Annotated in this window: 50 protein-coding genes and 4 pseudogenes (2 of these 54 running past the window's edge); 22 read left to right on the forward strand and 32 right to left on the reverse strand. The window is 70.0% G+C overall.

Annotated features, from left to right (window positions below; translation table 11 throughout):
• From ACFC09_RS17210 to ACFC09_RS17235, 6 genes are all read left to right on the forward strand, one after another.
• Positions 1-942, forward strand: the 3' portion of a protein-coding gene (locus ACFC09_RS17210) for a cytochrome P450 (RefSeq protein WP_376528638.1). Its footprint begins 318 nt before the window's first position; the window shows 942 of its 1,260 coding nt (coding positions 319-1,260); the start codon falls outside the window, past its left edge; the stop codon is at positions 940-942.
• On the forward strand, positions 939-1,772 hold the full coding sequence (locus ACFC09_RS17215) for a thioesterase II family protein (RefSeq protein ID WP_376528640.1): 834 nt from the start codon (positions 939-941) through the stop codon (positions 1,770-1,772). The genes ACFC09_RS17210 and ACFC09_RS17215 overlap by 4 nt, the downstream gene beginning before the upstream one ends.
• A gap of 73 nt (positions 1,773-1,845) precedes the next feature.
• On the forward strand, positions 1,846-2,574 hold the full coding sequence (locus ACFC09_RS17220) for a class I SAM-dependent methyltransferase (protein WP_376528642.1): 729 nt from the start codon (positions 1,846-1,848) through the stop codon (positions 2,572-2,574).
• Positions 2,571-4,457 (forward strand): ABC transporter ATP-binding protein, encoded by a 1,887-nt coding sequence (locus ACFC09_RS17225; protein ID WP_376528644.1) that lies wholly within the window; start codon positions 2,571-2,573, stop codon positions 4,455-4,457. Before ACFC09_RS17220 ends, ACFC09_RS17225 begins: the two co-directional genes overlap by 4 nt.
• A complete protein-coding gene (locus ACFC09_RS17230; RefSeq protein WP_376528646.1) occupies positions 4,454-6,211 on the forward strand; it encodes an ABC transporter ATP-binding protein in 1,758 nt (585 codons plus the stop codon). Before ACFC09_RS17225 ends, ACFC09_RS17230 begins: the two co-directional genes overlap by 4 nt.
• Before the next feature lie 58 nt (positions 6,212-6,269).
• Entirely contained in the window at positions 6,270-7,667 is a 1,398-nt protein-coding gene (locus tag ACFC09_RS17235; protein WP_376528648.1) for a salicylate synthase, read from the forward strand.
• A gap of 265 nt (positions 7,668-7,932) precedes the next feature.
• Here ACFC09_RS17235 and ACFC09_RS17240 read toward each other — a convergent pair whose 3' ends face one another.
• The 7 genes and pseudogenes from ACFC09_RS17240 to ACFC09_RS17270 all read right to left on the reverse strand — a co-directional run bounded on the left by ACFC09_RS17240 (position 7,933) and on the right by ACFC09_RS17270 (position 14,841).
• Entirely contained in the window at positions 7,933-8,814 is an 882-nt protein-coding gene (locus ACFC09_RS17240; protein WP_376528650.1) for a metal ABC transporter permease, read from the reverse strand.
• Positions 8,811-9,680: a metal ABC transporter ATP-binding protein gene (locus tag ACFC09_RS17245; protein ID WP_376528652.1), complete on the reverse strand. Its 870-nt coding sequence runs from the start codon at positions 9,678-9,680 to the stop codon at positions 8,811-8,813. Before ACFC09_RS17245 ends, ACFC09_RS17240 begins: the two co-directional genes overlap by 4 nt.
• Positions 9,681-9,691: 11 nt before the next feature.
• Positions 9,692-10,630: a metal ABC transporter solute-binding protein, Zn/Mn family gene (locus ACFC09_RS17250; protein ID WP_376528654.1), complete on the reverse strand. Its 939-nt coding sequence runs from the start codon at positions 10,628-10,630 to the stop codon at positions 9,692-9,694.
• Between the two features lie 123 nt (positions 10,631-10,753).
• Positions 10,754-11,200 carry a Fur family transcriptional regulator gene (locus tag ACFC09_RS17255; RefSeq protein WP_376528656.1) on the reverse strand — a complete coding sequence of 149 codons (447 nt, stop codon included), beginning with the start codon at positions 11,198-11,200 and terminating at the stop codon, positions 10,754-10,756.
• Between the two features lie 397 nt (positions 11,201-11,597).
• Positions 11,598-12,767: pseudogene (locus tag ACFC09_RS17260) on the reverse strand (MFS transporter); the annotation flags it as partial.
• 218 nt (positions 12,768-12,985) lie between these two features.
• Positions 12,986-14,167 (reverse strand): cysteine desulfurase family protein, encoded by a 1,182-nt coding sequence (locus ACFC09_RS17265; protein ID WP_376528658.1) that lies wholly within the window; start codon positions 14,165-14,167, stop codon positions 12,986-12,988.
• Complete coding sequence (locus ACFC09_RS17270) at positions 14,164-14,841, reverse strand: ArsR/SmtB family transcription factor (protein WP_376528659.1); 678 nt, start codon at positions 14,839-14,841, stop codon at positions 14,164-14,166. The genes ACFC09_RS17265 and ACFC09_RS17270 overlap by 4 nt, the downstream gene beginning before the upstream one ends.
• A gap of 449 nt (positions 14,842-15,290) precedes the next feature.
• On the opposite strand from ACFC09_RS17270, the pseudogene ACFC09_RS17275 reads away from it, so the two are divergent.
• Positions 15,291-16,189 (forward strand): annotated as a pseudogene (locus ACFC09_RS17275) (phosphotransferase).
• A gap of 344 nt (positions 16,190-16,533) precedes the next feature.
• Positions 16,534-17,730 (forward strand): hypothetical protein, encoded by a 1,197-nt coding sequence (locus tag ACFC09_RS17280; RefSeq protein ID WP_376528660.1) that lies wholly within the window; start codon positions 16,534-16,536, stop codon positions 17,728-17,730.
• Between the two features lie 138 nt (positions 17,731-17,868).
• Here the strand turns inward: ACFC09_RS17280 and ACFC09_RS17285 are convergent.
• A pseudogene (locus ACFC09_RS17285) lies at positions 17,869-18,182 on the reverse strand (ISL3 family transposase); the annotation flags it as partial.
• A gap of 228 nt (positions 18,183-18,410) precedes the next feature.
• Positions 18,411-19,172, reverse strand: a complete 762-nt coding sequence (locus ACFC09_RS17290; protein ID WP_376528661.1) for an SDR family oxidoreductase — start codon at positions 19,170-19,172, stop codon at positions 18,411-18,413.
• Positions 19,173-19,273: 101 nt separating this feature from the next.
• On the opposite strand from ACFC09_RS17290, the gene ACFC09_RS17295 reads away from it, so the two are divergent.
• Positions 19,274-20,137 (forward strand): helix-turn-helix domain-containing protein, encoded by an 864-nt coding sequence (locus ACFC09_RS17295; protein ID WP_376528662.1) that lies wholly within the window; start codon positions 19,274-19,276, stop codon positions 20,135-20,137.
• Between the two features lie 380 nt (positions 20,138-20,517).
• Here the strand turns inward: ACFC09_RS17295 and ACFC09_RS17300 are convergent, their stop codons facing one another.
• Positions 20,518-20,940, reverse strand: coding sequence for a hypothetical protein (locus tag ACFC09_RS17300; protein WP_376528664.1), 423 nt, complete (start codon positions 20,938-20,940; stop codon positions 20,518-20,520).
• Here ACFC09_RS17300 and ACFC09_RS17305 point away from each other — a divergent pair.
• Complete coding sequence (locus ACFC09_RS17305) at positions 20,939-21,172, forward strand: hypothetical protein (protein ID WP_376528666.1); 234 nt, start codon at positions 20,939-20,941, stop codon at positions 21,170-21,172. The two genes, ACFC09_RS17300 and ACFC09_RS17305, sit on opposite strands and share 2 nt — an antisense overlap.
• A gap of 326 nt (positions 21,173-21,498) precedes the next feature.
• On the opposite strand, the gene add is transcribed toward ACFC09_RS17305, so the two are convergent.
• The 3 genes from add to ACFC09_RS17320 all read right to left on the reverse strand — a co-directional run bounded on the left by add (position 21,499) and on the right by ACFC09_RS17320 (position 23,763).
• Positions 21,499-22,521, reverse strand: coding sequence for an adenosine deaminase (add, locus tag ACFC09_RS17310; RefSeq protein WP_376528668.1), 1,023 nt, complete (start codon positions 22,519-22,521; stop codon positions 21,499-21,501).
• A 36-nt stretch (positions 22,522-22,557) separates the two neighbouring features.
• On the reverse strand, positions 22,558-23,127 hold the full coding sequence (locus tag ACFC09_RS17315) for a TetR/AcrR family transcriptional regulator (RefSeq protein ID WP_376528670.1): 570 nt from the start codon (positions 23,125-23,127) through the stop codon (positions 22,558-22,560).
• Between the two features lie 225 nt (positions 23,128-23,352).
• Positions 23,353-23,763: a MarR family winged helix-turn-helix transcriptional regulator gene (locus ACFC09_RS17320; protein ID WP_376528672.1), complete on the reverse strand. Its 411-nt coding sequence runs from the start codon at positions 23,761-23,763 to the stop codon at positions 23,353-23,355.
• A gap of 85 nt (positions 23,764-23,848) precedes the next feature.
• Between ACFC09_RS17320 and ACFC09_RS17325 the strand changes: the two genes are divergently transcribed.
• The 4 genes and pseudogenes from ACFC09_RS17325 to ACFC09_RS17340 all read left to right on the forward strand — a co-directional run bounded on the left by ACFC09_RS17325 (position 23,849) and on the right by ACFC09_RS17340 (position 27,061).
• Positions 23,849-24,661 carry an SDR family NAD(P)-dependent oxidoreductase gene (locus tag ACFC09_RS17325; protein ID WP_376528674.1) on the forward strand — a complete coding sequence of 271 codons (813 nt, stop codon included), beginning with the start codon at positions 23,849-23,851 and terminating at the stop codon, positions 24,659-24,661.
• 16 nt (positions 24,662-24,677) lie between these two features.
• Complete coding sequence (locus tag ACFC09_RS17330) at positions 24,678-25,703, forward strand: zinc-dependent alcohol dehydrogenase family protein (protein WP_376528676.1); 1,026 nt, start codon at positions 24,678-24,680, stop codon at positions 25,701-25,703.
• A gap of 327 nt (positions 25,704-26,030) precedes the next feature.
• A pseudogene (locus ACFC09_RS17335) lies at positions 26,031-26,432 on the forward strand (ISL3 family transposase); the annotation flags it as partial.
• Between the two features lie 251 nt (positions 26,433-26,683).
• The gene (locus tag ACFC09_RS17340; RefSeq protein ID WP_376528678.1) at positions 26,684-27,061 is read left to right on the forward strand and encodes a nuclear transport factor 2 family protein; all 378 of its coding nucleotides are present in this window, start codon (positions 26,684-26,686) and stop codon (positions 27,059-27,061) included.
• A 410-nt stretch (positions 27,062-27,471) separates the two neighbouring features.
• On the opposite strand, the gene ACFC09_RS17345 is transcribed toward ACFC09_RS17340, so the two are convergent.
• Positions 27,472-28,032 (reverse strand): GNAT family N-acetyltransferase, encoded by a 561-nt coding sequence (locus ACFC09_RS17345; protein ID WP_376528681.1) that lies wholly within the window; start codon positions 28,030-28,032, stop codon positions 27,472-27,474.
• 260 nt (positions 28,033-28,292) lie between these two features.
• Between ACFC09_RS17345 and ACFC09_RS17350 the strand changes: the two genes are divergently transcribed.
• Complete coding sequence (locus ACFC09_RS17350) at positions 28,293-29,144, forward strand: ISL3 family transposase (RefSeq protein ID WP_376528683.1); 852 nt, start codon at positions 28,293-28,295, stop codon at positions 29,142-29,144.
• 75 nt (positions 29,145-29,219) lie between these two features.
• Here ACFC09_RS17350 and ACFC09_RS17355 read toward each other — a convergent pair whose 3' ends face one another.
• Together ACFC09_RS17355 and ACFC09_RS17360 are read right to left on the reverse strand one after the other, a co-directional pair.
• Positions 29,220-29,960, reverse strand: coding sequence for a GntR family transcriptional regulator (locus ACFC09_RS17355; protein ID WP_376528780.1), 741 nt, complete (start codon positions 29,958-29,960; stop codon positions 29,220-29,222).
• Between the two features lie 685 nt (positions 29,961-30,645).
• Entirely contained in the window at positions 30,646-33,552 is a 2,907-nt protein-coding gene (locus ACFC09_RS17360; protein WP_376528686.1) for a PQQ-binding-like beta-propeller repeat protein, read from the reverse strand.
• A 442-nt stretch (positions 33,553-33,994) separates the two neighbouring features.
• Here ACFC09_RS17360 and ACFC09_RS17365 point away from each other — a divergent pair, with 442 nt between their 5' ends.
• Positions 33,995-34,387, forward strand: a complete 393-nt coding sequence (locus ACFC09_RS17365; RefSeq protein ID WP_376528688.1) for a hypothetical protein — start codon at positions 33,995-33,997, stop codon at positions 34,385-34,387.
• A gap of 120 nt (positions 34,388-34,507) precedes the next feature.
• Here ACFC09_RS17365 and ACFC09_RS17370 read toward each other — a convergent pair whose 3' ends face one another.
• The 11 genes from ACFC09_RS17370 to ACFC09_RS17420 all read right to left on the reverse strand — a co-directional run bounded on the left by ACFC09_RS17370 (position 34,508) and on the right by ACFC09_RS17420 (position 45,832).
• Positions 34,508-35,203 (reverse strand): NAD(P)H-dependent oxidoreductase, encoded by a 696-nt coding sequence (locus ACFC09_RS17370; RefSeq protein WP_376528691.1) that lies wholly within the window; start codon positions 35,201-35,203, stop codon positions 34,508-34,510.
• 42 nt (positions 35,204-35,245) lie between these two features.
• Entirely contained in the window at positions 35,246-35,770 is a 525-nt protein-coding gene (locus ACFC09_RS17375; protein ID WP_376528693.1) for a TetR/AcrR family transcriptional regulator, read from the reverse strand.
• Between the two features lie 347 nt (positions 35,771-36,117).
• On the reverse strand, positions 36,118-37,257 hold the full coding sequence (locus tag ACFC09_RS17380; protein WP_376528695.1) for a zinc-binding dehydrogenase: 1,140 nt from the start codon (positions 37,255-37,257) through the stop codon (positions 36,118-36,120).
• Positions 37,254-37,556 (reverse strand): putative quinol monooxygenase, encoded by a 303-nt coding sequence (locus ACFC09_RS17385; protein ID WP_376528697.1) that lies wholly within the window; start codon positions 37,554-37,556, stop codon positions 37,254-37,256. Before ACFC09_RS17385 ends, ACFC09_RS17380 begins: the two co-directional genes overlap by 4 nt.
• A gap of 7 nt (positions 37,557-37,563) precedes the next feature.
• On the reverse strand, positions 37,564-38,226 hold the full coding sequence (locus ACFC09_RS17390) for a glycerol-3-phosphate responsive antiterminator (RefSeq protein WP_376528700.1): 663 nt from the start codon (positions 38,224-38,226) through the stop codon (positions 37,564-37,566).
• A gap of 43 nt (positions 38,227-38,269) precedes the next feature.
• Positions 38,270-39,823, reverse strand: a complete 1,554-nt coding sequence (locus ACFC09_RS17395) for an FAD-binding oxidoreductase (protein ID WP_376528702.1) — start codon at positions 39,821-39,823, stop codon at positions 38,270-38,272.
• Positions 39,820-41,493, reverse strand: a complete 1,674-nt coding sequence (locus ACFC09_RS17400) for an FAD-dependent oxidoreductase (RefSeq protein WP_376528704.1) — start codon at positions 41,491-41,493, stop codon at positions 39,820-39,822. Before ACFC09_RS17400 ends, ACFC09_RS17395 begins: the two co-directional genes overlap by 4 nt.
• Positions 41,494-41,568: 75 nt before the next feature.
• Positions 41,569-43,146 (reverse strand): FGGY family carbohydrate kinase, encoded by a 1,578-nt coding sequence (locus ACFC09_RS17405; protein ID WP_376528706.1) that lies wholly within the window; start codon positions 43,144-43,146, stop codon positions 41,569-41,571.
• Between the two features lie 104 nt (positions 43,147-43,250).
• On the reverse strand, positions 43,251-44,681 hold the full coding sequence (locus ACFC09_RS17410; RefSeq protein ID WP_376528709.1) for an MFS transporter: 1,431 nt from the start codon (positions 44,679-44,681) through the stop codon (positions 43,251-43,253).
• A 307-nt stretch (positions 44,682-44,988) separates the two neighbouring features.
• Positions 44,989-45,672 (reverse strand): thiamine pyrophosphate-dependent enzyme, encoded by a 684-nt coding sequence (locus ACFC09_RS17415; RefSeq protein ID WP_376528711.1) that lies wholly within the window; start codon positions 45,670-45,672, stop codon positions 44,989-44,991.
• A 37-nt stretch (positions 45,673-45,709) separates the two neighbouring features.
• Complete coding sequence (locus tag ACFC09_RS17420; RefSeq protein WP_376528714.1) at positions 45,710-45,832, reverse strand: hypothetical protein; 123 nt, start codon at positions 45,830-45,832, stop codon at positions 45,710-45,712.
• A gap of 323 nt (positions 45,833-46,155) precedes the next feature.
• Between ACFC09_RS17420 and ACFC09_RS17425 the strand changes: the two genes are divergently transcribed.
• The 5 genes from ACFC09_RS17425 to ACFC09_RS17445 all read left to right on the forward strand — a co-directional run bounded on the left by ACFC09_RS17425 (position 46,156) and on the right by ACFC09_RS17445 (position 50,973).
• Positions 46,156-46,887: a FadR/GntR family transcriptional regulator gene (locus ACFC09_RS17425; RefSeq protein ID WP_376528717.1), complete on the forward strand. Its 732-nt coding sequence runs from the start codon at positions 46,156-46,158 to the stop codon at positions 46,885-46,887.
• An 85-nt stretch (positions 46,888-46,972) separates the two neighbouring features.
• On the forward strand, positions 46,973-47,716 hold the full coding sequence (locus ACFC09_RS17430) for an IclR family transcriptional regulator (protein WP_376528720.1): 744 nt from the start codon (positions 46,973-46,975) through the stop codon (positions 47,714-47,716).
• Between the two features lie 166 nt (positions 47,717-47,882).
• Complete coding sequence (locus tag ACFC09_RS17435) at positions 47,883-48,368, forward strand: hypothetical protein (RefSeq protein ID WP_376528722.1); 486 nt, start codon at positions 47,883-47,885, stop codon at positions 48,366-48,368.
• Positions 48,369-48,531: 163 nt separating this feature from the next.
• Positions 48,532-50,034 (forward strand): carboxylesterase/lipase family protein, encoded by a 1,503-nt coding sequence (locus ACFC09_RS17440; protein ID WP_376528725.1) that lies wholly within the window; start codon positions 48,532-48,534, stop codon positions 50,032-50,034.
• Between the two features lie 111 nt (positions 50,035-50,145).
• Positions 50,146-50,973, forward strand: coding sequence for a hypothetical protein (locus tag ACFC09_RS17445; RefSeq protein ID WP_376528728.1), 828 nt, complete (start codon positions 50,146-50,148; stop codon positions 50,971-50,973).
• 301 nt (positions 50,974-51,274) lie between these two features.
• On the opposite strand, the gene ACFC09_RS17450 is transcribed toward ACFC09_RS17445, so the two are convergent.
• The 4 genes from ACFC09_RS17450 to ACFC09_RS17465 form a co-directional block, all read right to left on the reverse strand.
• Positions 51,275-51,703 (reverse strand): heme-binding protein, encoded by a 429-nt coding sequence (locus ACFC09_RS17450; protein WP_376528730.1) that lies wholly within the window; start codon positions 51,701-51,703, stop codon positions 51,275-51,277.
• A 12-nt stretch (positions 51,704-51,715) separates the two neighbouring features.
• Positions 51,716-52,648: a hypothetical protein gene (locus tag ACFC09_RS17455; RefSeq protein ID WP_376528733.1), complete on the reverse strand. Its 933-nt coding sequence runs from the start codon at positions 52,646-52,648 to the stop codon at positions 51,716-51,718.
• 498 nt (positions 52,649-53,146) lie between these two features.
• Positions 53,147-54,001, reverse strand: a complete 855-nt coding sequence (locus ACFC09_RS17460; protein WP_376528735.1) for an alpha/beta fold hydrolase — start codon at positions 53,999-54,001, stop codon at positions 53,147-53,149.
• A 388-nt stretch (positions 54,002-54,389) separates the two neighbouring features.
• Positions 54,390-55,139 carry an IclR family transcriptional regulator gene (locus ACFC09_RS17465; protein WP_376528737.1) on the reverse strand — a complete coding sequence of 250 codons (750 nt, stop codon included), beginning with the start codon at positions 55,137-55,139 and terminating at the stop codon, positions 54,390-54,392.
• Positions 55,140-55,361: 222 nt separating this feature from the next.
• Between ACFC09_RS17465 and ACFC09_RS17470 the strand changes: the two genes are divergently transcribed.
• Entirely contained in the window at positions 55,362-56,381 is a 1,020-nt protein-coding gene (locus ACFC09_RS17470; protein ID WP_376528740.1) for an aldo/keto reductase, read from the forward strand.
• A gap of 231 nt (positions 56,382-56,612) precedes the next feature.
• Here ACFC09_RS17470 and ACFC09_RS17475 read toward each other — a convergent pair whose 3' ends face one another.
• Positions 56,613-57,192: the end of an MFS transporter gene (locus ACFC09_RS17475; RefSeq protein ID WP_376528742.1), read on the reverse strand. It continues 920 nt past the right edge of the window; only the last 580 of its 1,500 coding nucleotides appear in the window; its start codon lies beyond the right edge, outside the window; its stop codon occupies positions 56,613-56,615.

Below are 57,192 nucleotides of genomic sequence, written 5' to 3' on the forward strand. Positions count from 1 at the left end.
TTCATCCGCACCGACGCGCCCGAACACACCAAGTACCGGCGGATGCTCCTGCCGGTGTTCACCGTGCGCCGGGTCCGGGCGATGCGCCCCGCCGTGCAGGCACGCGTCGACGAGATCCTGGACGGCATGCTGGCCGTCGGCGGCCCGGTGGACTTCGTCTCCGCGTACGCCAATGCCGTCTCCACCTCGGTGATCTGCGAACTGCTCGGCATTCCGGGGAAGAACCTGGAGTTCTTCCGGGACGTCACCCGGGTCTCCGGTTCGCGCCACAGCACCGCCGAACAGGTCTCCGAAGCCCTCGGCGGCCTGTTCACCCTGCTCGCCGAACTGGTCGCCGAGCGACGGGCCGAGCCCCGCGACGACCTGATCTCCCAGCTCGTCACCGACCACCTGACCACCGGCAACGTGACGATGGACCAACTGCTGTCCACCCTGGGCATCACGATCAACGCCGGCCGTGAGACCACCACCAGCATGATCGCCCTGAGCACGCTCCTCCTCCTTGACCGCCCGGAGCTGATGGCGGAACTGCGCCGCGACACCGCCCTGATGCCCGCCGCCGTCGACGAACTCCTGCGCGTCCTGTCCGTCGCCGACTCCATACCGCCGCGCGTCGCCGCCGAGGACATCGAGCTGTCCGGCCGTACCGTGCCGGCCGACGACGGCGTCATCGCCCTCCTCGCCGGGGCCAACCACGACCCCGAGCAGTTCGACGACCCGGAACGGGTCGACTTCCACCGCACGGACAACCACCACGTCGCGTTCGGCCACGGAGTGCACCAGTGCATCGGGCAGCACCTGGCGCGCCTGGAACTGGAGGTCGCCCTGGAGACACTCGTCCGCCGCGTCCCCACGCTCCGCCTCGCGGGGGACCGCGACCAGGTCGCGTTCAAGCACGACTCGGCCACCTTCGGCCTCGAAGAGCTGATGGTGACCTGGTGACCGCCCCTTTCCCGCCGAACGTCCCGGCTCGCTCGGCGCGCGCGGACAGCCCCTGGACCAGGAGGTGGAACGAGGGGCCCGCGTCCCGGCTCACACTGGTCTGCCTGCCTCACGCGGGCGGCAGCGCGGGCTTCTACCGGCCGTGGGCGGCCCTGCTGCCCCCCGAGGTCGAACTCGTCGCCATCCAGTACCCGGGCCGCGAGGACCGCCTCGGCGACCCGGGATGCGCCGACATGGGCGAGCTGGTGACCGCGGTGGCCGACGCCGTCCAGCCGCTGCTCGACCGGCCGTACGCCCTCTTCGGGCACAGCATGGGCTCCGCCGTGGCCTGGGAACTGGCCCACGAGCTGGGACGCCGTGGCGGCCCGGGCCCGCGCCGACTCTTCGCGTCGGGCCGGGCCTCGCCCGCAACCGCGGTGACCGGGCAACTGCACCGCCAGGACGACGACGTCCTGTGCGCGGAACTGGGCCGGCTCGGCGGCACCAGCCGGGAGATCCTCGACGACCCCGGGCTGCGCTCCCTGATCCTCACGGCCGTGCGCCACGACTACCGGATCATCGAGACCTACCTACCTACCTACCGGCCGCCGCTGACCTGCCCGATCCATGTGCTGACGGGCAGCGCCGACCCGGAACTCGGTTCGGAACGCTGCCGGGTCCGGGCCGGCGGCTGGGCGGACCTCACCACCGCCCGTACCGAGGTACGCGCGTTCCCCGGTGACCACTTCTACCTCTCCCCGCGCCGGCGTGAGGTCGTCGCCGCCGTCCTGCGCAGGCTGGACCCCTCCCTGGCCACGGGCGGCGCACGCACCTGGCCGAGCACCCCATGAGCCCCCACCGACCGGCCGACCGCACCCGGCACGCCCAGTGCGCCCCCTCGGCCGCCCCCGCCTGGAGACTGTCGTGATCGACTACTACTCGACCTCAGCCGAGTTCTACGAGCTGGTCGCCACCCGGCACACCGCCAGCAGCGGTCCGCCGCTGACCGGCGTCCTCACGGGCCTGGACACGTCGCACGGACCCGTCCTGGAGATCGGCGCGGGCACCGGACGCGTGACCGAGGTCATCGCCTCCGCGCTGCCCGGGGCGGAGATCCTCGCGGCCGAGCCGTCGGCCACCATGCGAGCCATGCTCACCTCCCGGGTCGCCCGCGACCCGGACCTGCGGCGCCGGGTGACGGTGGTCGACGGCGCCGCCCAGGACCTCGTCCTTCCCGAGCGGCTCTCCGCCGTCGTCATCTTCGGCGTGGCCGGTCATCTCACCGCCCCCGAACGCGTTGCGCTGTGGAAGCGACTCGCGGCCCGCCTGCCGGACGGGGCGCCCATCGTCGTGGAACTGATGGGGGTCGCCTCACCCCGCCACATCCCACCGGTGATGTCGCTGCGGGAGGCCATCGGGCGCCAGACGTACGAGTGGTGGATCGGCGGCGAACCCACCGAGGGCGACGCCATGCGGTTCACCACCACCTGGAAGGTCCTGCGCGAGGGACGCGTCGTGCGCGAGGTCGCCGACAGCTACGACTGGCACACCTTCGACGTCGCCCGGCTGGCCCGCGAGGCCGGCCTGACCAGCCGCCGCATCACCGAGGCGGGCGGCAGGCCCATCCCCGAAATCGGAGTACTCCTCAAGTGAAGTCACAACCATCCGTGCGCGGCCAGGACTCGGTGTCCCGAGACCCGGCAGCCCCCGGCGCGGGCACCGAGTCGCCCCCGCGCCCGCTCCGCGCGATGGCCGAGGCCGTCCGGGGCCGACTGGTCGTCGCCGTCGCCCTCCAGGCCGTAGCGGCACTCGCCGCGGTGGTGCCGTTCATCGCCGTATCCCGGATCGCCGCCCGTCTCACCGACGGATCACCCGCCGACGGTGACGCCCTGTGGCCGCTGGTCACCCTGGCCTGTGCGGCCGGCCTGCTCGCCCTGGCGTGCGGCACCGCGGCCGGCGCTCTCGCCCACCTCGCCGACAACGACCTCCAGCTCTCCCTCCGCCGTCGCCTCACCCGGCACGTCGGGCGGCTGCCGCTCGGTCGGCTCACCGACCGGGGCACCGACGAAGTCAAGCAGGCCGTGCACGACGACGTGAGCGCGCTGCACACGCTGTTCGCCCACACCCTGCTCGATGTCGTCGCCGTCCTCACCGCCCCGGTGCCGGCGCTGGCCTACCTGTTCACGGTCGACTGGCGCCTCGCCCTGGTCGCCGTCGTGCCCCTGCTGCTGGGCGTGTTCCTGTTCAGCCGCGCCATGGCCGGTGCGGCGGCACAGATGGCGGAGTTCGGCGCCGCGCTCGGACGGATCTCCGCCGCTGCCGTGGAGTTCGCGACCGGCATCGCCGTGTTCAAGAGTTTCGGACGGGGACGCAAGGCCCACGAGCGTTTCGTCGGCGCGACCGAGGGCTTCGCCGACTTCTTCTCCCGCTGGGTCCGCTCCACCCTGGTCAGTTCCACCGCCGCCGTGCTGGTGGTCGCCCCGGCCGTCGTCCTGCTGCTGCTGTCCGTGGTGGGTGCGGTGTTCGTCACCCAGGGCTGGATGACCGGCGCGGAACTCGTCCCGTTCCTCCTGCTGGGCCCCGCCGTCGCCGCCCCGATGGGTGTCGTCGGCCCCCGTATCCAGCAGATCCGGGCCGGCCAGGCCGCCGCCGTACGCGTCACGGGGCTGCTGCACACCCCCACGCTCCCCGAGCCCTCGACCCCCGCCCTGCCCGACGGCCACCACGTGTCGATGCGCGGGGTGTCCTTCTCCTACGACGGCCGCACCGACGTGCTCCGCGACGTCGACCTCGACCTCGTGCCCGGCACGGTCACCGCGCTGGTCGGCCCCTCCGGTTCGGGCAAGTCCACCCTGGCGTCACTGTTGCCCCGCTTCCACGACGTCACGGCCGGCACGGTGACCCTCGGCGGCGCCGACGTGCGAGACATCCCCGCCACCGAGCTGTACCGCCGGGTCGGCTTCGTCCTCCAGGACGTACGGCTGCTGCGCGCGAGCGTCGCCGACAACATCCGCCTGGGCCGCCCCGACGCCACCGACGAGGAGGTCGAGCGGTGCGCCCGCGCCGCCCGCATCCACGACCGCGTCATGGCGCTGCCCGACGGCTACTCGACCGGACTCGGCACGGCCGTCGCCTTGTCCGGCGGTGAGGCGCAGCGCCTCTCCATCGCACGGGCGTTGCTCGCCGACGCCCCTGTTCTCGTCCTCGACGAGGCGACCGCCTACGCCGACCCGCACTCCGAGGCACTGATCCAGGACGCCCTGTCCGCCCTCGCGGCCGGCCGCACCCTGCTCGTCATCGCCCACCGGCTGTCGACCGTCCGCTCCGCCGACCGGATCGTGGTGCTGGAGGACGGGCACGTCACCGAACAGGGCCGCCACGACGACCTGCTGGCCGCCGGCGGCCGCTACGCCGCGCTGTGGGAGGCCCAGCGGGCCGCGGGGCCGGCTGAGGCCGGCAACGGGCTCGGCCTCCTGCCCGCCCCTGTGGGCGAGGACCGTGCGGCGGACGACATCCGAGAGGGAAGCGCACGATGATCCGTCAGCTCTACCGCGTTCTGGGGCCCGAGGGCTCCCGTCCGCTGAACCGGCTCCTGGTTCTCCAGTTCGGCGCGGCCGTCCTCCAGGGCGTCGCCTTCGCCCTCCTCGTGCCTGTCCTCAGGGCCCTGCTCGGCAGGGAGCCCGACGACGTCTGGCCCTGGCTGACGGCGTTCGTCGGCTGCGTGCTTGCCCACGCGGCACTCCAGGGCGCGGCCGTCAGCGGCGGATTCACGGTCGGTTCCCAGCTCTCCCGGGTGCTCCACCGCCGCATGGCCGACCAGGCCCTCCGCCTGCCCCTCGGCTGGTTCACGGCGGGCCGCACGGCCGAGTTCAGCCGGCTGGCCGGACAGAACGTCATCCAGGTGATGAGCACACCGGCCCACCTGCTGCGCCCTTTCATCAGCTCACTTCTCACCCCGGCGACGCTGGTGGCCGCCACCTTCTTCTTCGACGTCCGCACCGCCCTGGTCCTGCTGGTCTGCGCGCCCGTGCTCTTCGCCGTCCAGCGGGTGAGCACGTCGCTGATGCGCCGGCTCGACCTCGGCCGCGACGCCGCGATCGGCGAGTCCGCGGACCGGGTCCTGGAGTACGCGCGGAACCAGCCGGTGCTGCGCGCGTTCGGCCGGACCGCGGAGGGCCACAGGGCACTGGACGACGCCTTGGTCGCCGAGGCCCGCGCCGACCGGCGGCTCATCGCGCGGGGTCTGCCCGGACTGGTCTCCTTCAGCTTCGCCACCCGGCTGGTCTTCGCACTGCTGCTCGCGCTGGGCGTCTCCTGGCAACTCGACGGATCGCTCGGCGTGCCCACTCTGCTGGCCCTCCTGGTGCTGTTGGTCCGCCTGATCGACAGCGTGTCGTCCGCCGCCGAGGCCGGCGCGGGGATGCGCATCGCCCGCAACACCCTGGAACGCCTCGGTGCCGTCCTCGACGAACCGCCGTTCCCCCAGCCCGCCGAGCCGAAGAGACCCCGCGACACGAGCGTGGAGTTCACCGGGGTCGGCTTCCGCTACGACAGCGGGTCGGCGGAGGGCGCGGCGGCACGGCCGGTCCTCAACGACGTGACCTTTCGCCTGCCCGAGCGCAGCATGACGGCCCTGGTCGGGCCCTCCGGCGCGGGCAAGACCACGATCGCCGGCCTGCTGGCCCGTTTCCGGGACACCACCGAGGGCACCGTCCGCGTCGGCGGCGTCGACGTCCGCGAGATCGCCCCCGACGACCTGGCAGCCCACGTCGCCCTCGTGTTCCAGGACGTCTACCTCTTCGACGGCACCATCGAGGAGAACGTCCGGATCGCCGCCCCCGACGCGAGCCCCGGCGAACTGGACACGGCGGCGGCCCTGTCCGGGCTCGACCGCGTGATCGAGGAGATGCCCGACGGATGGGCCACGAAGGTGGGGGAGGGCGGCGCGCGACTGTCCGGCGGACAGCGCCAGCGCGTGTCCATCGCCCGCGCTCTGCTCAAGGACGCCCCGATCCTCGTCCTCGACGAGGCCACCGCCGCCCTCGACCAGGAGAACGAGGCACTGTTCGCCGAAGCCGTGCGCACGCTGGCGGAGCGAAAGACCCTCCTGGTCATCGCGCACCGGCTGAGCACCGTCGTGAGAGCCGACCAGATCCTCGTTCTGGAGGACGGCGAGATCGGCGAACGCGGCACCCACGAGGAACTGGTCGCGGCAGGCGGCACGTACGCGGCCTTCTGGGAGCGGCGGGCCCAGGCGCACGGCTGGCGACTGGAGGCGACGCCGTCGTGACCCCACACCCGGCACCAGCGATCGACCGGACACAGCGGCAAAGGAAAGGCAGCGCACGATGACCACCGGAGTCCGGAGCACCTGGGAGACGTGGGCGAGTTCCATACCCCCGCTCACCCGCACGAACACCCGGGAGCCCTGCCCCGACCCGGCGGCGACCGCCACCCGCCTCGCACGGGTGGGACTCGCCGACCAATACATGGTGTACGAGGGGGAGGGCGGCGTCTGGCACTTCGCGGCGGGGTCGGCCGTGAGCATCACCGCCGACGCCGGCGCCCTCACCGCGCAGTCCGCCGGACGGACCTGGACTTCGCGCACCGACCGGAAACCACTGACGACGTTCGCCACCGCCCTGTCCGCCCTGCACGACGCCGGCGGCGAGGCACGCCACTTCTACGGCTGGGCGGCCTTCGAACTCGCCCACCTCCTCCACGCGGACCCGGCAACCGCCGGGGACCAGCCCCTGCTGCACGCGATGATCCCGTCCGTCGAAGTGACCCTCACCGGCGACCGGACGGTGGTCCGCGCGGTGGACGAGGCATGGGCACGCAAGGTCGCCGACCTCCTCGCCGAGCCCCCACGAGGCCGGACCGCTCACGGAGGACCGACGCCGCAGAGCACCGAGGGCGTCATCGCCGTCGGCACCGCCGCCTACGGCCGGGCCGTGTCCCGGACGGTCGCGGACATTCACGCGGGGCTCCTGGAGAAGGCAGTGGTCTCCAGGAAGGTCCCGCTGCCCGCCGAGCCCCGCCCGGACTTCCCATCCACCTACCTCGCGGGCCGCCGGGCCAACACACCGGCACGCTCCTACCTCATGGATCTCGGCGGTTACCGGGCGGCTGGGTTCAGCCCCGAGACCGTGCTGGAGGTCGGGGAGGACGGAGGCGTCAGCACCCAGCCGCTCGCGGGCACCCGCGCGCTCGGCGCCGACCCGGCGGAGAACGAGCGCCTGCGCGCGGAACTGCTCAGTGACCCCAAGGAGATACACGAACACGCCGTGTCCGTCCGTCTCGCCTGGGAGGAGATGGCAGCGGTGTGCCGCCCCGGCTCCGTCGCGGTCGAGGAGTTCATGGCCGTCAGGACCCGCGGATCGGTGCAGCACCTCGCCTCGCGGGTGCGGGGCCGCCTGCGGCCGGACGCCGGACCGTGGGACGCCTTCGCCTCCCTCTTCCCCGCGATCACCGCCACCGGCGTCTCCAAACGCGCCGCGCTCCAGGCCCTGGCCCGCTATGAGCAGGGACCACGGGGGCTGTACGGCGGCGCCGTGTTCCGGGGGAGCACCGAGGGTGCCCTGGACGCCGCCCTCGTGCTGCGTACCCTCATCGGTGCGGGGAATGCGGCGTGGCTGCGGGCCGGCGCCGGGGTCACCGGTCAGTCCAGCCCCGAGCGGGAGATCGAGGAGACCTGCGAAAAACTGCGCAGCGTGGCCCCGTTTCTCAGATTCGCCGGGAACTGAGTCGGCGTCTTCCGAAGACCTGCCGACGCCCTGATCGGCTTGGACCGCGGTGCGGTCCGGGCCGAACAGGACGTCGGGCGGGCCAGGCTCCCGGCGGCCGTACGGTTGCGGAGTGTGCCGTGGGCACGCCGCGGCCACTCCTGACGGCCGCGGCGTGCCCACGGCCGGCCCATCACGACGGCGGTGGAGAGAGATGCCGTGAGCCGGGCCACCGCCATCATCGGCTGCCGCGGTAACGCGATCGAAGGCGTACCGAGACCGGGTCTCAGGCGGGCTGTGGAGCCGTCGTGCGGCTGCCCCACCGTCGGGCACGGTAGGCGCCGGCGACACGGCAGACCACATAGATGCCGAACGAGATGGTGGTGACGTAGGGGCTGATGGGGATGGAACTGCCCAACGCCAGCAGGATGCCACCCTCGATCGAGGCCACGGCGAAGACCACGCTGAGCAGGGGGAGCAGCACCGGCGAGGCAGTGACCCGGGACGCGGCGGCGGCCGGGGTGACGACCAGCGCCAGGACCAGCAGTGCGCCCACGACCTGTACGGAGAGGGCGACCGCGAGCCCGAGTACGATCATGAAGGCGAACGAGAGGCCGCGTACCGGGACTCCTCGCGCCGCGGCCACGTCGGGGTCGGCGCCGGCGAACGTCAGCGGACGCCACATCACCACCAGCGCGGCCAGAACCACCGCGGAGGTTCCGAGCAGCCAGGCCGTCTGCGGGTCGTCCACGGCGACGATCTGGCCGGTGAGCAGGCCGAACTTGTTCGCGGCCCGGCCCTTGTAGAGGGCGAGGAACAGCACGCCGAGGCCCAGGCCGAACGGCATGAGGATGCCGATGGCCGAGTTGCGGTCGCGTGCCCGTGTCCCGAGGAGGGCGATCACGGCGGCCGCGAGCAGGGAGCCCACGATGGAGCCGACGACGATGTTCGTCCCGAGCAGCAGCGCCGCTGAGGCACCGGCGAAGGAGAGTTCGCTGATGCCGTGCACCGCGAAGGGCAGGTCGCGCATGATGACGAACACCCCGGCCAGGCCGCCGATGAGGCCGAGCGCGGCACCGGCGACGAGGGAGTTGCGCACCAGGACGAGGAGTTCGCCGTAGTTCTCGAAGCTGAAGATCTGGTGCCAGCTCCCGTCGGCGAACGTCATGGACGTACTCCTTGCCCCGCGTCGGTGTGGTGGGGCGGGGCGGCCAGGCCGTCGGGTGCGCCGACGACCACGACGCGGCCGCGCACCCGCACGACGTCGACCTGGGTGCGGTAGAGGAGGGACAGTGACTCCGACGTGAGCACCTCGTCCGGTGTTCCGACGCGGTGGCCGCCCGGTGCCAGGTAGAGCACGCGGTCGACGAGGTCGAGCACGGGGTTGATCTCGTGGGTGACGAAGACGACCGCCGTGTCGTGGGAGCGGCGGCGGGCGTCGACCAGTTCGGTGATCGCCCGCTGGTGGTGCAGGTCGAGCGAGGTCAGCGGTTCGTCACAGAGCAGGATGCGGGGGTCGGTGGCCAACGCCTGGCCTATGCGCACGCGTTGGCGTTCGCCGCCGGAGAGCATGCCGAGGGGGACGTCGGCGTAGGCGGCGGCGCCCACCGCCTCCAGCATCTGGTTCACCTGGCGGCGGACGGCGGCCCGGCGCCGCCCCGGTCCGAACCGGTGCCCGTCGACGCCGAAGCGGACCAGGTCGCGGGCGCGCAGGAGCGCCTGGGCGGACAGCTCCGCCTGCTGGGGAACGTAGCCGATGTGCCGGGCGGCCTCGCGAGCGGAGCGGCCGAGGACGTCCAGCGTTCCGGCGGACAGGGGCTGCCGGCCCAGCAGGGCCCGCACGAGGCTGCTCTTGCCCGAGCCGTTCGGCCCGAGCACGGCCAGGAATTCACCCGGCCGTACGTCGAGATCGAGGTCCTGCCACACCGTGCGCTCGCCGTAGGAGAGGGCGGCGCCGCGCAGAGCGATCACCGGGGCGGAGCCGGCGCCCCGGTGATCGGTGTCGCCCCGGCGGGCCTGGGGTACGGGGGCCATGTCGTGCTGCCTCACTTGCCCAGCGCGGTCGCGACCGCGTCGATGTTGGCGGTCATCCAGCCGAGGTAGTCCTTGCCGTCGGGCAGGGTCTCGGTGACGGGGACGACGGGGATGCCCGCTGCCTCGGCCGCGTCCTTGACCTTCTCGGTCTGCGCCCCCGAGGTCTGCGCATTGTAGACGAGCGCCTTGACCTGCTTGCCGCTGTACAGCTTCAGGGTCTCCTGGAGGATCTTCGGGGAGACGTCGTTGCCTTCCTCGATGGCCTCGCTGAACTCGGCGGGCGTCTTGTTCACCAGCCCACTCGCCTCCGTCAGGTACAGCGGGACGGGTTCGGTGATGCCGATGCCTTGGCCGCGGTGTGCCTTCTTGATGTCCGCTTCCTTCGCTTCCAGACCGGCGAGCTTGTCCTTGAAGGTCTCGGCGTTCTTGGTGAAGGCGGCGGCCTCTGCGGGGTCCGCCTTGCCGAGGGCGGCGGCGATCCGGTCGGCGACCTTGGAAACGGTGGGGAAGTCGTACCAGACGTGCTCGTTGAACTCCCCACCGTTGGGGGCGGCCTTGCCGGAGACCTCGACCGCGTTGATCAGCTCGGCGGACGAGTTGTCGCCGCTCTTGAGCATGCGGTCGATGAAGTCGTCATAGCCACCGCCGTTCTCGATGACGACCTTCGCCTTGGAAAGGGCCAGCTGGTTCTGGGTGTTGGCCTCGAAGGAGTGCGGGTCCTGGTCGGGGTCGCTGATGATCGAGGTGACGTCGACCTTGTCGCCGCCTATCTGCTCGGTGATGTCGCCGTAGACGTTGGTGGAGGCGACCACCTTGACCTTCGACGCGGACGTGGCAGCCCGCGCTGTGCTGCCGTCGTGGCCGGAGTCGGACGAGTTGTCGCAGCCCGCCAGCAAAGCCAGGGAAGCGCCGGTGATCAGCGCCAGGCGCCGGGACGGGAACGTGGACATGGGGATCCTCCAGGACTCACGGAAACGAGGTAGGCGCCCCACGCTAGATGAAAATGAATGTCACTACGATCCTCCGGCTTGGGTGATATGAAAATCGTTGCCAAGTCTTGACGTCCGGTGTGGCTAGGGACGCGGGTCCGGCCCGTCGGGCTCTTCCGTGCAGCGGTCGCAGATTCCGGTGAGTTCGACGATGTGCTCGACCTCGGCGAAGCCGGTGGCCGCGGCGACGCCGCCGGCCCAGCGTTCGACGGCCTCCGCCTCCACGGCCAGGCTGAGGCCGCACGTCCGGCAGACGAGGTAGTGGCGGTGGTGTCCGTCCGTGGGGCGGGTTCGGTACAGGCGCTCTCCGGTCTGTTCCCGTACGACGTCCACGTGCCCGTCCCGCTCCAGCATCCGCAGGGTGCGGTACACCGTGGTCAGCCCCACCAGGGCCCCGTCGGCGGCCAGTAGCGCGTGCAGTTCGCGTGCGGACACGAAGTCGCAGCGGTCCAGCAGCGCTTGCAGGACGGCGGCCCGCTGGCGGGTCGACCGCCAGGTCGATGGAAGTGCGCCGGTCGGCACACCGTGCATGACGCCTGCCTTCCGCGGGGCTGGGCAACGATCCACTGTGCAAGGCTAGTTGAAAATGAATTCCATGACTACTTCTCTCCGGGGCCTGAGAGCGCCCTGCTGTGGCGGCGCGGGCCGACAAGGGAACGTACGAGGTGCCCGGCTTCGGCAGCGCTGACGCCCGGCGTCGGCCGCGGCCGACTCAGCCCTGCGGGCCGCACACGCCCAGCACACCGTCCTGCCCCGCCTGGACACGGGTGCCGCCACCACCGCAGACACGCCACCCAGGTGCTGGGCCTCACCGAACGGCTCAAACGGAAAGCCGGGCGGCTCGGCCGGACAGTGCCCTGCGGCGTTTACGACATCGCCGTGAACACCTGCGTGAGGTCCGGTGCCGGGGTCTCGGGGTTCATGGTGCTCATGAGCGGTAGGCGGTGACGGCGACAGCGGGCAGCAGGGCGAGGGAGAGGACGCCGCCGGTGAGGGCGAGGGCCGGATAGCTCGTGGCGGCGACCATGATGCCGGAGGTGATGCCACCGGTGGCGCCGGCGACTGCGATGGAGACGTCGACCAGGCCCTGGGTCTTGGCGCGAGTGGCCAGCGGCACGGTGTCGGTGATGATCGCGGTGCCGGCCACGAGGCCGAGGTTCCAGCCCAGTCCCAGTAGGGCCAGGGCCAGTGCGAGGAACGCGACGGAGTCGCCGGGCGCAACAGCCGCGAGGATGCCGGCGGCCAGCAGGGTGACGGCCGAAGTGGCAGCGACCTTCATCCGGCCGTAGCGGTCGACGAGCCAGCCCGTCAGGGGTGAGGGCAGGTACATGGCGCCGATGTGGATGGCGATGACGAGGCCGGAGGCGGCGGTGCCGTGGCCGTGGTCGTGCATGTGGACCGGCGTCATCGTCATGATCGCGACCATGACGAGCTGGGTGAGGACCATGACAAGCGCGCCGAGAACGACACCTCCGCGGCCGTCCCGCGTGTCCGCGATGCCGGCGGCGGGGGTGCTCGCGGCGTCGGCTTCCTTGGCCTCGGCAACGGCGCGGGCCAGGAGGAGCGGGTCGGGCCGCAGCCAGAGGGCGAGGACGAGTGCGGCCAGCACATAGGCGGCGCCGGAGAGGAAGAAAGGCCCGGCGAGGTTCGGGATGCCGAGGGTTTCGGCGAAGGAGCCGGTCGGGGCGGCGAGGTTGGGGCCGGCCACGCCGCCGAGGGTCGTGGCGACCAGGACGGTGGAGACCGCGCGGGCCCGGTGGCCGGGGGCGGCGAGGTCGGCCCCGGCGTAGCGGGCCTGGAGGTTGGTGGCGGTGCCGGCGCCGTAGACGAACAAGGCGATGAACAGCAGGACCGGATTGTCCAGTACGGCGGCGATGATGACGCCGGCCGAGCCGATGGCTCCGGTGAGGTACCCGGCGGCGAGTCCGGGGCGGCGGCCGCGGGCCTGGGAGACGCGGCCGACCGCGATCGCGGCGAGTGCGGATCCGGCGGTGAACAGGGCGCTGGGCAGTCCGGCGAGGCTGGTGGAGCCGAGCATGTCCTGGGCGAGCAGGGCGCCGACGGTGACGCCGGCGGCGAGACCGGCACCGCTGAGGATCGGTCATGTCTCTCTCCCGGAGCGGCGGTGAGGGGGTGCGGGACCGGTGGGAAGCACGTCGACGGACGCGGTGGTCTCGTCCAGGGGTGCCGGTCTCAGCAGAGGGTCGGTCGTCGTGCACCAGCACCGGCGCCGGGTGAGCAGCACGGCGGGCCGGTGCACGCGAGGTGGGTTCAGAGGGTGTCGAGGGCCTGGGCGAGGTCGGCGGTAAGGCCCGGTCACCGCGTGGCAGCCGCCCTGGTGAGGGCCGCCGTCGCCGTCGCGATGTCCTCGGCCGTCGTCCATCGCCCGAGGGACAGCCGCAGCGCCCCGAGCGCCCGTGCCGGAGTGAAGCCCATGGCGGTCAGTACGGGGGAGGCGGTGTGGGTGCCGCTGTGGCAGGCCGAGCCGGTCGAGGCCGCGATCTGGCCTACGGCGGCGAGGAGTTCGTGTCCGAGGACACCGTCGACGCTGACGTTCAGGGTGTTCGGCAGGCGCTGCTCGTCGGGGCCGTTGAGGTGCACGCGGCCCGGCAGGGCGGCCGCCAGTCGTCGGTGGAGGTCGTCGCGCAGGACCTTGACGCGGGCCGGGACGCCGTCGGCGAGCTCGGCGGCCGAGATCCGGGCGGCCGTGCCGAGAGCGACGGCCAAGGCGACGTTCTCCGTGCCCGCGCGCAGGCCGCGCTCCTGCCCGCCGCCGTAGACGACCGGCTCAAGCTGGACACCGTCGCGCACGTACAGGGCGGCGGCGCCCTTGGGCGCGTACATCTTGTGCCCCACGACCGTCAGCAGGTCGACGCCGAGGGCCCTCACGTCAAGGGGGATCTTCCCCACCGCCTGGGCGGCGTCGCAGTGGAACAGCGCCCCGTGCTCGTGAGCGAGCGCGGCCAGTTCCGCGATCGGCTGGAGGGCGCCGGTCTCGTTGTTCGCCGCCATCACCGACACCAGCACCGTGTCCTCGGTGACGGCTGCGGCCAGGTCGGCAGGCTCGACGAGCCCGCGGCCGTCGACCGGCAGCACGGTCACTCGAACTCCGTGCAGCCGCTCAAGGGCCCGGCACGTCTCCAGGACGGCCGGATGCTCGGTGGCCTGGGTGATCACATGCGCGTGCGGGCGGCCGGAGGCAAGGACGGCCCCTCGCAGGGCGAGCAGGTCGGCTTCGGATCCGGAGCCGGTGAACACGATCTCGCCGGGCCCGGTGCCGATCAGGTCCGCGACCTGGGCGCGGGCCGCGGCGAGCGCCCGCCGCGGCTCCTGGGAGAAGGGGTGGCTGCTGGAGGGGTTGCCGAAGAAGTCGGTCAGGTACGGCAGCATCGCCGCGGCGACTCGCGGGTCGACCGGTGTGGTGGCGTTGTAGTCCAGGTAGACCGGCCCGCCGGTCAGTCCCGGATGGGGCGGGAGACCGCCGCTCGGGCGCGTCACGTCAGGTCCGAGGCGTCGACGGGCAGCTCGGACAGGCGCCACTCCAGCATGCCGTCGTTGAGGCGGATCGCGCGGCGGCCGCGGTCGGCCAGCAGCCGTACGGCGTCGTAGGCCAGGACGCAGTACTCGCCGCGGCAGTAGACGACGATCTCCAGGTCCTCGGGCAGCTCGTTGATCCGGTCGGCGAGCTCGTCGACCGGGATGGAGATGGCGCCGGGGATGTGCCCGGCCCGGTACTCCTCGACCGGTCGTACGTCGAGCACGACGACGTCCCCGGCGGCGATGCGGACCCGCAGCTTCGCACGGCTGACCTCGGCGGCGGTGTCCTCGCCGAGATAGGCGTCCCGCGCGGCGGGCACGGCGGCCTGGCGGGCTGCGGCGACCTTGCGCAGCAGCGCGAACAGCTGGGCGACGTCGTCCCCGGCGAGCCGGTAGTGGATGCGCACGCCCTCGCGGCGGGTGGCGACGAAACCGGCCTGCTTGAGCGTCTGCAGATGCGCGGATGCGGTGGTCAGGGTCAGTCCTGCCGCCTTCGCCAGCGCGTCGACAGTGCGCTCGCCCTGCGCCAGCAGATCCAGCAGTTCCAGGCGCTTTCCGCTGGCCAGCGCCTTGCCGCTGGCCGCGAACGCGTCGTACAGCCGGGCCTTCGTCCCGCTCTTCGTACTCTCCGGCATGGCATCCTCCATAAATCCATGGATCACTGTAGTGAGTCTGGTGGGTGTGGCCACACGCCTCCGTTCCCGAGATCGCGGAGGACGCCGTGGGCTTCGCGGAGCGGACGATCACCTCATACCGTTGGTCGACGAAGGGCTGGGCGACAGCGCCTACCTGGGGTCCGGCCAAGGCGAACCCAAAAGCCGCCATGGGATGATCTTGGTAGGCCGGTAGCGCAGTTCGGGGGGAACGTTCTCGGCCGCGTCGCGCTCGTCGTCCTGGTCGGTTTGATCGGTCAAGGTGCCGAAGGGCCGGCAGGTCGGCCCCTTCGGCGCCGAGCTGGAGGGCGCCGCCCGTGAGGCGGTGCGCGCCCGGGGACGATCGGGTGGCGCGAGAACCTGGGAGATCGAACCCTGGATCTTCCCAAGGGCAAGGTCGGCTTTGCCTACCTCAGGTACTGTGACCTCGCATGATCGAATCCGAGATGGAGATCAGCGAGGATCTGGTCCGCGACCTGCTGCGGGAACAGCATCCGGACCTGGCCGAGCTGCCCATCCGCGAGGTGGACGGCGGCTGGGGCAACCAGATGTGGAGCCTCGGGGACAAGCTGGCCGTCCGGATGCAGCGGATGGACAAACTCCCCGATCTACAGCTCAAGGAGCGCCGCTGGCTGCCGGTGCTGGCCCCGCGCCTGCCGCTTCCGATCCCGACCCCGGTGCGGAGCGGTGCGCCGTCCGAGCGCTTCCCCAAGGTCTGGACCGTCATGACTGGGTTGAAGGCACGCCACTGGACCACGGCTCGATCACCCGCGGCGACCACGCGGCCGACACGCTGGCGGCCTTCCTCAAAGCGCTGCACGCGGAGGCGCCGGCCGACGCGCCGGACGCCTCGGACTTCGGCGCTCACCCCAGGGAGTGCACGGACGGCTTCGAGAATTTCCTGCTGGCCGTGGACCTCGGCGGCTTCGCCGAGGTCGACATCCGGGCCGTGTGGGACGACGCGGTGGTGGCTCCCGAGTGGGAGGGCCCGCGGGTGTGGGTGCACGGCGACCTGCATCCCGCGAACGTCGTCGTCGAGAACGGGACACTGGTGGGCGTCGTCGACTTCGGCGCAGTCTGCGCCGGCGACCCGGCATGGGACCTTGCGGCCGCCTGGTTGCTGCTCCCCGCGGGCGGCGCCGCACGGTTCTTCGACAGCTACGTACAGGCGGACGCCGCGGCGGTACGACGGGCGCGCGGGCTGGCCGCGATGAGGAGCCTGTTCCTGATGCTGATGGGCCAGAACGGGGACCGCGGCCTGCCCGGCGGCAAGCCGCACTGGGGGCCCGCAGGCCGGTCGGCACTTGATCGTGTCTTGAAGGGCCTGTGACGTCGGCACGGAGCGACCGACTCCAGCCCGGTCCGGCAGTTGGAATTGGGCCGGGCAGCGGGATGATCTCGGCGAGTCGGCAGTGCAGGTCGGGGGGAACGTTCTCGGCCGCGTCGCGCTCGTCGTCCTGGTCGGTTTGATCGGTCCAGGTGCCGAAGTGGCCGGGCAGGTCGGCATCGTCGGCACCGGACTGAGCCGCAGTTGACCGTGTTCGTGTTCGCGAGGGCGTAACTTGTCACGATATTTGCTTCTGGCTGAAAAGCAACTGTGAGGATTCGGCCGTCCTTGGCATGTTCGCAGAGGCTTGAACCGTTCGAGCTTCGGATCCGTCGTACCTCCTCAAAGTGAAGGACGATTTTCACGAGAGGACACCGGACATGCCGACACCATCGAGTTCGCAGGAAGAGTTCGCTGTGCCTGTCCGCCGCATAAGCTGGGGATCGAGAGGACCGAATTCGAATGATGACACATTCTCCCTTGAAGAATTGGGAACCGTCCCCGTGCCAGGTCGCCTTTCTCGGCCGGGCACCGTGGTCTTTCAGGACGACCAGAAACGTCAGTTCGCCTTCACTCCCGTAGATGTAAAGTCTCACCAGGCAACGGTTTCCGTCAACGATGGGAACGGTGGCTGGGTAAGCCTCGACGGTGTGAAGGCGGACCTGAAAAGGTTTGGTGAGTTCATCCAGAAAAATCGTTCACCGATCACGACCGGCGTCAAGGTTTTGGGTTTCGGCCTGGTGGCGGCGGGAGCCGTGGTGAAGGATAATGGCGCGCCGGTAACCGGCGAATCATTGCAGGACGCCGGGAACTATGTGAACAACGCAACAGCGGCGTCCGACATTTTTCATTACCTCAACTCAGCCATCAAGACCATCAAGGAAAACGGTCTCACCTGGGGTGTGGCCAAAGATCTGACCAAGGCTGTTTTGCAGACCGGGAGTCTTGGTGTGGGATTCGCCGGCATCGCCCTGAAGGACAACGACACGCTAACTGAAGCGGCCACTCCCATCGTCGCTGCTGCGGCAGCAGTTGCGACTGGACCGACCGCGCAGGAGGAGATGAAGAAGACCAAGCGTGACATCATGGGAGAGCACCCCGAGGCATTTCTCGAAGGGGGCAGGCTCCGAGAGGCCCGGTCTATGACCCTGGGCGGTCACACCGACAGCGACTCCGTTTCCTACGTGCCGCGGTCCGGGGATATGAGCCGTGTCGGCTCCGGAATGACCGACGGCACCAGTCGCAGCACTGGTTCCGATCCCTCTCCTGGGCTGCAACCGGCGAGGCGCACCACTTTCAACCGGACCCTTGAACCCACCCCAGAGGTACCTGAAACCCAAAATCAGGCTCCCATCCCCACCAATCCAATTTCCTCTGCCTACAACCCCGGGCGTCCCGATTCCCTTGCCAGTATGTCTGCGCTGAGCAGGGACAGGAGTAAGACGTTCGCACCTTCCGGTAGCGCCAGCACGACGGGTCGGCCTGCCGCCCAGCGGAACCATTCGGCGTCGGAGACCGCTCGCGCCAAATCCCCAGGACGATAGGGCTCGTACTCCAGTAGCGGTTCTCTATTTCCGCTGGGCGTGGTGCATTTTCGCTGATCATGGTGACTGTTTGGAGGCTCATCCCCATCGAGGGTGTGGTTGCGGTCTGAACCCGCCGGTCTCCAGCAGCGATCCGTGCTTCGCCCTCGGCTCGGCCGCGCGACTGGTGTCCTGCCGCCACACGTGCCCGCGGCCGGTGCAACGGCAGCGGCGGTTCGTGAGCAGCAGCGTCGTCGGTCGCCAACCGAACGGCTCGTGCGCAAGCCGCCTGGTCACCGAGTCGCGCCGTGCGCCTTGGCAGCCGTAGCGGCGGCCCCAGTCGTCCGGCTCGACGACCTTGCAAGCCAGTACCGCACGGTCAGGGTCTGGCGCCGGCCGGTCACGACCAGCCCGAGTTCGTCCAGGCGGCACAACGTGGTCAGGTCAGGGCGGACGAAAGCAGGGTCAGACAAGTCGAGGTCTTCTGGATGAGGCGTGCAGGACCTTCATCATCGGGAGGACCTCGACCTTTCCCGGCCACCGACGTGCCCCCTCTGCCGGGCCCCGCGGAACTCATGCTGGACGTCCAACGCGTCGAGCGAGCAGGGCGATGACCCGGCAGCACGTCGGGTGCATCAGTGATCCATCGACGATCACTGACACGAGGATGGTGCACCAGTGAGCACGCTGCCCGCGTGGAGTCAGACGGGCTGGCCGATCGGACGGATCGTCACCGTGTTGAGGTCGACGCCTGCCGGCTGGTCGAGCGCGAAGCCGATCGCCTCGGCCACCGAATCCGGGCTCATCGCGATGGGGGGAGCCTGGCCGTGCCAGAACGCGGTGTCGATCATGCCTGGGTTCACGACCGTGACTCCGATGCCGCGGGTCGTGGCGTGCAGGCGGAGGTTCTCGGCGAAGCCGACCACTGCCCACTTCGTGGCGGAGTAGAGGTTGCCCGGACTGTTCTTGATTCCGGCCACGCTGCCGATGAGCACCAGCCGGCCGCGGGACTGCGCGAGGTGGGGCAGGGTCGCCTTGGCCAGCAGAGCCGGGCCGAGCACGTTGGCGAGTACCATCGGTGCCCACAGCTTCGGATCGCCGCCGTCGATGACGCCGGCACCGTCCGTCCGGAAGTGATCCGCGGACGCGCCGCCTGCGTTCGCGATCGCCGCGTCGAGCGACCCGAAGCGTTCCACCGTGCTGGTGACCGCCGTGCTCGTGGAGTCCCAGTCGGAGGCATCTGCTACCAGGCCCAGGACGCGGTCCGCGTGGCCGACTTCGCCGAGGAATGCCCTGAGCCGGCCAGGGTCGCGCCCGGTGACGGCGACCCGGTGGCCACGCACGAGCAGGAGCCGAGCGGTCGCGGCGCCGATCCCGCTCGTGCCACCGGTGATCAGGACCGTCTTTCCAGCGACCGGCGATGCGCCGGAGTCAGTGAGTGTGTCAGTGAGCGAGGTGTTCATGGCGTCCACTCTGTGGCCCGGCGCGGGCCCGCGACAGTTGCTTCCGAAGGTGGGGACGACATCCCCTGGCGCAGGCGGCGCCGCCCAGGGAGGCTGTGCCTATGTCGAACACGAGGTACTCCGAACTCGGTGGCTTCCTGCGCTCGCGACGCGAGCGGATCCGCCCCGAGGAGGTCGGGCTCGCGCCCGGCCCGCGGCGCCGCGTCCCCGGTCTGCGTCGCGACGAGGTCGCCGTTCTGGCCGGCGCCTCGGTGGAGTACTACACCGAGCTGGAGCGCGGTGCCGGCTCGCAGCCCTCCGACCAGATGCTCGCCGCGCTCGCCCGCGCCCTGCGCCTCAGTCACGACGAATGCGACCATCTGTACCGGCTGGCGAACCGCCCGATCCCGCACCAGGGCGGGACGGCGTCACACGTCCACCCCGCGATGCTCGACCTGCTGACACGAATCGACGGGACCCCGGCGATGGTGAGCACCGACCTGCACACCGTTCTGGTCCAGAACCCGCTCGCCATCGCGATGCTCGGCGACCTGTCCGCGCACCACGGCCGCGCGGCGAGCTTCATCTACCGATGGTTCACGGACCCGGCCTCGCGGCAGATCTACCCGCAGGAGGACCTCGCCCCGCAGTCACGCTCGTTCGTTGCCGACCTGCGCGCGGCAGTCGGGCGACGCAGCCCAGGCGATGCCGAGGCGACCGAGCTGGTGGACGAGCTGCTGCAGCAGTCGCCGGAGTTCCAGGCGCTTTGGGCCGACCAGGACGTGGAGGTACGCAGAGACGAGCGCAAGCGGATCGTCCACCCCACCGTTGGCATGCTCGACCTCAACTGCCTCAGCCTCTTCAGCGAGGACGGCCGCCAGCGGTTGCTCTGGTTCACCCCACGCGCCGGGACCGACACCGCCGAGAAGCTCGCGCTGCTGACCGTCGTGGGCACACAGGCGATGCAAACCGAACCAGTCCGATGAACCGATCGAGGAGGTACCGCTCGCGCGAGAGACGCGACCGGCCGATCGTCACCGTCCAGCGCCGCCGGCCTTGGTGCGTGATGCCGCTGTCGGACCAGACGTAGGTGGCTGTCGTCGGCACGGCACTCATCGGCCGGCGTGCCAGGCGTCGTCAGGGAAAGACGAGGACCCGCCTCGACGACGTCTTCTATGCCTGCGGCACTGCTGACAAGTTGAAGGCCGTCGACGGCCGACTGCACTGGAAGCCGGACGGCCAAGGGGTGGGACCATCGGCGCCCCCGTGGTCATGGACGGCGTCGGCGTCATGTGCGCGTGCAGCAAGGACCGCTACGACGCGCTCGATGCGGAACAAACGACTGGCACGGCCAGTACCCCGTGAGTCAGAGCTGCTCGGCCTGCCCTCGCCGGGACCCATGCGACGCCCGTGGGTAGAGTGGGGGCATGTACATGCGGGGGCGCAGGCTCAGATTCACAGCGGTGTCGGCGATGGTCGTACTGGCCCTGACCGGGTTCTCGTCGGGCCGTGGCCAAGGAAACAGCAGCCAGGACAGCAGTGACGGGGGCGGTTGCAGCAGCTCCAGCCAGGACCACGACAGCTCGACGTCCGGCGGCGGTGGCTCGCACCGCAGCGACCCGCACGGCAGTTCGTCCAGCGGCTCGCCCAGCAGTGACTCGTACGACTCCGGGACGGGCACCGGTGACAGCGGCGGCAGTTCACAGCCCACTCCCACGGCGTCCCCCTCCAGCGGTACCTCCCGGCCCCTGAAGGACGGCACCGCCGTGCTCGTGCACTGCGCGAGCATGGAGGACCCGTACGCGACCGTCGAGATCAGAAATCCGAACGGACGCGACGGCGTCTTCACCGTGAAGGTCACCTTCAAGGACAAGAATGGCTACGCCGTGATCGACACTACCGATCAGGTGTCGGTACCCGCGAAGGACAAAACGACCTACCGGGTGGCTGTTGCCGGCTCGGGACGCGTGGACGTGGTCGATCACTGCGTGGTCGATCCGAGGGCCGCTGCCGACCGGTGACGGCCGGCCAGGTCGTGTCCGGCACATGATGACCGGAAGCGGCTGTCCGAGCGACCAGTGGGTGGAGTGGCGCCGCTTCGGTGGCAGGATCCCGGAGGGCGAGGCGTCGTCGGGCCGTCTATCAGCTGCCGTTTGGTGTGTACCGGCGGTCGTCCGGTCTTCTTGCCCTTCGGCAACAGCGGTTCCAGGACTGCCCACTGCCCGTCCGTCAGATCTCCACGCGCCACGAACCACGGTATTGACCGCCGCAAAAGGCACCGTGCCGTAGCCACGCGGTACGACGAGCTACGCGGTCCGCTACGAGGCGACCGTTCTCGTAGCGGCCATCAACGAGTGGCTGCCTGCTTCACGCGCAGGTGTTCATCGACCGCGGCGAGGTGCGTGGCGACGCGGTGCGGGTCGTCGAAGGACGCGCGAAAACTGTTGCGTGCCAGGTCCGCGAGTGCGGCACGGTCCAGGCCGAGGTGTATGCGCAGGGCCTCGTAGTTGTCGTTGACATAGCCGCCGAAGTAGGGCGGATCATCGGAGTTGACCGTGACCAGCAGACCGGCCGCCATCATCGCGGGCAGCGGATGCGCCGCCAGGGACGGCACGACCCGCAACGCCACGTTCGACAGTGGACAGACGGTCAGCGGGACCGCCTCGTCACGCAGGCGGGCCACCAGGTCCGCGTCGGCCGACGCGGCGACGCTGTGATCGATGCGGTCGGCGCGGCAGACGTCCAGCGCCTCGTGGATGTACTCGGCCGGGCAGTCCTCGCCCGCGTGGATCGTGGTGCGGTAGCCGCGCGCGCGAGCGGCCGCGTAGTAGTCGGCGAACTTGGCGGGCGGATTGCCGCGCTCGGCCCCGCCGAGCCCGATGCCGAGGATCTGGTCACGCCACGGCTCGATCAGCTCCAGAACCTCCAGCGCGGCGGCCTGGGTTCGGTGGCGCTGGCTGGTGATGATCAGGGCGCCGTCGATGCCGAGATCGGTTCGCATGTCGGAGATCGCGGCCAGGACGGCGTCGAGCTGATCGCCGATGGGTGTGCCGGCGCCGAGGAACGTCTGCACGCCGAGGAACATCTCGGCTCGGCGCACCCCGTCGGCCGCCGCGCGGGTCAGGTAGGACTGGGCGAGGTCGTAGAAGTCCTGGCTGGTGCGCAGCACCGAGGACGCCCGGAACAGCAACGGCAGGAAGTGTTCCAGGCCGCTGAACGTGTAGGCGGCGCGCGCCTGGTCAACGTCCGGCCAGGGCAGTTCGACGTGGTTGCGCGCGGCCAGCGCGAACAACATCTCCGGTTCGAGCGTGCCTTCCAGGTGGACGTGCAACTCGGCTTTGGGCAGTGCCGCGATGAACGCGTCGGTCATGGTGCGACTCCCTCAAAAGTGAACTGAGCGATTCACTTATGGTTGCACTGTACACAACCCGGCGATGGCGAGGGCATGCGCGGCGTCCACGCCCGAACGAGGCGCACCGCAGACGAGCTGGACCTGGAGTCCACGCCACAACGCGACGACCACGACGGCGGCGGTGTCCGGATCCTTGATGTCCGGCCAGGTCCGCATCGCGTCGGCGAGCACCATCGTCCACCGGCCGCAGACCTGCTCCAGGAACTCGGCGTACTCGTCGGGCCGGTCGACGGCCATGCCCAGGCGCGCGAAGAACAGCCGCAGATGCGGCAGCCGTTCGGGATCGGCGATGTGCCGCCACGCGGCCCCCAGCCGGTCGACCGCGCCGCCCGGCGATCGCAGCAGCTCAGCGAGCCGATCGAGCAGTTCGGTGCCGCCGAGGATGTCGTCGATGGCCGTGCCGAGCAGTTCGTCCAGCGACCCGAAGTGGTAGAGCAGCATGCGGTTGTTGGAGCCGATGCTCCTGGCCAGCTCGCTCAGGGACAGGCCGCGCACGCCCCGCGCGAGGATCACCTCCCGCGTCAGCGCCAACAGGCGTGCCCGCTCTCCAGGACCACTCGCCACCCGCCGATCATAACCAGGCGCACGGACGCCGTGACGCACCAAGCGGCGTGACCCGAACGAACTGGGCGTGTCCGACACGGTACGGTGCGCCGAATCGGCTCGGCCCCGACCGACGCAGTGACCATGTCCGTCGGCGGCAGTCCGGAAATCTTCGACGGTCCTCGGCGTGGCGTGTGCGGCTCGACGCAGGCGGCCCGGACAACTCCACCGGGAAAAAACCCTCTTTCACAGAGATCGGTTCAGCAAAGTCATGAGGTGACGCAGTTCACCATCGGTGAGCACGGCCAGCGGGCTCCCCTCCAGCGCTGCCTGGATCACTTCGGCGCGGACCTGGCGACCCTTGGCGGTCAGGACCATGACCCGGGATCGGCGGTCGGCTGGATCCGTGGCGCGCTCGACAAGGCCCCGGTCGATGAGCTGATTGGTCATGAAGGTCAGATTCGGGGCGTTGCAGTGCAGTCGCTCCGCCACCACCTTCATCGACGGTGGCGCCTCGTCCGGGTCGATCACCCAGAGCGCCTGGAACGTCGCCGGAGTCAGGCCGTGCCTCGTCAGTGCCGGTTCTAGGAGATCGACGGTCCGCATCCAGATTTCGTACGTCGCGGTGACTGCTGCGAGGAGTTCGGGTGCGGGCATGACGTCATCCTACCGGTTGCTTCGAGTCTCGAAAGATTATGCTAGCGTCCGCATTACTTCGAGACTCGAACTAAAGGAGAATCCCGTGGGAGGCGACTATCGCGGCATCACCGCACTCGTCACCGGCGCATCCAAGGGGCTGGGGCGGGCCTACGCGCTGGAACTGGCCCGCCGGGGAGCGCGAGTGATCCTGCTGGCTCGTTCGGAGCAGGACCTGCGGCGGCTTGCCGAGGAGATCCGGGAGCGGCACGGCGGCCCCCTCCCCGAAGTGATCGTCGTCGACCTCACTGCGCCGGAGGCGCCAGAGCGGTGCCTGAAGGAGTTGCGTGAGCGTGGCCTGACGGTCGATCTGCTGATCAACAACGCCGGGGCGGGAAGTGCGGGCCCCTTCCTCGACCGCCCGCTTGCTCCGCAACTGCGCTCCGTCGAACTCAATGTCGGTGCCTTGCTGGGGCTGACGCACGGGATCGGGCGCGAGATGGCCGCTCGTGGCCGCGGAGGCATCATCAACGTGTCCTCCACCGCAGGCTTTCAGCCCCTGCCGTACCAGGCCAGCTATGCGGCCACCAAGGCGTTCGTGCTCTCGTTCACCGAGGCCCTGGCCGAGGAATTGCGCGGTACTGACGTCCGTGTCATGGCGGCTCACCCAGGCGCAGTCGCGACCGGCTTCTTCGACGGCACCTCGGCCACGATCGACCCTGCCGCCGATTCACCGGAGACCATCGCGAGCCAGACCCTGGACGACTACGCCCGTCGGCGCCATGCGTCCTACCCGGGGCGCCGCGTGAACCGGATGCTCACCTGGCCTGTGCGCCTGCTGCCGCGCACCGTCGTCACGCGAGGGACGGGCGCATTCAACCGCCGGCTGCGCCTGCACCGAGTCGTCGACATCACGTAGCCTGAGCGGAGATCGGGTGCATCGCCAGGCCCCACCCGGGCGGCAGGCGCACCATCGGCCTTCCCTCACCTCGCGGCACAGCCCTTATTTCGATGGCGGTCGGGTCGCCCTCCCTGAGCCCGGTCCGGGCGAGGTACTGATCCGCACCCGGGCGCTGGGCCTGAACCGGGCGGAGTCGATGTTCCGGCTGGGCCAGTACGGCATCGACCCCGTCTTTCCCTCCGGCATCGGCTACGAGGCTGCCGGAGTGATCGAGGCCCTCGGAGACGGCGTGAGCGGGCTGAGCGTGGGCGACGCGGTCAGTGTGGTGCCGTCCTTCACCATGACCGACTACCCCGTGCACGGTGAGGCGGTCCTCGCCCCGGCACACGCGGTCGTCGTCCATCCCGAGCGTCTGTCCTTCGAGGAAGCGGCTTCGGTGTGGATGCAGTTCATCACCGCCTACGGCGGCCTGGTCGACCTCGCGGGCGTCCGCGCCGGCGACGCCGTCCTGATCTCCGCCGCCTCCAGCAGTGTCGGCCTCGCGGCCATCCAGATCACCCACAAGGCCGGCGCCCGCGCCATCGCTCTGACCCGCACCGACGCCAAGCGCCGGCGGCTGCTGGACGCCGGCGCCGACGAGGTCGTCGCCACCGCCGAGGAGGACGTCGCCGCCCGCGTGCGGGAGCTGACCGGCGGTGAGGGGGCCCGGGTCGTCTTCGACCCCGTCGGAGGGACGGCCCTGGCCCACCTGGTCACCGCCGCCGCCCACGAAGCCCACATCGTTCTCTACGGAGTCCTCGACCGCACTCCCGCACCGCTCAACGTCGGTGAGGTCCTCTTCAAGCACCTCACCATCCGCGGATTCGAACTCTTCGAGATCACCACCGACGACCGGCGCCGCGCCGAAGCGGTCGCCTTCGTGACCGACGGCCTCGCCAAGGGCGAGCTGACCCCCACGGTCGACGCGACGTTCCCGCTGGAGGACATCGCCGAGGCACACCGATACCTGGAGGCCGGCGGACAGGTCGGCAAGATCATTGTCACCGTCCCCAACAGCTGAACTCCCCGGGTCTGTCCAGCCGACAGACCCTCCGCGGGCAGGTGCTGGGGCTGTTGGAGCGGTACCGGCGCCGTACGACGCGCCTGGCCGGGACAACTCAGCTTCACGGCCAAGGAGTTGGCCTGCCGGACGGGTGCCCTCCTGTCGCGGTGCCTTGTTGTCGCGTTCTCCCGCCCGTCCGTGCTGCGGATGCTGACGCGATTGCCCCTTCTCGGGGGCCGGCGGCGAGGCGATCCGCCGGGCTCTGCCCAGCGCGGTGCAGGTCAGCGATTGCCGGCACATCTGGAAGAACCTCTTCGACAAGGCCCCGGCCACTGTCCGCTCCCACCCCACATCACCCCACCACGCCTGACCCCGCTTCCCCTCAACCACCCCAGGAACCTGAGGGACAAGGACGCCGCAGTCCTTGGCGGGCTCACCGCCGCCTGTCCCGAGACGACCGTCCTCGCCAAACCGGTCCGGGAGTTCGCCGCGCTCCTCTCCCCGGCCCCGGGCCACGAGACGGTGCTCACGAAGTGGATCACCGACGTGCGCGCCGCCGACCTGCTCTGCCTGCACGCCTTCACCGACGGACTCGAACTCGAACGCGCCGCCGTCGATACCGTTCTCACCACCCCGCACCTCAACGGCCGCACCGAAGGCGTCAATACACGGACCCGGAGAATCATGCGGCAGACGCATGGCCGAGTCGGGTTCCCTCTCCTCCGCCACCGCATCCACCTCCGGTGATCGCCACGGAGCACAACCAACGATTACGCGACAGGGCGGTTGAATTGACACACCCGCTGGGGGCACGCCCCCCAGTCACCGGTGCGCTGAGCGCCGGCCGTGGTGTCACCGGGTACACCCCGGATCCGCCAGCAGGCCCTGCTGCCAAGCCGACCGCTCCCGCCCACTGCTGTGACCGGGATGGTTCACCGTGGTCGGGAGACGGCTCACGGGACGAGCGCGGTCCGCAAGGCGAGTGGTATTACTGGTGCATGCAGGAAGAGACCGCGCGGTCCGCGATCGACACGTTCATCTCCGCGTTCAACGCCTCGGACGACAGCTATGTGACTGCGCTGCTCTCCCAGGCCCTGACCTCGGACGTGGTCTTCTGGGGACCGCTGGGCCGCAGTGAGGGGATCGAGGCGGTCGAACGGTTCGTGCTGGACATCCGGCGCCACCCCGCGGGGACCGGCACGATGGTGCGCTGTTCGGCGGTGGACATGCCGGACGAGTGGGCCCGGTACCAGTGGGTCTTCACGACGCCGGATGGAGGCCCCCGCCTGGCGGGAACGGACGTCGTCCATCTGCGGCGGAGCCTCATCGACCAGGTCATCGTCTTCGCGGGGGAGATCGAGCCGTCCACCTCCTGAGTCATTCTCCTCTGGCGCCGTCCCTCTCCTGAACCGGCCCCGTTCGGGGCTCCGGGTCTGCCCAGCCGGGATCATCCTCACAACGCTTCGGTCGTCCGCGCTTGGCCACGAGCGGACCGATGATGCGCTGTGGCCGGGTAAGTTCGCGGTTGGTCAGGCTGCGGCCCTCGGCTGGCAGACTCCAGCACTCCACTTCAGTAGGCTCATCGCAACAGTTGAGTGACCAGGTGTGGCGACCGTTACTGGAATCCGCCCAAGGTGATTTGGCCCCACTTCTATCGGGTGGTTCCGCTGGCCGGAGTGGGCGGGGGGTCGACGATCGCCGGGCGGACGGAGCAGCGCATTCACTCCGAAGAGAGCATGTCGTCGGAAAGGTGCCGCAGCCTCACTCTGCTCCGGAGGCCCAGCATTCACTCAAGTTCGCTCATCGAGTGCAACTCCGCAAATTCGTCGGCGAGTATGCCCATGACGACGAGATCATGGTGTCGGCCGGCAAAGAACACGTGATCGCGCAGGCGCCCCTCCTCGGCGAAGCCAAGACGGCGATGCAGTGCCAGCGATGCCTCGTTGTGCGCGAAGATCCGCGCCTCGCACTTGTGGTACCGCCGCTCGGCGAACATGAATCGCAGCAGCATCACCACGGCTTCTGCCGCGTAGCCGTTACGCCGGTGCCCAGCACCCATCGTGACGCCGTACTCGAACCGTCCCGCCCGCGGCTCTGCGTGATGCGAGCCGACAGCCCCGACGATCTGCCCCGTGCCCACGGCTTCGATGGCCAACGTGAAGCAGTCACCATCGGACTTCGCGACGGCCTGTTCCTTTACCCAGGCACGGAACCCCTCGTCAGACCGAGGCGGATGCAGCAGGTCTCCCGACCGCTCCTCATCGACGGCGAAGCCCACGAACGCCGTCCAGTCCTCGGGCTCGATACCGCGCAGACGTACCCGCCTACCAGTCCAGAACGAAGTCATCCCCTATTCGATCACGCCGCAAGATGCGAAGCACAGGCCCTCACGACCCTGGCCTGAACTGCCTTGTCATACCGGTGGAGCCAGATCAACTTCGTGTGTCATGGAGCCGCGAAACGCTGGTGCGCTGGTACTCAAAGAAGGGTCTGGTACAAGTTCCGTAAGACGGTCACGCGTTGTAGTTGTTGATCTAGCTTTGGGGCACGCGGAAGTCGCCTTGAAATCGCTGCTCGTGCGGGTGGTTCGGCTGACATTCGGTGGCCGTGAACGAGGCGATGTTCCGGCCGCGTGAGGTGTTGTTCCCATCGGTCCCCGGCATCGCGGTCGTGGCCGTCCACACGGACGGCGAGGCGATACGCATCGAGGCCCGATGCACACCCGTCGGTGCCACCTGCCCCGACTGCGCCCATTGGACGGAACAGGTCCACAGCTCCTACCTGCGGTTTCCCGCAGACTTGCCCGCCGCAGGGCGGAGAGCGCAACTCGTGCTGCGGGTACGGAGGTTCTTCTGCCCGGCCACGGCATGCGGTCGGCGGGCGTTCGTGGAGCAGGTACCGGGGCTGACCCGCCGCCACGGCCGGGTCACCGAGCGGCTGCGCCAGGCGATGAGCGAGATCGGGCTGGCCCTGGCGGGCCGTGCCGGTGCCCGTCTCGCCCAGGTCATGGGCATCGCGACCAGTCGCGCCACGCTGCTGCGCCGGGTGATGGACCTGCCCGACCCGGCGGCGGCCCAGCCCCGGGCCGTCGGTGTGGACGACTTCGCCCTGCGGCGCGGCCATGTCTACGGCACGGTCGTGATCGACGCCGAGACCCACCAGGTCCTTGACCTGCTGCCCGAACGCGACGCAGCCACCCTCGCCCCGTGGCTCGCGGCTGACCCCGGAATCGAGGTCGTCTGTCGCGACCGCGCCGGCGCCTATGCCGAGGCGGCCGACACCGCAGCTCCGCAGGCTCTCCAGGTCGCCGACAGGTTTCACCTCTGGCAGAACCTCGCCCACATTGTTAGGAGTTCTACAACGGTGCTGAGCGTCGTACGGGAGTGTGAAGGCGCCGCACATCACCGAGGGGACGTTGAGGGCAATCGCATCCCCGTCGGACGAGGTGACGGGACATAACGGCGGGCGGCCCAAAACGCCGCTGCGGACATCGGCGGGTGAACGCCCTCCCGTCTGTGAAGGACCAGGCCGCGGTCATTCGCCGGGCTGGCGGACGAGCGGGTTGGCACCGATGGTGTTGTGGATGCGGAAGGTGACCGTTCCGGGCCGGTAGCGGTCGTCGGACCACTCCACGGGGCGGCCGCCGTGGGTGGTGGTGACCCGGCGGACCCGCAGCAGAGATGTGCCGCGGCGTACGCCGAGCAGTTCCGCGTCGCGGGTGCCCGCTGCAAGTGCGTCGATGACGTGCTCGCCGTGCGCGAAGACCACGCCGACCTCGTCGAGCAGCCGCTGGGTGACCGACTCGCAGTCGGGCTCGATGCGCTCGACGGCGTCCGCGATCCAGTCGGCGTAGACGGTGCGCTCCAGCAGGGCCGGCTGTCCGTCCAGGCCACGCACCCGCAGGACGTACAACACCTCCGCGCCCACGGGGAGTTGTAGGCGCAACGTGTCCTCGGCGGAGGCCGGGCGTCGGGCGGTCTCGACGACGCTGCCGGACGCCGTGTGTCCTGCTGCCCGCGCCCACTGGGCGAAGCTGCGCAGTTCGGTGAAGCTCTGGCTGCGGCGGGCACCGAGCACCACCCGTCGCGTGCCCTGTCGTGATCCGATCAGTCCCTCGGCCACCAGAGCCGCGAGAGCCTGGCGGACGGTACCGCGGGACACCTGGTACCGCTCCGCGAGTTCACCCTCGGTCGGGAGGCGGCCCCCCACTGGGTAGTCGCCCCGGTCGATCGCAACCCTCAGCTCGTCAGCGATCTGCTCGTGCCGTGGCGCCACACCCAGCCCTCTCATCCCGCGACCGGCTCCGCTCTGCGTGCCACCGGCGTGTGCCCACAGGCTAAGCGATCCCGCCGCGCCGGGCACGCTCGTCCTGCACACAGCGGGGTTCGTACCCCCACGCAGTCCGAATCGTCTCAACGAGCCTTCAACCCGCGGGTGAGCATCTGTTCTCCGTTCCTCGAAAGGTCATCGTGCTCCGACGCGCTGGGGGCGGTTTGTTTGGACAAGTTGTACAGGTCCTGGACGTACCTGATCCCTGTTTTCCCGGCGGGCTCATGCACCCTCCGGATACCTTGTGAAAGAGCTTTCTGGGCGAACGTCCGGTCTTGTCGGCTTGCCGGCCGCAGCCACGCTCGCGCTCAGCGCCTGCGGCCGGCACCCACTCCGTCCCGACCGATGCTCAGGTGGACAAGGCCAAGCAGGTCGTGGCCGAGGGCTGGGGCAAGGCTGGGCCGGGTGGCCAGCCCAAGGTCGACTCCTCCGCCACTGTTTCCCCCGCGGTCGTGTGCTCACCGTCGTGCCCGGCTCGACGGCCTGCGCGCCCAGGGGCGGGAGGCAGCGCAGGACAGCGTCGCTACCGAGCTGCCACCGGCCGAGACGGGCTGCGGAGGCGGACAGCCGGCCGCGGCCCTCGGCGGTGTGCCGGGGCCGCAGCCGGTCGGGGTTCGGTGGGGCGGGAGCTTCAGCCGCGAGCGGTGAAGGCGTAGAGGTTGCCGTCCCAGGCGCCGATCAGCAGCGTGTTACCGGTGATGGTCGGCGTCGACAGGATGGGAGCGCCGAGGTCCAGGTCCTGGAGCTTGGCGCCGGTGGTCTTGTCCAGGCCGTACAGGTGGCCGTCGGTGCCGCCGATCCAGAGCGTGTCTGCGCTGATGGTGGGCGAGCCGACGAAGGCCCTGCCGCTCTGGAACTCCCAGAGCTTGGTGCCGGTGGCGGCGTCGAAAGCGCTCACGCGGCCGTTGGTGAAGGCGGCGTAGACGGTGTTGCCGTCGACCGCCACGGAGGCACCGGGCTGGCCGGCGTCGTCCTTGGAGACTCCGGTGCTCCGGTAGCGCCACAGTTCCTTGCCGGTGGCGGCGTCGCGGGCCAGGAGGGTGTTGTTGCCGGCGTCCCCGAGGAAGTCGGTGGTGAACACCCGTCCGTCGGCCACCACGGGTGTGGAGTGGTGGACGCCGCCGGCGCCTGAGGCGGAGACGAGCTGTTTGCCGCTGGCGGCATCGTAGATACGCAGGCCTCCACGGCTGTCGTGGACGTAGACCTTGCCGTCGACGACGGTGGGGGTGCTGCTGTCCCACCAGCCGCTGTCCACGGGGGAGTTCCACAGTTCCCTGCCGGTGGCGGTGTCCACGGCGACGAGGTGGCTGCCCGTGGTGGTGTAGCCGAAGTAGTAGACGGCGGAGCCGGAGACGGTGGCGCCGCCGTAGGCGTAGCCGTCGTAGCGGCCGGTCTCCGAGGATCCGGGAAGGGTGTAGCTCCACCTCTTCGCGCCGGTCGCCGCGTCCAGCGCGGTCAGGGTGCCGCGCATCTCGGTGACGTAGACGGTCCCGTCGTGCACCACGGGCGTGGACTGGACCAGACTGTCGGTGGCGAAGTGCCACTTGGTCCGGCCGGTGGCGACGTCGACGGCGTCCACGCCGTTGCCCTTGGCTCCGTCGGCGTCCCAGGTGCCGATGTACGCGGTGTTGTTCGCGACCACCGCAGAGGACATGCCGACGGTGGCGCCGCTGCGGTGGGTCCAGGCGTTGCTGAGGCTGCCGGAGCCCAGGCTCCCGGGCTGCACTCCGGTGTGCAGGGCGTCGCCGTGGAATTCGGGCACGTCCGCGCCCGGGCGCACCTGGTCGGCCTTCGGCGCGACCGTGAAGCGGCTCGTGGTGGACCAGCTGTGGCCCGCGTCGTCGGATGCGGTGACCTTGGCAGTGTGGTCGCCGGGCTTCAGCTTGCGGGTGTCCCACGGCGCCGACCAGGAGAACTTGCCGGTGCGTCGCAGCTGATTCTTGCCGCGGCCGTCGATGCGAACCTCGACCCGCACCACATGGCTGGAGGTGTTGTAGGCGTTCACCTGGAACTCGGTACGGACCTGGCCGATCTGGGAGCCGGGCGCAGGCGAAGTGACCGCGAGGGTGTGGTCCTGGTTGAACATTCGGAACTCGGCCTTCAGCCTGCCGTCACGCATGGTGACCTCGCGGAAGCCGGTGGGCGAGTGGTCGTCGTTGTAGGTCGCCGAGGCGGTGTTGTACTCCACCGCGCCGTCCATCAGGTGGGAGTCGGTGAAGTTGGTGTGCATGTGGCCGTTGAAGAACGCCTTGACGTCGAAGCCCTTGAGCAGTCCGAGCAGGGAGTCTATCTGCCCGGTGGAGCCACCGGGGTCGGGTGTGTCCAGCGGTTCGTGCAGGCTGACCACGATCTGTTTGCGGGTGCCGTCGGCGTTCTTGCCGTTCAGTTCCAGGTCCTGCTTCAACCAGGTCAGCTGCACCGGATCGCTGAGGCCGCCGTTGTTTTCGAGCTGGATGAAGTGGGTGTTGCCGTAGTCGAAGGAGTACCAGGCGGGCCCGAGCAGCGAGCGGTAGTTGCCGACGCCGTCGGTGTCCCCGCCGCCGTGGTCGTGGTTGCCCGTCACCGGCCAGATCGGGAGCTTGGAGTTTGCGGTGCCCTTCAGCCAAGCCTGCCAGTGGGAGGGCGCGCCGTCGCCGCTGAGGTCTCCGGTGGCCAGGACGAAGGCCGGTTTGGTCGGCAGAGCGGCCATGTCGTCGAGCTGTTTGGCGAGCTTGCCCGGGGTGACGCCGTCACCGTCCGCGGGTGCCTCCGGGCCGTCGGGGCTGGTGACGTGGGTGTCGGTGATCTGGGTGAAGGTGAAGTCGGGCCGCTCGCTGCCCTTGTCGCGCCGCAGGTCGAAATTCTCGGTGACGGTGCTGTCGGCCTCGGGTGAGCCGAGGTCGCGGTAGAAGCGCTGAACCCGGTTGCTGCCGAGGGTCGTCGAGTAGCCGCGCGGCATGGTGATGTCGACGATGGTGTGGTTCCACTGGTTGAGGTCGGCGGACAGTGTGTAGTGGCCGTTGCGGTCGGTACGGACGATGGTCGCGCCGTCCGAGACGGACACACCCGCCAGCCCCTGCTCGCCCTTGTCCTGGGCGCCGTTGCCGTTCTTGTCGTCGAAGACCGTGCCCTGGACGGTGGCATGACGCGGGGGGCGGGGCGCGATGTCGAAGTTCACCGGCGCGGCCAGCGGCTGGTAGCCGTCGTTGGCCAGCAGCCACGCGGAGTAGGAGCCGGCGCCCAGGCCCGAGGTGTCCAGGGTCACGGTGCCGCTGGCATTGCCGACGTAGACCCAGGTGAGCGAGGCCCCGTTGCCGGGCTTGCGGTCCGCCGGGTAGATACCGATCCAGTTCGTGGCGCTGGGAGCGTCCGTGGTGTAGCCGAAGCTGAGCTTCTCGCCGACCTGCGGCTGCTGGGTGTTCAGGGTGAGGGTGGATGCGCTCGCAGCCGACTGGGGGTTGTTGACCGGTGCCGCAGACGAGATCGGCGAGCCGATCACGGCGAGGACGACTGCGCAGGATCCGGCCACCACTGCGGACCGGATGCGGGAAGAGGCCACGCTGCACTCCTTGCGATCGGACGAGTTGTCTGAACAACTTTGCTGAACGCAGGACATCTGCGTCAGGTGTCCGGCAGGTGTTGCAGCGGCGTACCACGCACGATGATTGCGTGTCTCCATACGGCGGCCTTTCGAGCTGCGCGCAGCACGTCGCAGAGTCACCACATCCCAATCGGTCCGGCTCGTACACACGATTCCGGGACTGCCCGCGCTGCTGCCGCACTTCGACCCGCTCTTCACCGACTGGGTCGAGACTGCCATCGGCACCGGCCTGCGCACCTCGTGCTGAAGATCAACACGCGGGCCAAGCGGAAGGTCGACAAGGAGCTGAACGCCGAGCTGAAGAAGGTGCGGGGCAAGGAGGGGATGCTGCCGCGGGTCGCGGAGGCGGCGTCGTCGGAGCCGTCCGGCACGGTGCGGCTGGTGATCTTCCCGGTGGTCGGTGGGGAGGGAGAGGACGCTGAAGGCGCTGGCGGCGGAGGCCGCGGCGAACGAGGCCCGCTACAAGGCCCGGGTGCGCACCGCGCTGCGGTCGTCGTACTCGGCGCACTGGCGCCGGATGCTCTCGCCGTTGCTGGGCGTGCTGGAGCTGAAGTGCAACAACACCGCCTACCGTCCGGTGATGGACGCGATCGACCTGCTCCAGCGCTACCCGGACCAGCCGTTGAAGGAGGGCGCGTTCTTCGACCCGGCGGAAGGCGCCGGTGCCGTCCTTCGAGGCGGGCAGCCGGACGTGCTCCCCGACCAGCGCGGGCAGACCGCACCGCTCGGCCAGCCGCACCACCGGCTCCAGCCCGCCGTACACGATCAGGTTCGGATCATCGAACGCGGATGAGACCGCCGCCGCGGCATGGGAAGACTGCATCTCGGAAGTGCCTTGCCGATCGTGCCTGATGTGGTCCTGGAGAAACCCCATCATCGCAGGTCGCAAGGCACTTCTTCGTTTTTGGAAGAACTATCCACCGGCATCAAGCCGGTGGATCCGGGCTGAGCCATGGCGCCTGTTCAGGTGTTCTTCTTTGGCGTCTCGCGGTATCCGGTCCGGGGAGGCGAAAGCCGCACCGATGGCGCGGGCCTGCCGGAGTCCGGCGTCACGGTTGGCTCCGTTGCGGTCCCCTTCCACGTCGTAGACACGGTGGCTTTCCACATCGCTGATACCGCAGTAGGCGAAGATGCCGACATCGAGCTGGGTACGCATCGCCTCGTCATACCCGTACTTGTCATAGACGCCCTTCGTCGAGCCGCCGACGCCGATCAGAGCCGTCGGGATGCTGGGCAGCAGCTCGTCGAGCGGCTCCTTGCCCCGATCCTGGACTCCCTGCCCGTACTGGTAGGCCCAGCCCCCGGTGAAGACCCGGTCGATCCAGCCCTTCATCAGCGCGGGCATCGACCACCAGTAGACGGGAAAGACGAACGCCAGCCGGTCGGCGGCCTCGACTCTGCGGTGCATCTCGGTGATGCCCGGGGGAACCGGACCGCCCCAGAAATGCGCATGGTCCGCTTCGGTGAAGCGCGGGTCGAATCCTTCCCCGTGCAGGTCCAGGAAATCGATCGTGTGCCCGGAGTGCTCGAACGGCTCATGGAATGCGTCCATGACCGCTGCGGGGTACCTGTCGCGGAAGGGGTGGGAGAAAACGGTGAGCAAATGCATCGGTAGGACTCCGGTCGGCGTGAGGAAAACTCTCTGCCTGCCTCAGCGGGAAGAGCACAGAAGGGATTCGGCCGCGTCACCGGCTGCGTCGATCGCCCTGGCGCCGAGATAGGAGGCAGCGGATACGGCACCTTCGAAAAGGATGAGGATCTGGTCAGCCAAAAGATGATCGTCGCGTTCAAGTTCGTGGGCGACGAGGCGATGGATCAGCTCCTGGAGGCGACGCCGGTACTCGGCCACGAGGGCGGCCACCTGGGGCGTCGTTCCCCCCGTCTCGCCCTGGGCGCGCAGGAACAGGCAGCCCCGCGCGCCCTCGGCAGTCGTCCACTGCCCGAGGGCCTCGAACAGCGCGGCGACGCTCTCGACGTCGAGTCGGCCGAAGAACCTCTCCATCCGCGCATCCAGGACTGAGGCCATCAGGCCCGTCTTGCTGCCTACATGCTTGTACAGCGTCCGGGTGGAAACCCCGGCCGCCTCGGTCAGCCGGTCCATACCCGTCGCGGCAAACCCGTGACAGTCGAAGACCTGCTCGGCGCTGGCGATGATGCCATCTCTCGTGGTGGACACGCACACCAGTGTACAACGATCGTTCTACCTTCGGATCTCCGGCTGATCGTCACCCCGCGACCGACGGTCGTCAGCCTGCTTGCGAGGCCGGACCCAAAGGGGTCTGAACCCCAAGATCCCAGCCGGGCAGGACCCCCGTGGGGCGCAGCGGGGACCTCAACTCGCCCGCGATGCACGCCCCGGTCACCAAGGACCTGGTGTACGCGGGCACCCGCGACGGCCGCCTGGTCGTCCCGGACCGCGCCACCGGCAAGCCGCTGACCGAGTACGACCTCGGCGCCGGCAGCTTGCGGGTGCGCCTGCCGTCGTATCATCCATCGATCGCAGCCACTGCCCGCGGATCCGGGTCAGCTGCCCAACATCCCCGACGTGTCGATGACCTGACGGATCGCCCGGCCCGAGGCCAGTTCCTCCAGCGCCGTGTTGATGCTGGTCAGCGGCAGGGTGCCGGTGTGCATCCGCTCCACCGGCAGCCGGCCCGCCCGCCACAGGTCCAGGAACCGGGGAAGGTCGCGACGCGGCACCGCGTCGCCCATGTACGAGCCCAGCAGGGACTTGCCCTCTCCCGCGAACGTCAGCGCCGGGACCTCCAGCACCCGGTCGGGGGCGGGCAGGCCCACCGAGACGGCCGTGCCGCCCCGGGCCACGGCCCTCAGGCACTCGGCCATCACCTTCGGGCTGCCCACTGCCTCGACCGCCAGCTCGGCACCACCACAGGTGAGGTCATGAACCGCCGCGACCGCCTCGCCGGGGGCGCACGCGTGGGTCGCGCCCAGGTGGAGCGCCAGCTCGCGTTTCTCCGGCACCGGGTCCACCGCGATGACCGGGTACGCGCCCGCCGCGCGGGCACCCAGCACCGCGGACAGGCCCACGCCGCCCAGGCCGTAGACCACCGTCGACTGGCCGGGGCGCAGGGCCGCCGTATTGATGACGGCTCCCGCGCCGGTCAGGACCGCGCAGCCGAACATCGACGCCACCGTGAACGGAATGTCCTCCGGGATCGGCACCACCGATTCCTGGGCCACCACCGCGTGCTCGGAGAACGCGGAGACGCCCAGCTGGTGGTGGACCGGGGCGCCGGAGGCATCAGTCAGCAGCGACGAGCCGTGCAGCAGCGCACCCGATCCGTTCGCCGCGGCCGCCCGCGCGCACAGGGCGGGCCGGCCGGCCGCGCAGTCTGCGCAGAAGCCGCAGCTCGGCACGGAGACCAGGGCCACGTGGTCACCGGGGCGGACCCGGCTGACGCCCGGTCTGGTGTCCTGGACGACGCCGACCGCCTCGTGGCCCAGTGCCATCGGCAGCGGGCGGACCCGGTCGCCGTTGACGACCGAAAGGTCCGAGTGGCAGAGCGAGGCGGCGGCGATCCGGACCAGCACCTCGCCTTCGCGCGGGGAGCCCAGCTCCAGCTCCTCCACTTCGACCGGGCGGGTCTCGGAGTAGGGGCGGGCGGTCGACACCCCGCGCAGCACCACCGCGCGGGTCTTCATGCCCGCCCCGCCGGGCGCGGGGCGCAGCGCAGCACGTCACGGCTCTCCAGCAGCGGGACCACCTTGCCGAGAACGATGTCCTGGAAGTGCGGGGTGGCGCAGTGCGCGGTGAAGTCGGCCTCGGACACGTACTCCTCGTACAGCACGATCGCCCGCGGGTCCTCGGTGCCCTGGTGGACGCGGTAGGCGAGGTTGCCCGGTTCTTGGCGGGAGGCGGCGGCCATGGTGTCGAGCAGGGGCAGGACGGTGTTCTCCTCGCCCTGCTTGGTGCGGTAGCGGGCGATGACGACGAAGGACATGGGGGACTTACTCCTGGGGTGGTGCGGCGGGCCTCTTCGGCGCGGTGGGCGGGACCGGTGGAAGCTGGTCCCGGCGCAGGTGCCAGAGGCGGGGGTCGGACGTGGCGGCGGCGACGGACCCGAGTGCCAGCGCGAGCGCCACGTCCGCGGGGGTTTCCACGAAGCCCGCGGCGACCGACGGGGACATCGCGAGCTTTGCCTGCGTGCTCATTCGGGCGATGATCGGGGCGGGCATCACTTCGACCAGGTCCGGCGCTCCGCGCGAGATCGCGTCCGTGGAGCGGCGCAGATTGGACCGGTCGGTGACGAACACCTTCATCATCGTCAGCAGGCCGAGCGGCCGGCCCTTCTCTATCAGCGAGAGCCGGGTGCTGACCACGCCGTGGGCGCCCATGTCCTTGATGAACTCCAGCGCGCCCCGGTCCTGGGCCAGACCGGGGCTGCTGTCCACGTTCACGAACACGGTCTTCCCCGCCCGGCCCAGCGCCGGCACGACCTGGGGCAGCTGCCCCACCGCGAGCGACGCGACGATGCACATCCTGGCCGGTGCGGTCAGGAACTGCCGCAGCAGTTGGGTGCCGACGACCGACGCGACGACCGGGACCTCGGCCAGCGAGGAGGTGAGCCGGGGGTCGAGTGCGGCACCGGATCGGGAGGGGAGAGAGGTCATGGCAAGGGCCTACCTGGGAATCGAGGGTCCGTGGTTGCTGAGGTCAGCTCAGCGGGGATGTACCGAACCGGCTGGGAAGGCCCAGCTTGCCAGGGTTGAGAATGCCGGCCGGGTCCAGGGCTTTCTTCACCGCGACGAACGTCGCGAAGCCCGCTCCGAGGGATACCTCCAGGTAGGGGCCGCGCAACAGGCCGCAGCCGTGGTGGTGGCTGAGCGCCGCGGCGTGCCTGACGAGCACGGCGTTGGCCGCGTCCCACACCTTGCGGTACCAGTCGCGGCGCGACTCGGGCGCCACGTTCCCACGGAGCGAGAAGTAGACGCAGGCGCCGTCGGTGTACGCGTGGGACTGGTGAGCCGAGGCGGCCAGGGTGCCGTCCACCGCCTGGATCGCGGCGGTCACCTCGTCGTAGATCACCGGAAGGTCGGTCCAGGACGCGGCCATCTCCAAGGTGTCGGCGACGAACCCCGGACCGGGCTTGAAGCCGTCGGCGGACTTGCCGACCAGCATCCGCTCGTCCAGCCAGCGCGCGAAGACGGCCTGGCTGTCCAGCTCGGGGCCGTACTCCTCGCAGACCTCCTTCGCCACCTTGATCGAGGCGTCGACGATGGCCGGATCGCCCTCGTCGGCGACGAGCAGGAGATTGGTCCCCGGGTGTCCGAAGTGGGTGCCCGACTCCAGGGTGTCGTACAGGCGCAGGACGGCCGGGGTGGCACCGCGCTGCATGATCCTGCGGCAGGCGTCCAGGCCCTCCGCGAAAGTCCTGAAGCCGTACGCGGCGGCGGCGGCGTACTCCGGCAGCGGGTGGACCCGCAGCCGGGCCGAGACGATGACGCCGAGGGTGCCCTCGGAGCCGACGAACAACTGGCGCAGGTCCGGGCCGACCGCGGCGCGGGCGTAGTCGCCGTACGTGGCCCGCGTACCGTCGGCGTGCACGACGTCGACGCCGACGACCATGTCCTCGATCTTGCCGTACCGGGTGGAGAGCTGGCCGGCGCCGCGGCAGGCGATCCAGCCGCCGACGGTGGAGACGGCGAACGCGGACGGCCAGTGGCCGGTGGTGACGCCGTACTCCTCCTGGAGCTGCTTCTCGAAGAGGTCGCCGAACATGCCCGTCTGGACGTCCACGATGTTCGACTCGGCGTCGAAGCCGATGATCTGGTTCAGTCCGCACACGTCCAGGACGACACCGCCGAAGACGGGGAGCGCGGCGCCGGTGACATTGGAGCGGCCCGCGGACGGGGTGACCGGGATGCCGGCCGCGTGGCAGATCCGCAGCACGGCCGCGACCTGGTCGGCGTCGGCGGCCTCGACGATCACGGCGTTCGGGGTCGCGGGACGGCCCTCGGTCTCGCCGATCATCGAACCGGCCCACCAGTCACGGGTCCGGGTGACGACCTCGTCACGGGAGGTGTGCACCGCGTGCGCGGCCTCGCGCAGCGCCTCGACCACGGTATCGGGGACCTCGACCGGGTCCACCTGGAGCGCGGCCTCGCCGTCGCCGATCGGGGTGTTCCGCGCCCACTTGGCGAAGCTGGGGGCACCAACCGTGTAGTCGCCCCGGTTGAACGGGTGGGTGATGGTCTGACGGCTGATCATGCTGCTGCCCCTTCGAGGAGTACGGACTTTTCGTGACGGACGGCTGCGAGGTACTCGGCGACCGAGCGCTGGACCTCCGTCTCCGTGAGGTTCAGTTCCTGGCCGAGGATCGCGCCGACAGCTTCGGCGGCGTCGACGGAGGCGTCCCGGGCGAACAGCCGGGCACGTGTGCGGCGAGAGAGGACGTCGTCGACCGATCGGGCCAGCTCGGCGCGGGCCGCGTACACGACCTCGGCCTTGGTGTACGGGAGGCCCGTGACGATCGGCTCAGCCAGCGACGGGTCGTCCTGGATGAGATCGCCGACGAAGCGGGCCTCGGTGCCGAAGCGCTCGCCCAGGTGCGCGGCGATGCCACCGGACGCGGCGACCGCCTCGGAGTCGTAACCGGCGCCGCCGAGGAGCGGGAGGTCGGTGGTGCGGCTCCGCCCTCCGCGGCCGAGGACCGTCATCACCTTGTCGATGACGAGTTCGCCCATGTGCCGGCTGGTGGTGAGCTTGCCGCCGGTCACCGTCACCATGCCGGTACGGCCGATGGTGATGTGGTGGTCGCGGCGCATGTCGAGGGTGGCGCCTTCCTTGCCGCCGACCAGCGGGCGCAGACCGCCGATGGAGCCGACCACGTCGTCCGGGGTGAGCTTCCCCTCGAAGGCGGTGTTGGCGCCCTCCAGCAGGAACTCCATCTCCTCGCGGGTGCAGTGCACGTCGTCCGGGGAGCCCTGGTAGTCCTCGTCGGTGGTGCCCAGCACGACGCTGTTGCCCCAGCGGGTGCAGGTCGCGCGGCGGGCTCGGCCGGGGATCGGCACGGTGACCGTGCAGTTGATCCGCACCTTCTCCCACGGCACCACGATGTGGACGCCCTTGGCGGGCCGGACCTGCGGCTTGTGGCCGTCGTCCGCCTTCGCGTCCATCTCGTCGGTCCACACTCCGGTGGCGTTGACGACGGCTCGGGCGCGGATGTCGATGGTGTCGCCGTCCGCCGAGACCCGGGCACCGGACACCTTGCCGCTCTGCATCAGCAGGCCGTCGGCCTTGGCCCCGTTGAGGATCGTCGCGCCGAGCGCGGCGGCGGTGCGGACGATGGTGAGGACGAGGCGGGCGTCGTCGGTGCGTGCGTCGAAGTACATCAGCCCGCCCTTGAGGTTCTCGGCGCGCAACGTCGGCGCCTGGGCGAGAACCTCGGGAATGGTGAGCCGCTGGTGGAGCTTGCCGATCCGCCATCCGCCGACCAGGTCGTATGTCCACAGCAGACCTTCGAAGCCCTTGGCCAGGCGGGCGTCGAAGACACCCTCCTGCTCCAGGATCGGGAAGAGGAACGGCAGCCGGTGCACCAGGTGCGGGGCGTTCTTGCGGAAGCGGTGGCGCTCCAGGAGCGAGTGGCGGACCAGGTTGACGTTGCCCTGCTCGATGTAGCGCAGGCCGCCGTGCACCATCTTCGACGACTTCGACGAGGTACCGGAGGCGAAGTCGTCCTTCTCGACCAGGGCCGCCCGCAGGCCGCGCGAGGCGGCGTCGAGCACCGCGTACGCCCCGGTGATGCCACCACCGATGACGAGCACGTCGTAGGTGTCGTCGGCCAGTCGGCGCTTGAGGGTCGCCCGGTCGAGCAGCAGCGGCGTACGGCGGGTCGCCACGGCGTCGCGCCGCGGTTTCCGGGCGGGCATGGTGATCACAACATCAACTCCTGGTGTTTCGGTTCGACGGCCCCGTCATCGCACGCGGGCCGCCGCAGCGACGGCCGGGGGCCGTCAGAGGGGGGTGTGCGGTTCGGGTGCGCCCTCCCGCAGGGGGAGCAGCGCGGGGCTGTTCAGATGGGCGATCAGCACGTCGCGCCAGGCGGCCCGCTGCTCGGTCCGCTCGGCCGTCGTGATCGACGGCTCGAAGACCTGGCCGTGCGGCTGCGCCTCGACGACCTCTTCGAGCGAGGACCACAGGCCCTGGGCGACCCCGGCCAGGTAGGCGGTGCCGCGCAGGCTGGCGGTGGCGGAGTCGGAGACCCGTTCCAGCGGCAGGCCGGTCAAGTCGGCCTGGATCCGCATGAGCGGGTCGCTGCCACAGACGCCGCCGCCGACCCGGAGCCGGGTGAACGGGGTGCCCATGGTGGCGGCGACCCCGTCGATCAGGTCGCACACCGAGTGTGCGATCCCGTCCAGCACGGCGCGGGCGAGGTCGGCGCGCGTGGTGGCCAGGGTGAGTCCGGTGAGGGACGCGGTGGCCTCGGGGTGCCAGGTCGGCGTACGGATCCCGGCGAGCGCCGGGACGAAACGCGGGGTGCGGCCCGGCCGGGTCGGGACGCGGCCCGCTTCCTCACCGAGTTCCTTCGGCGACGCGAACAGCCCCAGGTCGTCGCAGAGCCAGCGCAGCGCCGAACCCGCGGTGGAGGTGTACGCCTCCAGGCTGTAGTGGCTGATGTCGCCCTGCCGCCGGCCGGGCTGGGCCAGCACCCCGGAGATGTCCGGCCGGGGCAGAGCGGACGTGGTGCCGGTCGCCGCGTCGACGAACGCGCCGGTCCCGTACATGCACATGCCCTGTCCGGCAGCGAGACCGCCGAGCGCGACGAGTGCGGCGTGCTGGTCGCCCATGGAAGCGGCCAGCGGGACGGCGATGCCGAGGACAGCCGGGTCGGTCGTGCCGAATCCGGCGTCATCGGAGCGGAGCCCGGGCAGCAGGTCGAGGGGGAAGCCCAGGTGGTCGATCCATTCCTCGTCCCAGGCGTGCCGCTCCAGCAGGTAGCCACCGGCGGACGCGGCGTTGGTCGGGGTGGTGGCGTGCACGGCGCCGCCGGTGAGGCGCCAGATCAGCCAGGTGTCGACGGTGCCGAAGAGCAGCCGTCCCGCCCGGTGTGCCTCGGCGACCTCCGGGTGCGCGGCGATCTGCCGGGCGGCCCACAGGAACGGGGCGCGGGCGCCGACCGGTCGGCCCTGCCGGGCCAGCAGGGTGGCGTCCCACTCGGCCTCGTATGCGGTGAGCTCGTGCGCGTACCGTCGGTCCTGCCACACCACCGCAGGCAGCAGCGGCCGTCCGGTGAGGCGGTCCCACAGCATCGCCGTGGCCCGCTGGGTGGACAGTGCGACCGCGGTGATCTCGGTGCCCTCCTCCCGGGCCCGGCCGACGGCCCGGCGCGCCACCTCGACGGTCGCGGTCCAGATCTCCATCGGGTCCTGCTCGACGGAGAGGTCGTCCGGATGGCTGACCTTGATCGACCGGTAGAACACCTCGTGCGCGGCGCCCGAGTCGAGGACGACTGCGGCCCGGGTGCCCGTGGTGCCCTCGTCGATGGACAGCACACCGCGCCGTGGTCCGGCGCCGGGGAACGTCTGCGTCATTGCAGCCCTTTCCTGGAGATCATCGCGAGCGAGCTGTAGGGGGAAGGAGGGATATGGGGAGGGAGGGATACGAAGAGGAGGGGACCCTCGTGCGGTGCGGGTGGTCAGTGTGCGGTCACGGAGTGTGCCGCGACGGTGTCGCGGTCCTGGCCGGCGCCCTCGTCGGGCGAGGCGGCCTTCGTCGGGTCCCACTTGACCACCAGGCAGGTGATCAGGCCGAGCAGGGGCACGACGGAGAGCACCAGGAAGGTGTCGGCGAGCCCGAGCGAGTCCTTGATCTGCGGGAACACATACAGCCCGACGACACTGCCGAAGCTGCCGACCATACCCGTGACACCCGTGCCCAGTGCACGGACGTCACTGCTGTAGGAAAGCGCGGCGATGGACTTGCCGTTGGCACCGGGGCCCGCCGAGTGGCAGAGGATGAACAGCACCGGCAGCAGGAACGCCACAGCCGTGGGCACCTTCTCGAAGGTCAGCCCCATCGCGACCAGGGCCACGAAGACCCCGGCGAAACCTGCGGCGGAGCTGAGCCGCAGTCCAAGGCGGCGGCCGAAGTACGCGGACAGCAGCCCGCCCGCGATACCGAAGGCATTGAACACCATCGAGCCGGTGGTGGCCTTCTCGAAGCTCTCACCGAAGATCGTCAGGCTGATCAGCGGGAGGTACCAGCCGACCGCGAAGTACTGCATCGACTGCCCGAGCGAGATCACCGAGGAGAGGACCGTCCGCGGCAGGTACTCGCCCTGGAACAGGAGCCCGGCCTGGCGGAACCCGATGGCGGCTGCCTCGGTGGCGGTACGGGTCGCCTTGTCGGGCGTACCGGCGACGGCTTTGATCCCGTAGATCCTGTCCAGGTTGGCGACGGACTCGTCCAGCCGGCCCTTGTCGGCCAGCCAGGTGGGGCTCTCCTTGAGTATCAGCGCCTGGCTCAGCAGCAGCGCGGCGGCGGCGACCGCGGCCGAGCCGACCGACCAGCGCCAGATGTCGGCGCCGACGTCCAGGTTGAAGAAGACCAGGGCCAGGGCGAGGTTGCTGGTGGTGGCGACGTACCAGACGGCTTGCCACAGGTTGAGCCGACCACGCAGCTTCGCGGGCGTGTACTCGGCGAGCAGCGCCATGGCGACCGCGAAGTCGATGCCGTACGCGACACCCACCAGGACCCGGCCGAGCCAGACGACGGTGAAGTCACCGGCGAACGCGGCGAGCAGGGCGCCCGCCATCGCGAACACCTTGGCGACGAGCAGCGGCGGAACGCGGCCGATGCGGGTGGCGAGCCAGCCGCCGACCGGGTTGAAGATGATCGCCAGGGCCGGAGCGGTGGCCGTGAGGATCGAGACCTGGGTGCTGGTGAGTTCCATCTGGGTGGTCATCGGCCCCAGACCGGCGCTCAGCGCCGCGTTCGAGTAGGCGTCGAGGAACAGCCCGCCGAACACGAGGAACCAGATGATCTGCGCTCGACCAGTGATCTTTCCCAGCCCATCGATGAGCGCAACGACATCGGCGACGCTTCTCACGCTCGGACGTTGTGCCATGAATCCGCCTTCGAGGAAGACCTGCCGGCGGCACGGGGAGCACAGAAAAAGGCACAACGAAGCCACCGACAGGTGGTCTTTGTCTGTGCCTGCCAAAAAACTGCGGAAAGCGCCGCAGCACGTGTACTGCTGGAACTGCCACTTACGTGGTGCAGCGAGGTTAGGAACGAGCCAGGTGAAACGTCAAGGGTTTCAGCCAGGTTACCGGAACGTGACCGACGCGGTGCGACTGCGACTGCGACCGTAGGACCGGGGAAGGCCGGGGAGTACCTCCCCAGGACCCACGGCGGGCCGGGCGGTCCCTCGCTCACTCGGCGCGCTGCGGAACCTCGATCAGCCGAGGCTCCGTGGCCTGCATGCCCGCCTCGACGAGCCGGGTCAACTCCTCCAGCGATTCGACGCGTTGCCCCGCCACGCCGTACCCCTCGGCGATCCGGACGATGTCCACATCGGGGACGTCGAGGTACGGGCCCTCCGGGACACCGAGCACACGGGAGAAGCCGCCCAGTGCCCCGTAGCGCCGATTGTCGGCGACGATGAAGGTCACCGGTATCCGATGGCGGGCGGCGGTCCACAGCGCGGAGGTCGTGTACTGCATGGCACCGTCCCCGATGAGCGCGAGCACCGGCCGGTCGGGCCGGGCGAGCCGGAGCCCGATGGCGGCGGGCATGCCCCACCCCAGTCCACCGGCCGCCGGGAAGAAGCGGGACTTGGGACGGGTCGTGGTCAGCCGGTCGGCACAGCCTGCGCCGGAGGTCCACTCGAAGCTGATCACGGCGTCGTCGGTCTTGCCGTGGTTGATCGCGTCGGTGATCGCCTCGGGGGTGAACGCGGGACCGGAGGTGTCGGCCTCGGGCAGCACCCGGGCCTCGGGCCGGGGCCGGGTGCTGATCGGGACGGTTGCGACCAGGTGCGCCAGGGCGGCGGACGGGTCGCCGATCACCACATGCCCGAAGGGGGCACGCGCCGCCTCGTCGGGATCGTCGGTCACCCCGTACACCGTCACCCCGGCCGGCCGGAAGTCGTCCTTACGGCAGGTCCGCGGGGAGATGGCGCAGGAAGGGCAGCTCGTTGGAGCCCGGATTGCCGAAGACCGCGCCCACGCGGTGCTTGAGCAGGACTTCGCAGAACGACTCACCGACCGTCGCCATGGTTCCTCGCCTCTCACCGGGAGTCCGGTGCGTGTGCGCGTCGCGCATCGGATGGCGGGGCGGCGGCTGCACGCCGGACATGCCAGAGTTCTTTGGACACTAGGTCATCTATAGTTTGGGGGGTCAATATCGGTGATCTCGCTCCGGTGTCCCGGAAGCGCCCCGTCCCGGGCCGGGGGTATCCCCTCGCTCCCGACCCGGAGGGCGGCATGAGGCATTACCTTGACTCTAGGTCTCTAGAGGATTAGGTTGCCGGTATGAGCGTGGATGCCGGGGCGAGAAAGTTCGCCCGCGAAAGGGTCTCGGACCTGATCTTTGAGGACTTGCGCGATCGGATTCTGAGCGGCGCTCTCCCACACGGCGGCAGGTTGCCCGCGGAGCGGGACCTGGCCGCGGAATACGGCGTCAGCGGACAGACGGTACGCGAGTCGATCCGGGCGCTCACCGCCATGGGGCTGGTGACCTCCAAGCAGGGGCGCGGCGCCTTTGTGACGGCCCGCAGCGAGAGCCTGACCGCGCTGTCCCTGTCCTCCGTCATCCAACTGGACAAGCTGGGCGTGAGCGACGTCCTCGGTGTCCTCGGCGCGCTGCTGACCCACGCGACGGCGCTCGGCGTCACCCGCGCCTCGGACGAGGATCTCGCCCAGCTCCGGGAGAGCGCGGAGAACATGCTCGCGCCCAGCCCGGAGAAGTCCGCCGAGAACCTGAGCGTCTTCCTGCGCCGGCTGGCCGCGGTCGGCCACAACCCGCTGCTGGCCGTGCTGTGCGGGTTCCTCATCGACATCCAGGTCCGGCTGGCGTACGAGCTGGGTACCAAGCGGGCCGCCGCGTGGAAGAAGGCCGCCGGACCGCTCCAGGACGACCGCATGGCCCTGGTCGCGGCGATGGAGGCACGCGACGCCGAACGGGCGGTCGCCTGCCTTGAGGTCTACTCCAACCGGATGCGCGAACTGATCGACACCTCGTCACAGTCGAAGCAGTTCCGGCTCACCGACACCGACTTCGCCCGGCTCGTCTCACAGCTGTCGGCGGATCAGAAGAAACTGCTCGACTGATCCTCCAACCCCGGTGGTCCCAAAGCGGCCGCCCGGGTGGGCCCCTGTGGCGCGGGGCCCACCCGGGCAGTCAGGGGAGTGGCCCATGCGAACACCCCACAGTGAATCGGTGCTCTCCCGCACCGTGCGGATCATCGAGGCGTTCAGCCCCGACGAACCGGCTCTCACCGTGTCCGAGATCGCCCGCCGGTCGGGACTGCATGTGGCGACCGCCTCAGGGCTTGTGGGCGAACTGGTGGCGCACGGGCTCCTGGGCCGGGACACCGACCGCAAAGTACGCCTGGGCGTGCGGCTGTGGGAGCTGGTGACCCGCGCGTCCCCCACCCTGTCGCTGCGCGATACCGCCCTGCCCTTCATGGACGGCGTGCACGACGTGGTCGGCCACCATGTCCAGCTCGGCGTCCTCGACGGCGGGGAAGTACTGTTCCTGGAGCGGCTCTCGGCCCCCGGCTCCGTCGTCAACTACACCCGTGTCGCCGGACGGCTGCCCCTGCACGTCTCCTCCAGCGGACTGGTCCTGCTCGCGCACAGCTCCCCGGACATCAAGGAGCGGGCACTCGCGGCACCGCTCACCGTCTACACCTCCGACACCCCGGCCACCCCCGCCCGTCTGAGGTCCCTCCTGGCCGACGTACGGCTCAGGGGATTCGCGTACTGCCCCGGCTTCGTCCACGAGGAGGCGCTCGGCATCGCGGCACCGGTTCGCGCCACGAAGGGCGAAGTCATCGCCGCGCTCTCCGTGATCGTCCCCAACGACGCCACCGGCCGGGCCGTCGTCCCCGTCGTACGGACCGCGGCGCGCGGACTCTCCCGCGCACTCGGCGGCTGACAACAACCCACGGCAGCGTAGGAATTCCCCTCTCACTTGGTGAGAAGCACATCGCGGTCCACCCCCACCCCCACGCATCCTTCCAGCGTTCCTCAGACCGTCCCGCTCCTGCGGGGACCGCCTCGTCCTGGACCTGTGAAGGTCCACACCGATCGCTGGAGCCGCCATGACCGACACCACGGCACCGACCGCGGTGCCGCCCACGAGCGACCAGGACCCGTTCGCCCCCGAGCACCTGCGCAAGCCCGAGCCGCTGCACCGCGCCCTGCGCGAAGCGGGTCCGGTGGTCCATCTGGCGCGCTACGACGTCCATGCCCTGGCCCGCTACGTCCAGGTGCACGCCGCGCTGGTCGACTGGCAGAACTTCGAGTCCGGGGCGGGAGTGGGCCTGGCCGACTTCCGTCACGAGAAGCCCTGGCGGCCGCCCAGCCTGCTGCTGGACGCCGACCCGCCCGGACAGGACGCGCCGCGCCGAGTCCTGCGCGAGATACTCGTCCCGCCCGCCCTGCGCCGGCTCCGCACGGCCTGGCACACGGTCGCCGAGGACCTCGTCGACACCGTATTGGCGCGCGGTGTGCGGACGCGGTCACGCTGGTCGTGGCGCATCTGTGACCGCGCGGGCCGCAAAGCAAGTCACCTAGTATGTGAGTGATCTGTTGACCGTTTCACTTGAGGTGACCTAGTCTTCAAGTGTCTGAGTGCAATGGCCGGGTCCAGCGGTCCGGCACACCAGCGACCGGGGTGCGATGCGCGTCAGGACCGGGCCGCACGAGATCGCGCACCCTCAGTGGGATACGAGCTTCCGGAGAATCACCATGAGTCAAGTCCGCGTGGAGCAGGGCATTCTCGAAGGCAGTGAGAGGCGCGGAGTACTTCGCTTCCGGGGTGTGCCGTATGCCGCCCCGCCCGTGGGAGACCTGCGGTGGGCGTCGCCGCAGCCGCCCGTACCGTGGCAGGGGGCGCGCGACGCGACCGAGTTCGGCCCCGCCGCCATCCAGACCGTCGACTCGGGTCTGGACCTTGGCGCGGAGCCGAGCGAGGACTGTCTCCACCTCAACATCTGGACCACCAGCGTCGACCCGGAGGCCCGGCAGCCGGTCATGGTCTGGATCCACGGCGGCGGCTTCGTCAACTGGTCCGCCTCCATGAGGGACTACCACGGATCCTCCATCGCCCACCGCGGCGTCACCTATGTGTCGTTCAACTACCGGCTCGGCGCGTTCGGCTTCCTCCAGCACCCGGACGCGGACGGCAACGCCGCCGTCCAGGACTGGATCGCGGCGCTTGAGTGGATCTCCCGCAACATCGCCCGGTTCGGCGGTGATCCGGAGAACGTCACCGTCTTCGGCCAGTCCGCGGGCGCGGACGCGGTCCGTACCCTGCTGGCAGCGCCTGACGCGCGGGGCCTGTTCCACCGGGCCATCCTGCAGAGCGCCGGCGTCGAGGGACTGGCCGCGCGCCGGGGACCGGACCGTCGGGAGCGGTTGCTGGCGGCGAGCGCCCGGTTCTGCGAGCAACTGGGCAGCAGCGATCTGGAGTACCTGCGTACCAGGCCGGTGCACGAGGTGCGGATGGCGTCGCTCCGGTCCGCGAGCCTCATGCCGCCGCCCGGTCAGGTGCACACTCCGGCCAATCTGGTCTGGGCCCCGACCGAGGACGGCGAGGTCGTGGGGGAGGACCTGTCCGGCTGGGACCCCGATGTCCCCGTGCTGTTCGGTCACACCCGTGACGAGGGCCGCTTCTTCATCAGGCCGACCGGCCCCTTCGGCGGTCCGCCGTCCGCGGTCGACCCGTCCGAGGTCTACACGCCCGCCACGCTGGAGACCATGGCGGCGGTCCTCGGCGGCGAGCAGGCCGGCGCCATCCTCGCCCAACTCACCGGCACCCCCTACGAGGCACTGGCGCGGCTGTACACGGACGCCCTGTGGACGGAGCCGGTTCTCGCCTCGTACCGTCGGTTCACCGCACTGGGCCGCACGTCGTACAGCTACCGGTTCGACCGGGTCTCGCCGGGCGGTGGCAAGTCGGGCATGCTCGCCTTCCACTGCTCCGACATCCCCTATGTCTTCGGCCATATCACCGCCGGTCAGGGCTACGATGCACAGGACGAACGAGTCTCCGACACCATGCTCCACGCCTGGACGGAGTTCGCCCGCACCGGCGTCCCGCGCAGCCCGGACGGCACCCCCTGGCCTGCGGCCGACGCGACCACACCATTGGTCACGGTCATCGACGCCGAGGCCCACAGCCGTCCGCTGGAGATCGACCCCGTCACCGAGCTGATCCACACACTGCGCGCCACCGCCGGGACGCACTGACCGTATCGACTCGGCGTGTTCCAGGCCGCAGGCCCCGCGCGACCTACGGTTCCCCGCCGACGACGACCGGAGGACGGACCGTCGGCGGGGCACGTTCGAAAGGAGTCACTCATGCCAGCAGCACCACAGCCGCCGACCACTCAGGTCCAGCCGCACGAACTGCCGGAATCCCTGCGCGAAGCGGGCTTGACCAACTGGGTGCGTGAGCCGCTGGACGACGCCGTGGACCAGCGACGGCGTCTGATCGTCCCCCCGGCCGCTGCCACCCTGGGCACTCCCGCCCACGAGCACCGCGAAACCCTCTTCGCCGAAGTGCGCCACCCCGACTCGGTGCTCATGATGGGCGACAGTCCGGCGCTGCCCAAGATGCCCGATGAGCCCACGCTCGCCGACTTCTTCCGCCACCGCATCGCCCTCAGCGGCCTCGGCTCCCTGCACCTTCTGCAGAGTGCCCGGGTGGCCAGGGAGAACGGTCTGGACGAGAAGGTGATCCTGGCCTGTCTGCTGCATGACATCGCCGTGTCCGGACTGCTCTCCGCCAATCACGGTTACTGGGGAGCCCAACTGGTGGCGCCCTATGTCGACGAAGAGGTGGCCTGGGCCATCCAGAAGCACGAGGCGCTGCGCTACTTCGCCGACGAGTCGGTCGGCTACGACTACCCGGACGCGTACATAACTTACTTCGGCGCCGACTACCGGCCGCCCGAGCACACCCGCCGGGACGCCGAGGAAGCGCGCAAGCACCGCTGGTACATGACGGCACGTCTGGTGACCGTCAACGACATCTACTCCTTCGACCGCAAGGTCAAGGTCGAGTTCGAGGAGTTCGAGGACATCGTGGGGCGTCACTTCCGACAGCCTCGTGAGGGCCTGGGCTTCGACGGCTCGCCGGTGGCCCACATGTGGCGCACCATGATCTGGCCCAACAACTTCCTCTGAGCGAGCGAGCGAGCGGGCTGAGCGGAGCGGGCGGCTGCGTGCCATGCGGTCGCCCGTATCGGCATCGCCGCGGCGGCAACGCCCTCCGGTCGAGTCCCGGCCGAAGCGCGTTGCCGCCGCGGCGCATACGTATGTCGGAGACAGCAGAGGAGACAGCAGGTGTCAGGGGAAGTGGTGTCCTCAGGGGCAGCGGGCTCCGAGGCGGCGATGAAGACATGGCAAGGCGGGGAGGTGAGAGGACACCTCCCCGCTGCCGCAGGGTGAAGCCGTGTGCTGCGATGACGCCTGTGCTCTGGTGACCTCAGCCTGCGTCGGGAGTGAAGCCGGCCGCGGTGACAGCGGCGACGGCACACTTCTCGTCGTTGTCGGGAAGGTCGCCGCTGACGCCCACGCCTCCGACGACCTGGCCCTCCGCGTCACGGATCAGTACGCCGCCGGGAACCGGTGCCACTCGCCCGTGGGAGATGGTGTCGAGTGCCGCGAAGAAGGCGGGGGCCAGCTCCGCACGCTTGGCCAGGAGCCGTCCGCCATGGCCCAGGGCCACCGCTCCCCATGCCTTGGCCTGGGCGATCTGGGGGCGCAGCATCCCGTTGCTGCCGTTGTCCCGCTTGAGGACCTGGACGTGGCCGTTGGAGTCGAGCACGGCCACCGTCAGCGGGTTCACACCGAGGGCACGCCCTTCTTCCAGCACCAGGTCCGCGATCTTGGAGGCGATGTCGAGTTGCAGCATGGTGTTCTGCCCTCAGAAGCCGGAGTCGACGTGGATGGGCTGGCCGGGGGCCGGGTCGGGGTCGATCTCGTACTCCTCGGAGGCTTCGTCCGGGATCACCACCGGGGGCATGCCGATCAGGATCAGCTCCAGCTCGCAGGAGTCGGAGGCCGCCAGGGTCAGCCGGTCGTCCGCGTCGGCCCGCAGGGTGCTCAGGTAGCAGAGGTTCTCGCCCTCGCACGCGCCCTCGCCGGACAGCACCGTCAGGATGCGCTCCGCGCCGGGGTCCACCGACGACCACTGGGCGCCGGGGCGCAGCTTGACCATCTCGATCCAGACTCCCCGCTCGGAGAAGGAGCCCAAGAACTTGTGGTCGACGCCCTTGGCCCCGTCGACCGGCAGCCAGTTGAACCGTTTCGGGTCGGCGATGACCGGGTGGTTGTACCGGGGGCGCGGGTACTTCAGACGCTCGCCGAAGACATGCTCCCAGACGGTGTTCAGACCCCACTGGCGCTTGCCCTCGGGGCTGACGTAGAGCGGGCCCTCGAACTTGCCGCCTGCCTGGACCAGCTCCTTCATGGCCTGGCGCCGCTGCTCGATGCTCATGAAGCCGTACCCGGAGGATCCGCCGAACTGCAGTGCCAGGGCGAGCGGCTCACCGGGCTTCAGGTCGGTGAGCGGCGACTCCTGGGGGCCGTAGGACAGGCCCTCGGGGAAGTAGCCGATCTGGCCTTCCTTCAGCTCGACCTTCGGGCCGTACGTGGTGTTGGAGCCGACCAGCGGGATACGGATCTGCTCGAAGTTGTGCCGGTGACGCGGCATGGACCATTCACCGACCTGCTTGGCCAGCACGTACATGTAGTTGTCGGGGGATCCTGGTTCGCCCCGCAGCATGTGCTGGAAGTGCAGGACCCCACTGGGGTGGTCCCTGAACCAGTTGTCGTCGTCAAAGTGCACGATCTGCACGGTGACCTCCACTGATGAACGGAACGTGCGGGTAGTCGAGTCGGCTCACGCGGAAGGTCGGCCCGGTGTGGACCGGCCCCTGAGCGGAGGGGAGATGGGGGCACCTGTCGAGGGCTGCGCCATGACGATTCAAGGTGAGCTCTCGGCTGCGAGATCATCTCCTATTGACTTCAACACTAGGTCACCTAGAGACATGGTGCAAGGCGCCAGTGACCCCGAAGTCGGACGGGATTCGTCGGACAGCTGCCGAGGCACGGGTGCATCCAGGCGGATGGCGGAACCGGGTAAAGGCTGTGGTCCGGGGAGGACTGAGTATGTGGGCCACCCACGGTGACGAGGTCTCCCGGCGGCAAGTCCGCCGTGAACGTACGCCGAACCGCCACGGCTGCCGCGTTCGCGCAGCACACAGTCCACGCCCCGCATGCGGTTCGCACCTCATGAGACGCACCGCCAGGCCAGGGCCGGCCGCGCGGGACCGGCAGCCGACGCGGAACCGGGTCAGCCCCAGAACTCCCGCAGGACGGCGTTGACGGCGGCGGGCTCCTGGGTGTGCGGGTAGTACCCGGGCACCCGCAGGAGGCGGCCCCCGAGGGAGTCCGTGAGGGACTCGGCCACGGCCATGAGGGGGAGCCCCACATGCTCGCGGTACGCGGCCGGCGCGCGCTCCCAGGTTCCGCAGATCACCAGAACCGGCAGGGCGGCGCCCCGGATCGCCTCCAGCGGGATCTCCGCCTCCCAGATGGGCCGCTCTCTCATGGAGGTGGCAACGGCACGGAGCCGGCGCGGCGTGGGCTCGGGCATGGCCATCCCCAGCGCCTCGGTGGACGCACGCAGATACTGGTCCGGCGTGACGCTGTCCGGGATGCCCGGGGCGCCGTCGCGCACCCGGTCGAGGAGGTCGGCGACGACTGGATGGTGGGCGGCGGCGGTGAAGGCGGAGGGCTGGATGAGGGCGAGGGAGCGGACGAGGTCGGGCCGACGCGCGGCGGCGATGAGCGCGGCGACGGCGCCGTTCCCGTGCCCCACGAGGTGGGCGCCGCCGAGTCTCACGGCGGAGGCCGCGTCGTCGAGAACCTTCACGACGTCCTCGGCGTCGACGTCGAAGTCGCTGCGCGCGGTGTCCGGGCTGTCGCCGTAACCCCGGCGATCCATCAGGAGGAGCCGCCGGCTGTCCGCGAGGGGCCGCTGCCCGGCGAACCCGTACGTGGAGTCGCTGCCCCAGGTGAAGATGTTGTGGATGAAGAGGGCGGGGGCGGCAGTGGCCGCCGGGGCCATTGGGACCGTCGAAGCTGTCGAGGCCCGGCGTTCTCCGACCCGGTCGCGGTCATCCCACACGGTCACGTGCACCGCCATTGGCCACCCTCCCGGAGCTGCGGAACATCAACTCCCATGAGACTAGACCGCAAGCCACGGCCGATGCGTGTGGTGGACGTTCGGGGGCCGATGCGTGTGGTGGACGTTCGGGAAAGTGGTCACCGTCCGGCTGGCCGTGCGCCGGGTCCATGACCGGGCCGAGCCCGCCGTTGTGGGAGAGCAGGGTGAACTGTCGCCGGTCTGGCGCTGCCACCCGTTCCTCACCGACGCCCCCGCTCCGACGCTCCAGGCGCCGCCGCAACTGGCCACGCCGGATGCGGGCCAGGACGGCAGCGAGAAGGGCCCGGTCCAGAGAGTGAACTCTTCGTTGTCCACGTCGAGTTGCTGCTCGGACCACGGTGAGCTGGGGCGTAGGGCCGGGGCGTCGTCACGGCGAGGTGGGCCCGGCCGCTTGGCCCAGCCCGTGTGTGATCGCGGCTGCCGCTCCGCCGAGTCTTGGTGCGAGCGTCTTCAGTTTCCTGATGCCCCAGCGGTCGCTCGGGCCGACGACCGCGACCGCCGCGATCGGCCTTCCTCGCCGGTCGTTGATCGCCACGCTGATGGAGCGGACCTGCGCCTGGTATTCGCCTCGGTCGAGTGCGAAGCCGCGGATCCGTACCCGCTCCAGCTCGTGCTGGAGGGTTGTGAAGTCGGGGACGGTATGCCGTGTCAACCGGTGCAGTTCGTCGGGAAACTGGGCGCGCAGCGCCGCATACGGCATCTGTGCCAGGAGCGCCTTTCCGCCTGCGGTGGCGTATGCGGGAATTCTCAGTCCGGTGCGGGTGGCGACGCTCGGGCAACGGCGGGAGGGAAGTCCGTCGATGAAGAGTGCCTCGGCCCCGTCGAGGACGATGAGGTCGACCGTCTCGTTCAGTTCGGAGCGCAGGCGGACGAGGAAGGGGTGGCAGAGGGCGCGCAGGTCGTGTTCGCCGTGCGACTGCTTGCCGAGGTGCAGGGCGGCGTCGCCGAGGCGGTACCGGCGCGACTGTTTGTCCTGCGTGACGAACCCGTGGACCCGCATGATGTTCAGCAGGCGGTGCGCGGTGGACACCGCGACGCCGAGTTCCCTGCTGACGTCCGAGACGCCCATCGACTCACACGAGCCGAGGAGCAGCAGAATCCGGAGAGATTTGCTCACCGAGTCGTTGTGATCATCCTGAAGCGTACTTTTCGGCATTGTGGAAATCGTCACTCCTGTTGTTGACCGGCGTTTAATTCCTTTCCTAGGTTGTGGGTCGGGAAGCTGATTACCGCTTTGTGATTCGATGGGAATCAACGAGGGCGGTATTTCATTTTGGTTCGTCGGTTTTCCGCCGTTCATGATACGCGTGTCCAAGTGCCTCCGGGAGGCAGCGAACAGATGAGAGATATTAAAATCGACTCCGTCGAGCTCGGACGGGGCGGCGCGAAGGTGGGCATGCAGGGGCTCGGCTGTATGAGTCTCGGTGCCGGCCCCGAGGCCGACACCGTGGCGCAGCGCGCCACCCTGGAGGCCGCCTTGGCCGGAGGTGTCACTCTCTTCGACACCGCAGATGTCTACGGCTCCGGTGCCAGCGAGGAGTTCCTCTCCTCCTTCGTACGGGACCACCGCGACGAGATCGTGCTCGCCACCAAGTTCGGCAGGGTCCGCCGTACGGCGGAAGACGGCGGCCGGCGGCCCGTCCGCAACGACCGGGCCTACATACGCCAGGCGGTCGAAGCCAGTCTGCGCCGGCTCGGCACCGACGTGATCGACCTCTACTACATGCACCGTAGGGACGGACGGACACCGCTGTCCGAGTCCGTCGGCGCCATGGCGGAACTGGTCGACGAGGGAAAGGTGCGCCGCCTCGGCCTGTGCGAGGTATCGGGTGCCGAACTGCACGAAGCCCATGCCATCCATCCCATCAGCGCGGTCCAGTCCGAATGGTCACTGTTCGCCCGCGACGTGGAGGATTCCCTGGTCGCCGCCGCGGCCGGACTCGGCGTGGCCGTCGTGCCCTACTCCCCGCTCGGGCGCGGTTTCCTCGCGGGCATGTTCACCGACGCGACGGCCGAACTCGACAGCAGCGACTACCGCCGCCACCACTCCCGCCTGACCGGAGAGAACGCACGGGCCAACGCGACGCTGCTGGAGCCCGTACGCGCGGTCGCGGCGGCCCACGAGGCCACCCTCGGTCAGGTTGCGCTCGCCTGGGTGCAGCAGCGCGCGGAGGTGCACGGGTTGATCTCCGTGGTGCCCATCCCGGGTACGCGCAAGGCGGGCCGGGTGGCGGAGAACCTCCGGGCCACCCGGCTGACCCTGAGCGAAGCGGAACTCGCGGAACTTGAGCCGTTGGCCGCCCGGGTCGTGGGCGACCGTTTCACCGGCATGTCCCGGCCCCCGGCCGCCCGCGGCTAGGACCTGTCCGGTCGATCAAGCCGCAGGACGCAACGAGGACTTGTGAGCCCGGGTGGGCGCCCCTCGCTCCCGCGCGGCCTTGTGGGCTCGGTGGAGCAAGGGGCACCCACGGCCGTCCGGGGGCGCGGGCCGCCACAGGGCCTTCCACCCGGACCGCCCTCGTAACGGATGTACTCGCCCTGGAACCCGGGTCACGGAGGTCACACCCGTCGGATCCGACCTGGGTGTGTGCTACGCGCCGGGTTCGTCCGGGGCGTAGGCGATCGGGCCCGACGGGTGCAAGGTGTCGGCTGCTGCCGGCCGGACGCGTGGCCCGCGCAGGATGTCCCAGAGCCGGACGACGACCGCCAGGCCGATGAGGACGGCGCTGCTCGTCATCCCGAACGAGGCGGCTTTGAACACGTCGCCGTGCCAGTGGGAGAGACCGGTCGAGTAGAGCGTGAGCGCCAGTGGCGTGCCCATCGACTGCCCGACACGCATGGCGACCTGGTAGACGCCGGCGGCCGTACTCGCCTCCGCCTTCGGTACCTCGGCCAGCGCGAGCGTCTGGTTCGGGGCGATGATGAGTCCGGAGCCGAGGCCGCTGATGGTGAACGGCGCAATGAGCACCAGCACGTCGTCGCCGCCGAGTCTCCTGGTCACCAGGAGCGCCGACAGGGCGACGCCCACCGTGACCGCCACGCATCCGCAGACCACGATCCAGCGGCCGTAGCGGTGGACCAGCCGGCCGCCGATCAGGGCGGCGATCGCGCTGGAGAGCCCGAACGGGACGGTCGTGGCCGCCGAGGAGAACGCCGAGTTGTGCAACCCG

Origin of the sequence: Streptomyces sp. NPDC056161, from assembly GCF_042268025.1 — a bacterium.
In the GTDB taxonomy this organism is placed as follows: Bacteria; Actinomycetota; Actinomycetes; order Streptomycetales; family Streptomycetaceae; genus Streptomyces.

What these genes read in the sequence shown, in the direction of transcription:
- ACFC09_RS17230 (WP_376528646.1), top strand. Translation starts at nt 4,454, where the DNA reads ATGATCCGTCAGCTCTACCGCGTTCTGGGGCCCGAGGGCTCCCGTCCG.
- ACFC09_RS17235 (WP_376528648.1), top strand. Translation starts at nt 6,270, where the DNA reads ATGACCACCGGAGTCCGGAGCACCTGGGAGACGTGGGCGAGTTCCATA.
- ACFC09_RS17240 (WP_376528650.1), bottom strand. Translation starts at nt 8,814, where the DNA reads ATGACGTTCGCCGACGGGAGCTGGCACCAGATCTTCAGCTTCGAGAAC.
- ACFC09_RS17245 (WP_376528652.1), bottom strand. Translation starts at nt 9,680, where the DNA reads ATGGCCCCCGTACCCCAGGCCCGCCGGGGCGACACCGATCACCGGGGC.
- ACFC09_RS17250 (WP_376528654.1), bottom strand. Translation starts at nt 10,630, where the DNA reads ATGTCCACGTTCCCGTCCCGGCGCCTGGCGCTGATCACCGGCGCTTCC.
- ACFC09_RS17255 (WP_376528656.1), bottom strand. Translation starts at nt 11,200, where the DNA reads ATGCACGGTGTGCCGACCGGCGCACTTCCATCGACCTGGCGGTCGACC.
- ACFC09_RS17270 (WP_376528659.1), bottom strand. Translation starts at nt 14,841, where the DNA reads ATGCCGGAGAGTACGAAGAGCGGGACGAAGGCCCGGCTGTACGACGCG.
- ACFC09_RS17290 (WP_376528661.1), bottom strand. Translation starts at nt 19,172, where the DNA reads ATGAACACCTCGCTCACTGACACACTCACTGACTCCGGCGCATCGCCG.
- ACFC09_RS17295 (WP_376528662.1), top strand. Translation starts at nt 19,274, where the DNA reads ATGTCGAACACGAGGTACTCCGAACTCGGTGGCTTCCTGCGCTCGCGA.
- ACFC09_RS17305 (WP_376528666.1), top strand. Translation starts at nt 20,939, where the DNA reads ATGGAGGACCCGTACGCGACCGTCGAGATCAGAAATCCGAACGGACGC.
- ACFC09_RS17300 (WP_376528664.1), bottom strand. Translation starts at nt 20,940, where the DNA reads ATGCTCGCGCAGTGCACGAGCACGGCGGTGCCGTCCTTCAGGGGCCGG.
- add (WP_376528668.1), bottom strand. Translation starts at nt 22,521, where the DNA reads ATGACCGACGCGTTCATCGCGGCACTGCCCAAAGCCGAGTTGCACGTC.
- ACFC09_RS17320 (WP_376528672.1), bottom strand. Translation starts at nt 23,763, where the DNA reads ATGCCCGCACCCGAACTCCTCGCAGCAGTCACCGCGACGTACGAAATC.
- ACFC09_RS17340 (WP_376528678.1), top strand. Translation starts at nt 26,684, where the DNA reads ATGCAGGAAGAGACCGCGCGGTCCGCGATCGACACGTTCATCTCCGCG.
- ACFC09_RS17345 (WP_376528681.1), bottom strand. Translation starts at nt 28,032, where the DNA reads ATGACTTCGTTCTGGACTGGTAGGCGGGTACGTCTGCGCGGTATCGAG.
- ACFC09_RS17370 (WP_376528691.1), bottom strand. Translation starts at nt 35,203, where the DNA reads ATGCATTTGCTCACCGTTTTCTCCCACCCCTTCCGCGACAGGTACCCC.
- ACFC09_RS17380 (WP_376528695.1), bottom strand. Translation starts at nt 37,257, where the DNA reads ATGAAGACCCGCGCGGTGGTGCTGCGCGGGGTGTCGACCGCCCGCCCC.
- ACFC09_RS17385 (WP_376528697.1), bottom strand. Translation starts at nt 37,556, where the DNA reads ATGTCCTTCGTCGTCATCGCCCGCTACCGCACCAAGCAGGGCGAGGAG.
- ACFC09_RS17390 (WP_376528700.1), bottom strand. Translation starts at nt 38,226, where the DNA reads ATGACCTCTCTCCCCTCCCGATCCGGTGCCGCACTCGACCCCCGGCTC.
- ACFC09_RS17395 (WP_376528702.1), bottom strand. Translation starts at nt 39,823, where the DNA reads ATGATCAGCCGTCAGACCATCACCCACCCGTTCAACCGGGGCGACTAC.
- ACFC09_RS17405 (WP_376528706.1), bottom strand. Translation starts at nt 43,146, where the DNA reads ATGACGCAGACGTTCCCCGGCGCCGGACCACGGCGCGGTGTGCTGTCC.
- ACFC09_RS17410 (WP_376528709.1), bottom strand. Translation starts at nt 44,681, where the DNA reads ATGGCACAACGTCCGAGCGTGAGAAGCGTCGCCGATGTCGTTGCGCTC.
- ACFC09_RS17420 (WP_376528714.1), bottom strand. Translation starts at nt 45,832, where the DNA reads ATGGCGACGGTCGGTGAGTCGTTCTGCGAAGTCCTGCTCAAGCACCGC.
- ACFC09_RS17430 (WP_376528720.1), top strand. Translation starts at nt 46,973, where the DNA reads ATGCGAACACCCCACAGTGAATCGGTGCTCTCCCGCACCGTGCGGATC.
- ACFC09_RS17435 (WP_376528722.1), top strand. Translation starts at nt 47,883, where the DNA reads ATGACCGACACCACGGCACCGACCGCGGTGCCGCCCACGAGCGACCAG.
- ACFC09_RS17440 (WP_376528725.1), top strand. Translation starts at nt 48,532, where the DNA reads ATGAGTCAAGTCCGCGTGGAGCAGGGCATTCTCGAAGGCAGTGAGAGG.
- ACFC09_RS17445 (WP_376528728.1), top strand. Translation starts at nt 50,146, where the DNA reads ATGCCAGCAGCACCACAGCCGCCGACCACTCAGGTCCAGCCGCACGAA.
- ACFC09_RS17450 (WP_376528730.1), bottom strand. Translation starts at nt 51,703, where the DNA reads ATGCTGCAACTCGACATCGCCTCCAAGATCGCGGACCTGGTGCTGGAA.
- ACFC09_RS17460 (WP_376528735.1), bottom strand. Translation starts at nt 54,001, where the DNA reads ATGGCGGTGCACGTGACCGTGTGGGATGACCGCGACCGGGTCGGAGAA.
- ACFC09_RS17470 (WP_376528740.1), top strand. Translation starts at nt 55,362, where the DNA reads ATGAGAGATATTAAAATCGACTCCGTCGAGCTCGGACGGGGCGGCGCG.